Consider the following 57082-nt stretch of genomic DNA (forward strand, 5'->3'; position numbering starts at 1 on the left):
GGAGCGCCGGGACGACATCCATGACGCCTTCCTGCAGTTGGCTGTCTGCCTCATCCTGCACCGGCGCGTCCGAGCACTCTGTTAGGACCTCTAAGACCAGAACGTGGAAGTGACCCGGCGCGTTTCCCGGCTCGACCGCTCTCGAACAGACCCGCGCAGCGGGCAAGTTCGCCCCGGTCCACGACGCCTGGTGGAACCAGGTCATGAAGATCCACGGCGAGCGGGACCGCACCCGGCCCTGATCGAGGTGCTACTGCTCGGGCGGCACCTGCCGCATGAGTACATCGTCGCCGGTCTGGCTGCGGATGCGGTCGCGTTGGAGGCCCGCAAGGCCACCCAGGCCGAGACCGCACCGGATACCCGGGTGCCCGGCCAGTTGTCGGCGACGGTGACGGTGACGTCCCTGCACCAGTGGAAGCTGTCTCATCTCCCGCCGGCCACCAGGCCGCTGCCCTCGGTGGCCCCCTATGACCAGTTGCTCCGACGTCGTCGTGTCAGCGGCAGCGGCCACTGAGCGGAAGAAGCACAGTGGCCCTGCCCCGTCGGAGAGGCTTGACCGAGCAGGCCGCCGACGCCGTCTGCCGCATGCTGCGGCTGCCGTCGATCCGCGACGAGTCCCCGAGATCGCCGACCGGGCGATGAAGCACCAGATGACCTACCGCGGCTTCCTCGCCGAGCTGCTGATGGCCGAGTGCGACGACCGGGTCCGCCGCCGGTCGGAGAGGCGGATCAAGGCCGCCGGCTTCCCTCGAGAGAAGCCCCTGCGGAGCTTCGACTTCGACGCTCACCCGAGCATCGACCCGGCCATCATTCATACTCTCGCCAGCTGCGAGTGGCTCAAGAAGAGCCAGCTGCTCTGCCTGATCGGCGACTCCGGCACCGGCAAGTCGCACATGCTCATCGCGCTGGGCACCGAGGCCGCGATGAAGGGCTACCGCGTCCGCCACACGCTCGCGACGAAGTCGCCTCCAGCGCCACCGCCTGCTCGGGCGTCGGCAGGAGTTTGACCCGCACGACCAGTTTCACGATCACCGATCGTAGACATCCGCACGATGCCGCACCACGCGTTCCCCACCGGCCACCCCGTCGGGTGAAACCGGCGCTCCTGGGCCCGGTGAGTGTCCTGATGGCGGCGAAGCCTGAGGAGCTGACCCGGCTGCGGCGCAAGGTCCGCGAGCAGGAACAGACGATCGAAGTGCTGGGAAAAGCCACGGCCTTCTTCGCGCAGCAGAAGACGAAGTAGCCGTGCGCTACCGGTTCATCGACACGGAGAGGGCGACCGAGGACAACCCGGAGGGGCACAGTGTGTCGCTGCTGTGCCGGGCGTTGAAGGTGGGGCGCTCGGCCTACTACGCCTACCTCGCGGTCCGGCCCACCGCCGAGGTCCGGCGGGAGGTCGAGGACGAACTCGCCGGGGAGATCCGGCGGATCCACACCGACTCCCGGGGCGCCTACGGTACCCCGCGCGTGAGCACGGCATGTGCGGGATCACCCGCCGTAAGCGCCGTGGTCCGGCCAAGGCCGATACCGAGGCCGCTCCGCCTCCCGACCTGGGAGGACGCGACTTCACCGCTGCCGAGCCCGGCACGAAACCGGTTTCGGACTTCACGTGTCTCCCGACGCCGGTCGGCTGGTGGTACCTCGCGACGGTCATCGATCTGGCCACGCGTGAGGTGGCCAGGTACGCGATGGCCGACCACCACCGGGCCGAGCTCGTCGTCGACGTGCTCAAGATGGCCGTCGGCCGCAGTTCCCTGAAGAAGGACCGCATCGCGCACTCGGGCCGTGGATCGAAGTACACCTCGCATGAATACCGCAATCTGATACGGGAGTTGAACCTGAGATCACGCTGCGCGACTGCGGGATCACCACCGTTGCCGTCATCGGCGTCGCCATGGAGATCGGTGTCGAGCCCACCGTCCGCCATGCGACGGGCCTGGGCCACACTCCGGTTGTGTCACGGATGCCTGTGGAGGCGGTGGCGTAGAGGTCGCCGAGCGTACACTGGCCGCGTTTCGATTCGCGGGGAGACGCCCTGCTGACCACTGCGGAGGAGTTCTGCTCCGTGCTTGCCCCTGACTGAGCCGGTCTCCGAGCCGCTCGTACGGCACTGTCACATTGGCTGACCGGGTGGAATGATCTTCTGGTGGTCTCGCCGGGAGGGCCCGTTCGTGGACAGCGCGCCGAGGGAAAGCGCCACCCCCAGGCCGTCCTGGCCCTGGCCCGCCGTCGCGTCGACGTCCTCTGGGCCCTTCTCCGCGACGGACGGACCTACGGAGCCATGCCTTCCACTGCTTTCATGGCTTGGCAGACAGCATCAGGAATCATTGCATCGGAGAGTCGGGCGGGGGGAGTTGGATGGTGCGCTCCCGGTCGAGGGAGTCGACGCCATCGACCGCCTCCAGGGCCGGGATCCGGTCCTCCGCGACAGTGCCGGAGAGCGTGCCGAGGACCGGCTGCTCGCCCGTGACCGTCAGCCCGGCCCGCCGCAGGGCCTCGACCACCTCCGCGAACCGGTCGGGGTCGACCGCGAGGATGACCCCGACCGGCGCGGATGGGGACGACTCGCTCACGGGGCCTGGAGCAGGCCCGCGCCGACGTCCCGGACGGGCTGTGCCAGTGGGAACGCGCCGGACTTCAGGCCGGCCATGAGATCGGCCGCGGAAGCGTTGGGGTTCGCCTGGGCGAGCAGGGCGATGACACCCGCCACGTGCGGCGTGGCCATGCTGGTGCCGCTCATGGGCTGGTATCCGCCGCCGGGGGCGGCCGAGTGCACCTGCCAGCCGGGCGCGGCGATGTTGATCTCGCCGCCCTGTCCGTTGATGCCGCCGTTGGAGAAGAACGTCGGCGCGATCGCCTTGTCGAGCGCGGCCACCGCGAGGATGGAGGGGCAGTTGGCGGGCCGGCCGACAGACCGGATGTCCTGGGGCCGATGGCTGTCGTTGCCCGCGGCGGCGACGATCACCGCCCCGCGCTCGAGCGCACGCCTGGCCAGGATCTCGTACGTCTGCGGGAAGAGTTCACCCGGTCGGACGGGTGCGCCCAGCGACATGGAGATCACCCGCGCGCCGCGGGCGACGGCCCAGGCCATGCCTGCCAGGATCTGGCCGTCGGTGCCGCTGCCCGCGTTGCTGAGCACCTTTCCCGCGAGGATCTGGGCCTCGGGGGCCACGCCGTAGCGGGGGCCCTGCCGGGGGCTGGCCGGGCCGGCGGCGGTGCCGATGCAGTGCGTGCCGTGGCCGTGGCCGTCCTTTACGGTCTCGCCGGGCACGAAGGATTCCGTCGCCTCGATGCGGCCGGCGAAGTCCGGGTGGTCGGTGTCCACGCCGGTGTCCAGAACGGCTATCTTCACCCCGCGTCCGGTCAGGTGGGACAGGTCGGCCCGAATCGCCTGCAGGCCCCAGGTCCACTTCTCCTCGATCCAGGCCGGGCCCTGACCGGCGGCGATCTCGGCCCTGGTGTGGCGGGTGACCACGTCCTCGTCGCTGCGGTAGGCCGGGAAGAACTCGGTCGGCGCCTGCTGCGGGGCGGTGATCGGCAGGGCGTAGACCATGCGCTCCGGCTCCGCCGCGATGATCGAGGGTTCCGCCTCGGCCGTGGTCACCAGCGCGTGGCGCTGCTCGGGCCGCACCTCGACGACGGCGGCGTTGAGGTCCTCGAAGAGCACCGAGACGTCGGGGCGCTCGAGGAGTTCGGCGACGTTCCCGGCCTCGGTGCCTCGAACGCGCTCGACGGACGCGATGTCGGCGGAGGAACGCAGTGCGTTGATTCCGCTCTCCTGGTTGCTCGGGTCGAGCAGAACCACGTACCGGCCGGTGTACTCGGTGCCCTGGCCTCTGACGGGGCCATTGGGCCGAAAGGGCTGCTCGCCGAAGGCGCGCCTGTCCATGGGGCCGTTCGCCATTGAATTTCCCACTTTCTGCTGGGTTTCCCCCCGGTTCGTGGACGCGCGTCGATGCACGGAGTGTCGGGTGCGGGGGTGGCGGGGCGCGGTTCAGTCGTGAATCGACGCGTGGTGCCGTCACCTGCAAGGCTGTCCCTTGCCAGGCTGTCGGCGGCGCCCCTCGAACACCGTCGCACTGAGCACGAAGGACCGCAACACAACGTCACTGACCGTGAGCCCTTTCATCCTCAGTCCGAGCTGTCCAGATATATGCAGAGGACGGCCAGGACGAGGCCCGTGATGCGGGTGGTCGAGCATCGCAGCTTGCGGAGGAGCCACCAGGACGTGAGGGGGCGACGCCTGTTCGACGAGGGCCCGGATCCTTGCGCGGGACCGATCGACCGCCTGCCGCCCTCGGGGCGATACTGCTGGCCTCGCATAGGCGCTGTCACGTTGTTGGGTGCCTGGGTCTCTGCCGCCACGTCGGGACGTGGCGGTGGCCGGTGGCCTGGTCCCGGAGGGTGAAGCGGGTGGCCATCTCGGTGCGGTATTCGGTGACGGTGATCAGGTGGCGGCGGCGTCGGAAGTGCGGTGAGACGCCGCTGAACGCGGCAAGGAACCTCTGGGCTCCGCCGGCGGAGCGGAAGCCCTTCATGGCGCGTTCGCGCTGCCGGGTGGGCTGATGGCTGTTCTCGGCCCGGTTGTTCAGGCTCTTGTGACAGCGGTGCTTGGCCGAGGGCATGGCCTCGCGGCGGGCCGCGCCGTAACAGCGGAGCTTGTCGGTGACGACCACGCGGGCACCATGCGGGTCTAAGCGCTAGGCCGCGGTTTCGTCCCGCCGGGACCGCACCAGGAGGTCGAGCACGGTGACGTCGGCGCCGACCGCGCGCCGCCGGTACATGCGCTCCCCGTGGATCATCACGAAGACCTCGTCCAGGTGCCACGGGTCGCCGGCCCGCGGCCGACGGCACGCCCCGGTGTTCATCCCTTGACGACGCCGAGCGGTACCAAGCGGACGACCAGCCGAGCCAGTCCCGCGCCCTCGGTGGCGGTCGCCACGACGTCGACGTCCTTGTAGGCGTCCGGGGCCTCTTCGGCGAGCCCACGCCAGGAGGACGGGCGGACGGCGATGCCGTGGGCCTCCAGTTCGCCGCGCAGTTGCTCGCCCCGGACCCGGCGCAGCGCCTGGTGGCGGCTCCATACGCGCCCCGCGCCGTGGCAGGCGGAGAGGAACGCGTCGTTCTGCGGGGTGCCGACCATCACGTAGGAGGCGGTGCCCATGGTGCCGGGGACCAGCAGTGGCTGTCCGGCCTCGGTGAGGTCCTCCGGGAGGCTCGGGTGGCCGGGGGGCAGGGCCAGGGTGGCGCCCTTGCGGTGGCCGCACAGCCGACGCGGTACGCCGCCCACCTCATGTGTCTCGAGCTTGGCGGTGTTGTGGGAGACGTCGTACACCAGGTCCAGGCCCACCCCGGCAGCTGTGGCGAACGCGTGGCGCACGGCCTGGGTGAGCAGTTGTCGGTTGGCACGACCGTAGTTGGCCGCGGCCGCCATCGCTCCCAGATAGTCGCGGCCCGGCGGGGAGACGACCGGGGCACAGGCCAGTTGCCGGTCCGGGACGGAGATGCCGTAAGCGCGCAGCGAGTGGTCCATGACCCGGACGTGATCGGTGCACACCTGGTGTCCCAGGCCGCGTGAGCCGCAGTGGATCATCACGCACACCTGTCCATGGCGCAGGCCGAACGCGGCCGCGGTGTCCGTGTCGTACACCTGGTCCACGGCCTGCACCTCCAGGAAGTGGTTGCCCGAGCCCAGGCTGCCCACCTGCGCAAGCCCCCGGTCGACGGCCCGCTGCCCGACCTGTGAGGGATCGGCCTCCGCGAGCGCTCCGTGGTCCTCGCAACGCAGCAGGTCGCGTGGCACGCCGTGACCGCGCTCCACCGCGTACTCGGCCCCGCCGACCAGCAACTTCTCCATCTGCGGGCGTCCGGACAGTTTCCACAGGCCGCCACGTCCCATGCCGCGCGGGATGGTGTCGCCGAGGATGTCCATCAGCGTCCGGAGACGGGGGGCGAGCCGGCGGCTGTCGGTGTCGGCGGCGAGCAGCCGTACACCGCAGGAGATGTCGAATCCGACGCCGCCGGGTGAGATCACTCCGCCGGCGTCGATGTCCGTGGCGGCCACCCCGCCGATCGGGAAGCCGTACCCCCAGTGCACGTCGGGCATGGCGTACGAGGCGCGGACGATGCCGGGCAGGGTCGCTACGTTAGCGATCTGCTCCAGCGCTTTGTCGCCGGTCGCTTGTGGCAACAGCTCCCGGGTCGCAAAGACCACCCCGGGCACGCGCATCGGGCCCTGCCGCTCGATACGGAAGCGGAAGGGGGTCTCCTCCACCAGCGTGATGTCCATGCCCATCACCCTCTGCCCTCTCTCAGGCGACCTTCCCCGAAAGCAACACCCCGACCCCCGCCGTTCTCGGGCGAGCGCGGTCAGGAGGTCGGCTGGAGCAGCAGAGCTCGGACGTTGTGCGGTAGCTGCTCGATTGCCGTCCCCAGCTGTCCGGGTGAGAAGTGCCGACGCAGGGCGGCGGTGACTGCGGGGGCGATCGTAGGGGCCTCCTCAGCGGTGACCCCGGCTTCCTCGACGGACGGCTCCCGTACTCCTCGCGGCCGTACTTGGCCGGCACGATGCTGGGGTCCCAGCCGCCGTAGTGGACGCCACGCAGCAACTCGGGAAGCTGCGCGCCGAAGTGGGCCACCACATCGACGGTGGGCCGGTCGCGGAGCGTATGCAGCCAGGTGCGCAGGACCCTCTCGGCGAGGTGTCGGTCCTCGATTCCCAGAACCTCGGACACCGCCTTCAGCCTGATGTTCGCCGTGTGGACGGCGTGCTCAGAGCCGGCTGAGCGCGTCGCGGACATGAATCTTCCCTTTGCGGTCTGTCCGTGCATCCGTGCCTGCGCCTCACCGGCTGCCGCACCTCCGTCGCGGGCGGTGCGTGACACCGACACCCGGAAGCGGTCAAGAAGTTCAATGAGTGGCGGAACGGCGAGCGGCCGTCGCGTCGACGGCGCGTCCCGCGGGAAGAGGCTCGTTGCCCGCGCGGCTCCTCCGTGTCCCAGCCCTGTCATATTCATGCTATTGCCGATGAAGCCGACCGGCAGCCGCACCACTGCCCAGCGTCACGGGCACGGCCGAATCGCATGCGGAAGCGCCCGCTGCGGCCGAGATGCACTGCCGGGTGGGCCACTTGAGAATGGTCACGGCACGATCCGGCCTCGGATGCACCGCCTGGCACCCGCCCCCCGGGCAGACGGTCACGGGTCACGCACCCATCGGCCCGGTATGGAAAGGCGGTGGCATCCGATGGCATATGTCGCTGTGAGTGTGCTCAGCCATCCAGGACTGGTCCGCGACCGGAACGAGGACAGCCTCGTCGTCGGGCCGTGGACACTGTGCGCCACCGTCACCGAGAACCCACAGACGCTCGTGTTTCCCCTCGGTACGCCGCTCGTCGTCGCCGCCGCCGACGGGCTCGGCGGCCAGCCCGGCGGGGAGGTGGCCAGTGCCCTGGTCGTCCGCCGACTCGCGTCGACCGGGCCTGTCCTGACCGATGAGAACGGCGTCCGTGAGGCCCTGCACGCCTGCAACCGTGAGGTGTACGCGGCCGCAAGCGGCGGCGGACCGGCCACGATGGGCACGACCGTCGCGGGCGCCGTCATATTGCCCCAGTCGCTGCTGGCGTTCAACGTGGGCGACAGCCGGGTCTTCGCCGCACTCCGGGACGGACTGCTCCAGGTCAGCGTGGACGACAACCCCCCGACCGAGCCAGGGCAGCGCGTTACTTCCCTCGTGACCCAGGCCCTCGGCGGCACGGCGGAGTACCGCGCCATCACCCCCCATGTGACCGCCGCCTCTGTGGCTCCCGGCGACCGGTACCTGATCTGCACCGACGGCCTGACCGACCCGGTGCCGAACGATGTCCTCGACGGTCTGATGCGGGAGTACGACGACGGCCGGGCCGTCTTCGAACTGTGGAAGGCCGCCATCGCGGCCGGCGGACCCGACAACATCACGCTCGCCCTGGTACGCGTCGCGGACCAATGAGCCCCGGTTTTGACCGGTGTGAACCGGACGGTGGGGCCGAGGGCGCCCCTCTGATGATGCGACGAAGGGCACGACATCACAGGGAACCCGCGTCATCGCCGATTGACGTCGGTGCCCGCTCCTCGCACTTCGGGGAGTTCTGGCGCTTCTGCCCGCGCTCGGTCGTCACCGGCGCGCTGCCGCCGTATCTCCGCGCGTGCCGATGTCGGGTCGGCGTGGGCACGACCCCAGTCACGGCGAGCTGACCGTCACCCTTCCTCGTGTCGCACGGTCCGCCGAAACGGCGGCACGACGCGGTCGGCGGGGCTCAGGAGGAAAAGCCGTACCGTCCTTGCAGGCGGACGAAATGCGCGGGCGTGAGTATCCGCCGGCGCTCCAGCCCCGTCGCGGTGCGCAGAAAGGACACGACCTGCTCCCGGCCACCCGGCCCGATGGGCTGGACGAGGCGGCCGCCGAAGCGCAGTTGCTCGGCCAGCGGGGCGGGGACCTCCGGGAACGCGGCGGACACGATGGCTGCGTCGTACGGAGCGCGGTCCGGGACGCCGCCGCTGCCGTCCCCGATGCGCAGCTCGATATTCCGAATGTCCTGCCGGGCGAGGTTGCGCCGTGCCCGCCGGGCGATGTCCGGCCACATCTCGATGGTCACGACATCGGCGGCCAACCGGGCGAGCAGCGCGGTCTGGAAGCCGAGGCCCGTACCGATCTCGAGTACGTGCTCGTGCCCGCTCAAGTCAAGGCCCTCGATCATCATGGCGGAGAGCGAGGGCTGTGTGGTCACCTGTGCGTGCCCGATCGGAATGGGCACGTCGTGGTAGGCATGTGCTCGGTGGCCGGTGGGGACGAACGCCGCTCGGGGCGTCGCCCGTACGGCCTGGAGCAGGCGCTCGTCGCTGATACCGGCCCCTCGAACGGCCCGTACGAGATCCTCGGGTGGAGGGGCGGCTTCGGTCATGTCCGCTGCTTTCCGTGCGATGGCCGGAGGGCGAACGTGCCGTCGGACTCACGGTCGACGGGCCACCGACGACGCCTCGACCGCCGGCCAGGGCGCTTCGCAGATCAGGCGTACGCAGGCTGCCCGTCCTGAACGAGCGGCGGCGCGCCGCCGGCGTCCTGATCATCGACGACCTGTTCCTGACATTCTCCAGCGCCTCACCGACGTGCTCAACCCGGTGCCCGGACCATGCCGGACAAACCGCCAGGTCCGTGCTTGTCAGGAAATGGTGCGACCGGGTCCAGGTGGACGCCTGCCCGCTGCAGTCGTCCTGGTGGTGCCGGGCCACGGGCACGGGCCACCGCGCCACCCGGGGAGGTGTCCATCGGCCAGACCACCGCACGGCTCACGTCCGAGAGCGAGACGATCCCGACCAGCCTGCCGTCGTCCACGACCCGGTACTCGGCACCCGGCTCCATACGCGACAGCAGATCCGCCAGCGGACTGTCCGGCCCCACCACGGTGGCCTGCGCCGACGGCACCATCACCTCCCTCACCGTCACGGCATGGGCCCGGACCTGCGGCACCCGCCGGGCACCGTCCAAGGGCACCAGCCCGACCGGGCCCCTTCCTCGGTCACCGGGAACGCCGAATGCCGGTAGCGGTAGCTCGCATCGGTGAGGAAGCCCGTGACCGTGGTGTCCGCGGGAACCGTGAGGTTCGGGCGTCATGGCGTCCCGCACCGAGGCACCGGCGAGCACGCCGCGCAGCTGGGCCTGTCGTCCCTCTGCGGTGGCGGCCGCGATGAGGAACCAGCCGAGCAGCGCCAGTCACAGACCGCCGAACGCGCCGCTTTGCACGAACGCGATCAGCTCGAGCATCACGAGCGGCCACCCGAAAACCCGCCCCGCTTCGGGCGCGCCGGCTGTCGCCCGCAGCCGGTCTCCCGTGCGACACCACAGGAACTCGCGCAGCAGCCTGCCGCCGTCAAGCGGTGCGGCGGACAGCGCGTTGAAAAGCGCGAGCAGCACGGTGATGCCCGCCGGCCAGGCCACCATCTCCACCACGATCCCGGACGCGGGCCCAGGTCGGGCAGCCAGGTACCGAGGGCGAAGGGCCCGCTCAGAAAAGGCCGACGGGGGCGACGCCGACGATCCTCAGCCCCGCTCCGGGGCTGGTGCCCTCCGTCCTGAGCCGAGCCGCCCGCCCAGCGGCCACAGCACGATATTGTCCACCTCTCCCCCGTTGTGCCGGACCACCACGGCGTGCGCCAGCTCGTGTACGAGGGGGTGGACTGGCCCGACGAGTTCCTCGAGGGCTTCGAGATCTGCGTGGCCTCGGTGCGTTCTCACTTCCGCATTGGCCGGACGACGATGACCCGGCGGGTCGTATGCGCCGGTGAGAATCCCACATCAACGTCATCGGTCACCCCGCCACCCCTCTGATCGGCAAGCGCCGGACATCGACGTCGACCTCGACGAAGCGTTCGCCGCCTGTGACCGCACAGGCGCGACCCTGGAGGTCAACGCCCGGCCCGAGCGCCCCCACCTGGGCGACGAGGACATCCTCCGTTCCAGGAGTCACGGGGGCGAAGTTCTCCGTCAACAGGAACGCCCACCCACTCCCCCTCTCGCGTACCTCCGCTAAGGAATCGGCACGGCACAACGCGGATGGATCACCCCCGACGGTGTGATCAACATGTGGCCACTGCGGCGACTGCGCCGGTTCCTGCGCAAAGACCGGGTGGGCTGAGGCGCACGTGCAGCGGGTCGCTCGGCTGTTCGGGCCATGCGCCGAGGTGCCGCGGCAGCCGAGCTGGACCGGTGGCCGCGGCCAAGGCTCACACGTCGAGCGTCACCGAGCACATCCAGCCCTCCGGCCCGCGGGCGAAGGCCAGCTCGTGCAGCGTGACCGCCTTCGGTGCGGCCCCCGTCACCGGGAGCGACCCGGCATCAGCCATCTGCAGCCCGCACCGCAAGCCACCGGGGACCGGTGTCAGTTCCACGCCGACCGGTACCTCACCCTCGGTATCGAGCCAGTACACGACCTCCTCCAGCAGGGCGACCAGTACATCCTCGTCCCTGTCCGCCCGCAGCACGACGTCCCGCCGACGGACACCGGCTGCCCCCGTCAGGTCCAGAAACGACTCGCAGACACCCCGCACCGCCTGCGTCAGGCACTCCTCGCGCGTCGGGGCCCATGCCTCCACCCGCAGGTCCGCGGTGTGCGGAACACTACGATGCCCGGCGTGCCGCGCGGAACTGTCCGGCCTTGTCACACCCCTGCTCTCTCCTCACGATCCACACGAACGGTCCGCGTCTCCATCGTCGTCCCGTTGGGGAAGGGCACGCGCGTCGGCCTCGCCGGATTGCCCCAGGTGCACGGCGGCGCGGTCAACGCGGGAAGGAAGCGAACCGCCCGGGGTTTGATGAAGGCGTCGAAGACCCGGAAGGATGCCGATCATGGCTGCTCCGAAGAAGTGCTCCGACGAACTGTGTGAGCGCGCGACGCGGATGACGGTGGAGGCCCGCAAGGACCCTGCCACGCGGACCGGGACGGTCCGGCGGATCGCCGAACGGTTCGATGTGCACCCGGAGGCCCTGCGGACCTGGGTCAAGCGGACCTGGACCGGCGAGAGCCTGCGTGAGGGCGCCACGAGTGCCGATGTCGCCCGCATCGCGGAGCTGGAGCGGGGGTGAAGGAGCTGCGGCGGGCGAACGCGATCCCGAAGTATGCCTCGGCTTTCTTCGCGGCGGAGCTGGACCGTCCACTGCGCTGAAGGTCGCCCACATCGGCCAGTGCGAGCAGGAGTTCGACGTCCAGCCGGACTGCGACGTCCTGAAGGGGACGGACGCCGAGATCGCGCCGAGCACGGCAACGGGGCCCTCCTGCCGGTCACCGTCCTTGTTCCACGTACTCCTTGAAGTGCTCGAGATCGCTGCGGACGAGGCGTTCCATCGCGTTCGCCTGGGCGAAGCCCTTCGGCCCGCCGAAGGTGTCCCTGATGGTGCCGGGCTCGTACTCGAGCCGTGCCTGGACCCGGGTACGGTTTTCGTCGATCGACTGCAGGGAGAAGGAACCCGTCAGGTCGGGAGCACCGGTGGTGTGCCACTCCATTACGTGCTCTCCCTCGTGGTCGGAGACTTCGGCCTCGAATTCCCGGGACCGGCCGCCGGCCTCGACGCCGAGGTGTGTTCGGCCTTCTGCCTCCGTGCGGGCGTCTCGCAGTCCGTCCACGAAGCGCGGATAGTTCTCCACCCGGTGGAGGCTGTCCCATGCTTCGCCGATCGGAACTTCGACATCAACGTGTTGTTGGAGGGTGCTCACAGCCCACCTCCACGTCCGACTCATGTGCGTATGTGGCCTTCTTTTTCCATTATGCGCCGTCACCGTCTCGTCGTCCGGGACCCGAGACGGGGCTGGCCGTTATGCGGCAGCCGACGGGGTCGACTGCCCACAGCACGGATCCGGCGCCGTCGAAGGCGACGTCGCCGGACACATCGGTCACGATCAGGGTTTGCTGTGCGCTCGGCTACCGAGGCGGGGCTGCGGATGCCGACCGGCGTCGGGCCACGCCTGAGCAGTCACCTCAGGGTCGGCCTGCCGAACAAATCCGCGTAGGATTCAGGAAGTTGAGACAGCAAGTGATCGACTTGCCTGCCGGAGGCCGCGTCGGCGACGGTGGACAGCACTGCGCTCGCGTCCCACTCCGCAGTCCGCGGTCGGGCACCGGTCTGCCGGGCTACGCGGCTGAGGAACTCCTCCCGGTCAAAGGGATCGGGGCCGCCCGGTTCCAGGTGCAGGGCCTCGGTCAAGGGAGCGGGCAGCTGAGCCGCGAGGCCGGCGGCTTCCTCCGGAGTGATCCTGGAGGCGAGCACTCCCAGCACCGCCGTACTGACGTGCTCGGTTTCCTCCAGGCTGTGGTACTCCCCGCGGTCTTGGACCCGGGTCAGGAATTCCTCCAGCCTCACGGCCACCTCCTGCTGTCGGTCCGCACGCCACTGCGACTCCGGACACGCCGCGCCCTGCCTGACGCCACCTGGGCGACTCCGCACATGGCAGCATCCAGGGCGCGCATTGCCTGCTCCGAGTGCCCGCGGGCCGGACCGCGAAACAACGTCCGCGAGACGCACCACGGCACCCGGGCCGGAGGTCCGTCGGGCACGGAATCCGAAGTGACCCCGGCGGCAGACGGACGACCCACAGCCGAACCGGAGACGGAGGAGGCGGAGGCACCGGCGGCCACGTTCTCGTCTCTCGTCGTCCGGCCGCTGCGTCCGCGCACAGGAGTGGAGGCGCTGATGGTTGCAGGCGTGTCGTTGTCCGTGAGGGCTCGAAGCGCGCCGCCTGGCGGCCTCGGGGAGTCGCTGCCGACCGCGGCGCCTCCTTCACCTTCCGGGCTCTGCCCACTGCGTGATCGTCACGGCGCAGAACCCTACCTGTGGGCAATGGCGACTCGATCTTGACATAGCGCATTGCAGCCGAATGCATACCGTGCGTTGCTAGTACTGTTCAGGGACGCTACCGAAAGTGCTCCAAAACGCCCGGAGCCCATTGGAGGAGAGCAGCATGGCGACTGGCAAGGTGAAGTGGTTCAACCCGGACAAGGGCTTCGGCTTCATCCAGCAGGACGGCGGCGGTCCGGACGTGTTCGTCCACTTCTCAGCCATCCAGGCCACCGGATTCAAGGAACTGCACGAAGACGACCGTGTCTCCTACGACGTCACCCAGGGGCCGAAGGGCCCTCAGGCGGAGAACGTCGTCGTCGAGCCGTAGCCGGGTTCCCCGGCGTACGTCAGGGCGGTGGTGTACCGGCCTGACTCCTCGGGCGCAGGCCACTGAGGGGAAGGAGATGGGCAGGCGCGGGTCCAGGTCGATGCGGGAGAGATTTACCAGCCGTGTGCCGGAGACCTCCTTGTCGAACACCGGGGCGGTCACGTGGGCCGACTCACTGAGGTCGACGGTGAGGCGGGTGGCTGCGGCGAGGAAGGCGGTGTCGATGTCGATGCCGACCGTGCAGGGCGGCAGGCACTCCTCATCGCCGAGCAACCGCACATCGCGCACCCACTGGTAAGCCTTTTCATCCAGGAAGCCGCGCTCCCACCCCTGCGCAACCAAATGCTCCTGGGGCCTCCGGCGGCGCCGGGTCCACCGGCCGGACAAGTACGCCCGGGTTCGAGCCGGGGACCCACTCGCCGCTCGCCTCGCCCTTGACCGGCCGGGCCGGCGGCCGCAACGCCGTCCTCAGCTCCAGCCCGGTCACCTCAATGGAACCACTCGGAGTGAGTACCCGAGACGCGAACACACCCAGGACACGGGCCAGATCGGCGGGGTGCAGCCGGGCGGCGTCGCCCCAGGCACGGGGTCCAGGGCGTCCCGAGCCAGGACCGCCGTCTGTACGCACTGCCGCCGGCCGCCCTGCGCCAGGCGGTGGATCCGTGGCCACCGGCCGAACCCGCGCTGGGTCCACTTCCACTTCACCTCCGCCAATTGCTTGACGACCGGGTGATCCTCCGTAAGGCGCGGGCCCCGGCGGTCCTCAAGTCGTTCCGGCGGCCCGAACCGCGCCGCGGCCGAGGCGGTCGGCACGATCAGCGGGTCGGAGTCCTTCTCATGCCGGTGCAGCCTCGGCTGCCCGATCCCGGGCTCCCTCGACACCCAGTGGACCAACTGCGGGACCGTCGCGACCGGGCATTCCATCAGCACTCCGCCCACATCAAGGACGAGGACCGAGCCCGTCGGCTTCCGGAGACCACGCCGCCTCCGGCGGAAGACATCTCCGGCGACACACCCGTACCTGGGCACAGGATGCGAGGAGCACGGGTGACTCATCACAGGGTGTGGTGTAACGCCTGTTGCATTCCCTGGTGTATCGAATGCAGAATCGGGCGGGCAGTGGCTCGTTCTCGTCATCAAGACCCCCGCCGAGCCCTCCCGTCACCGGGTCGCCGTATGGCGTGGGCTGCGCCGCATCGGCGCGCTCACGCTGGGGCAGGGCGTCTGGGCCGTCCCCGACGTCCCCGTCTTCGCCGGCGGCATCGCCCGCGCCCTCACACTCACCGAGAACGCCGGCGGACAGGCCGTCACGCTCAGTGCCTACGGCCGGGCACCCGAAGATGCCGCCCGCTTCCAGGTACTTTTCACCGCCACCCGCTCCGCCGACTGGACCGAGCTCCTCGCCGACTGCGGCAAGTTCGAAGAGGAGATCGCCGAGGAGATCCACAACGCCAAGTTCACCCTTGCCGAACTCGAAGAGGAAGAGCAGTCGCTGGAGCGGCTGCGCCGCTGGCACCGGGACCTGACCGCCCGCGACGTCTTCGGCGCCCCCGAGGCCGCCGAGGCCGCGGCGCGCCTCAAGATCTGCGCAGCCGTCTGCGAGGAGTACGCCGAGCGCGTCTTCGCCCACCTGCACGAAACCCCGGAGGACCAGCGATGACCACCCCGACCGCCCCCGCCCAGGCGGCGCCCGCGCGCCGGATGTGGCCCCTGTACGCGGCCGGGTTCACCACCGCCTTCGGCGCCCACGGCGTCGCCGCCAACCTCGGTGGCTTCTCCGACGACGCCGTCACCTCCCTCCTCGTTCTCGGCGGGCTCCTCGCCCTCTACGACGGTGCCGAGATGATTCTCAAGCCTGTCTTCGGTGCCCTCGCCGACCGCATCGGCGCCAAGCCCGTCCTCGTCGGCGGCCTCATCGCCTTCGCCGCCGCCTCTGCCCTCTACGTCATAGCCGACAGCCCCGGCTGGCTCTGGGCCGCCCGCCTCGGCCAGGGCGCCGCCGCCTCCGCCTTCTCCCCGTCCGCATCCGCACTCGTCGCCCGCCTCAACCCGGCTGCCAAGCGCGGGCGAGCCTTCGGCAGCTACGGCTTCTACAAGTCCATCGGCTACACCCTCGGCCCCCTCCTCGGCGGACTCCTGGTCTGGGTCGGCGGCCTGCGCCTGCTCTTCACCGTTCTTGCCCTGCTCGGCGCCGGCGTCGCGGTGTGGACCGCGCTCGCCGTACCCGTCGTGCCTCCGCTGCCCAGGCAGCGCCAGACCCTCCTCGACCTCGCCCGCCGCCTGGCCGACCCCGCCTTCCTCGGCCCCACCGCCGCCCTCGCCGCCGCGACCGCCGCCCTCTCCGTCGGTGTCGGCTTCCTGCCCGTCTCCGGCGCCGCCGTCGGACTTGGCACCATCGCCACCGGCGCCGCCGTATCCGTCCTCGCCGCCACCGCCGCCTTCGTCCAGCCCTGCACCGGACGCGCCCTCGACAACGGGCGGCTGACCACCCGTAGCGGCCTCGCCGTCGGCCTGGCCCTCACCACTGCCGGTCTCGCCGGCGCCATGCTGCCCGGCCTCGCCGGCGTGCTCCTCGCCGCCGTCCTCATCGGCGCCGGCACCGGCCTGATCACCCCCCTCGGCTTCGCCGCCCTCGCCACCAGCACCCCCGAGGAACGCATGGGCCAGACCATGGGCGCCGCCGAACTCGGCCGTGAACTCGGCGACGACGGAGGCCCGCTCCTCGTCGCCGCAGTGGCCACCGCCGCGACCCTCACCTACGGCTACTCCGCCCTCGCCGCCCTCACCGCGGTCGGCGCCGCCCTCGCGCTCGCACGACGCGCAGCCGCCCGGCCCACCGAGCGCGTCACCGGGAGTTCATGACGCCACCGCGGAAGGTCGTTCAGGCAGTGCCACTGCCGGCCACTCACGGTTCACCTGACAGGGCGGCGACTCCCTCCCACCTCCCACGCGGTGACGACGGCACCCGCAGTGACGCGGACTACGTCTTCTACGTGGTCGACCAGCGTCCCGAAAAGGGTGATGTCTGCGCAGTGGGCGCGGAGCCCCGACTCCTCGGCGGGTTCGCGGACGACAGCCCCTTTGAGCGGTTCACCCGGTTCGGCTGTCTGCGCGACCACCGGGGCCACGTCCGTGGAGTTGGAAGGGGGTCATGTAGTCCGCCGACCCTCCATCGACTGAGGCAGTTCGTGATCTCGCACGTCCATTGCGGAGCACGGATGTCGGTGCTGTGGAGCAGGCCGACAGTTGCACGAGCGGCCAGAAGCAGGGGCAGGTGGGCGATCGGCAACGGAGCGGCAGTCGGCCAGGCCCGAGCCGTACCGGAAGAAGCAGGTCTCCGGCACCGAACAGCTCTGCCAAGGGCTTCAGCCAGTGTGCTCCGGGACGAAGATGTCGGCGGTCTCCACCGCGCGGCCGTCGCCGTCGTAGTACGTCCGCTCACCGCCAGGATGAGGTCGCTTGCGTTGAGACCGAGCAGGGCCGCCTGTCCCTGGGAGGCGGGCAAGCCGCAAAATTTCCACCCGGGTTCCCATGCCGACGCCGATGCAGCGCGTCCGCTCGACCACGCTCATGCCGGCGAGCGGGCTCATCTCGGGCAGCAGGACGGGCGTCTCGTTGGTGATGACCACGGGCTCCCAGTGCCCTCGCCAGACCGATCCGGGAGTTCGCCGAACTCCTTTCCCCGGCTCCGGGAAGCCACGACGCACTCACGAAGCAGTATTGCGGTCCCGTCTCGGGCGGTATTTGAATTTTCCACGGGTGCGGGCGATTGATCCGCCCGAGGCAGAGGTGATGACCACCCTGCCAGGATTTTCGCAGGGAGATCTTCTCGATAGGGCCATTCGGGGGGCGGCTCATCCGTGGGGAGTAATCACTCAAGAACGGGAAAATAAGGGTAAATTTTGGGAGTAGGTGCTTGCGGCAGGTGTCGCATCAGCATGCCTCCGCTCGATCGGCGGGGTTTCCTTCACAAGGGGGCACCGCGGCCTTCACCTGCAGGGTCCAACGATGGGCTCCGGGCCCTCCGCACCCGTACCGGCCGGAAGGGGTACGCAATGGATCTGTGGCTGATCTGGTTGATCATCGCAGCTGTGTTGGCTGTGGCGGAGATCCTCACCCTCACCGCTGCGCTCGGAATGCTGAGTGCCGCCGCGCTGGTCACGGCGGGGTGCGCGGCAATCGGACTGCCACTGCCCTTCCAGTTCTTGGTGTTCGCCGTCGTGGCGACCGTCACCGTGCTGTTCGTGCGCCCTGTCGCAATGCGTCATATGCTCCAGCCCCAAGCGGCGCGATTCGGCATAGATGCACTGGTCGGCAAGGCTGCCTATGTCGTCTCGGAGGTGTCGGGCCGGGGTGGCAGGGTTCGTATCGACGGGGAGGAATGGACGGCCCGCGCCTACGACGAGACGCTGGTGATTCCTCCGGGAAAGACCGTCGACGTCATAGAGATCAGCGGCACCACTGCGTTCGTTTACCCCCGGGACTGAAACCATGGAGACCTCTGCGTTCCTCATCGTCGGCCTGCTCGTCGCACTGATCGCGATCTTCACCGTGGTGCGGGCGGTGCGCATCGTTCCCCAGGCGCGCGCTCGTAACGTCGAGCGACTCGGCCGCTACCATCGCACCCTGAACCCCGGCCTCAACCTCGTCATCCCCTATATCGACCGCGTTCGCCCGGTGATCGACCTGCGTGAACAGGTCGTCTCCTTCAATCCACAGCCGGTCATCACCGAGGACAACCTGGTCGTCGAGATCGATACCGTCCTGTACTTCCAGGTCACCGACCCACGAGCGGCCTTCTACGAGATCGCGAATTTCCTTCAGGCCGTCGAGCAGCTGACCGTCACCACCTTGCGCAACGTCGTGGGCTCCATGGACCTGGAGAAGACGCTCACCTCACGGGACACCATCAACAGTCAGCTACGCGGCGTGCTGGACGAGGCCACCGGTAAGTGGGGACTGCGAGTCAACCGGGTGGAGATCAAGGCCATCGATCCCCCGCAGACCATCAAGGACGCGATGCAGAAGCAGATGCGAGCCGAGCGGGACAAGCGGGCCGCGATCCTGGGGGCCGAGGGCCAGCGCCAATCGCAGATTCTCACCGCCGAAGGTGACAAGCAGGCCGCCGTCCTGCGCGCGGAGGGCAACCGTACTGCTGCGATCCTCCAGGCCGAGGGCCAGTCCCGGGCCATCGACGAGGTGTTCCAGGCCGTGCACCGCAACGACCCCGACCCCAAGCTGCTCGCCTACCAGTACCTCCAGACCCTGCCCCAGCTCGCGCAAGGTTCAGGCAACAACTTCTGGGTGATCCCCAGCGAAATCACCGCCGCGCTCCAAGGCGTGTCCAAAGCCTTCAGCAAGGAGCTGCCCCCGTCGCCGGCCACTCGCGAGAAGCCTGCCGATGACATGGACGCCCAGGCCGCCGACGACACGGCGCAGGCCGCAGAAGCAGCTGCCGAGGCCGTCGCTGACGCCGCCGAGGTGGATGGCGCCGTCTCCGGTGCCCTCCCGTCCGATCCGCCTCGTTGACAATGAGTAGCCCCTCACCGACCGCTTCGGAATGAGATGAGAGTGTCAGTCGGTTCAGTCGTCGAGACGCTGCAAGATGTGAGTGAACTCGCCGTTCTCGATCAGCCCTGAGAGCACTTGGACCATGTTGCTGATGTCCACATCGCGGACGATGAGGCCGTCGGGACACCGGAATCGACTTCCGCTCCCCGCTGGTGTCCCACCGCTCCACGAGCGTCTCGACGTGAGCAACCGTGCAGACGCTCGCACTCCACCGAGAGCCCTCCGGCAGTCGCACCTCTACGTCGACGTCGTGCACGGCCTCCAGATCCTCACCGGCATCCGGCAGGAACCACGCCTCGAACCGCTCCGCCTGCACTCGACACCACAGGGGCATCCCGACTGCCCGGTTGCGCGTCGTCACTCACCAGGCGAGCCTGTCGGGCGAATTCGCACCTCGACAGTGCTCTTCTGGCACTGTGCCGCGCGTGGACAGCCCGGATTCAACCGGTCGTCGCAACACGCCTGATGCGGGCGGGAATCGAGGCGTCCATGGGGTCGGTGGGCGACTCGTTCGGCAACGCCCTGGCGGAGAACCTGTGGATACTGGTCAAGACCGAGTGCATCCGCGGCCGGGTGTTCGCCACCCGGACCGAGGCCCACCTCGCGCTCTTCGAGTGTCTCGACGGGTTCCACAACCCTCGCCGCATCCAGAAACGGCTCGGCTGCCTCAGCCCATCGAGTCCGAGGAGAAGCACTAGGCCGACCAGGCAACGGCCGAACCGGTGAACCTGAAACCCCGCAAACCCACCATGACCAGCTAGTCAGCCCCTCCCGCACAGCGAAGGAGGCTCACCCCTTGCCGGGCGTCTTTCGGGACAGCGAACGCCAGGTCGGTCAGCTCTTGGGCACGACCTGCACGTCGATGTCGACCCGGATGGTGGGGCCGACGGCGGCGATACCCCTCGCCAGCATCGTCTGCCAGCTCACCTGGAAGTCGTCGCGGTGCAGTTCGGTGGTGACCCGGCAAGCCGCCCGGGCCTCGCCCTGCATGCCGTTGCCGAGTCCGAGGTATTCCATGTCCAGCGTGACCGTACGCGCCACTCCGCGCAGCCACAGCTCACCGATGACGTCCCACCGGTTGCCGCCCCGGGGCACGAACTGGTCGCTGTAGAACTCGATGGTCGGGAATTGCGCCACGTCCAGGAAGTCCGCCGACCGCAGATGGTCGTCGCGCATCCGCACATTGGTGTCGATGGTCGCCGCGTCGATCACCACGTGCATCGCCGTCTGCGTCGCGTCGTCGGCGATCCGCACCACTCCCGCGAAGGAGTTGAACCGGCCGTGCACCCGGGCCACCCCGATGTGCCGCGCGGTGCAGGCGATCGAGGAGTGCGCCAGGTCGATCTCCCAGTCGCCCGGCGCGGGCATCTCCAGTGGCTGTGCCGCCCGCAGGGTCACATCGCCGAGCGAGGCGAGGGAGTCCTCGGTGACCGTGCACGGCGCCCGGTACGGCAGGTACCCCTCGGCGAACACCGCGAGCCGGTACTCTCCCGCCGGAATCGTGGCCACGAACGAACCGAAGGGATCCGTCCCGCCCTCGACCAGTGTGCGTCCCACGGTGTCGCTGACCGCCCATCGGGCATTCGACACCGGCTCGTTGGCCGGGCTGAGGACCCGGCAGCTCAGCACCCCGGCGTTCGAGGGGGTCTGCACAGCTGCCAGCGGGCCCGCCTGACGCTGTTTTGTTCGACCTGCCAACCAGCGGCCCATCATGTGCGACACCCTCTGCGTAACGTCAAGAACACCGATCGCCGGACGCACATTCGATCACCCCGAGGCTTTGGATGCAATAGGCAATTACCTTGAGCCCTTTTCAGCCTGATTGCGCGGTCGGGGTGTTGGCGGGAGATGGTTGCACGGGGCAACGAAACTCCTGGTAGACGGGTTCTCGACCAAGATCGCCCATGCCCGTCAGGAGTTTCGTGTGCTTTCCCCCCGTCGTCGATTGATCTGTCCAGCCACACCCTTCGATACCTGACGGGGCAATTCCGCGCTCGGCGGCGGGAGATCGGGACGCGGTGACGACGCCTGCCGGCCGGGCGTCGGGCCCCGCGCGCCCTGGCCCACCTGCGGTGCGGCGACACCTACGCCCGGCTCGTCGCCGGTTTCCGCATCGGCACCGCGACCGCGTACCGCTCCCCGCACGAGGCAATCGACGTCCTGGCCACCCTGGACGGGGCGATGAGGACCGTGCGGACAAAGGCGTTCGTGATCCTGGACGGCACCCTGCCGCCGACCGGCCGATCGCTGCCTGCACCCTGAACTGCCCCGGTTTTCGCGGAGTCCGGTGATCTTGCCTCAGGCGGACTGCGAGATGGCTTCCTGGCGCTGGCACCCTCGCGTTCGTACTCGGCAGACGGTACGTGGGCGAGGGCGGAGCGGAGCCGTTCCTCGCGGTACCGGGTGACTTGCCGGAAGATCGCGTGCTTGACCTGGCCGAAGCTGGTCCGGGGCCCTGCATCTCGACCGGTTCGGCCTTGAAGGTGCTGTTCAGGGCCTCGGCCATCACGTTGCCACAACTGTCCGCGACGGAGTCGGCCTACGCGGAGGCGCCGGTCTCAGCGAGCGGGCCGGCAGACCGATTGGATACCTGGTGCCCGGAGTCAACCACAGGAAGCAACGCCTCCGTTCCCGCACTCCCCGTCCGTAACCGGAGTGGGGGTACGCACCGACAGGCGCCTCCCGGCGATCCGCCGGACCGGCAGTGGCTCAAGGCAACTTTCCGGCGTCGTCCTCGAATTCGACGAAACCCCGGAGGCCGGCGTCACCCGCGAGGTCCGGGAGGGGACCGGCATCCCGGCGAAGCCGACGCACGAGGCCGGCCCGGTTCCTGGAGCGGCCCGCACCTGCGGGAAGGTGCACGCGGTCCTGAAACGCCGTCCTACCCGGCAGTAAATGATCAACGTTCACGCAGGTCTTGACCCACTGCCGGTGCGGGCCTAGCCTCACATCGCCGCTCATCCCGCTGCGGGAGAGCACCGGGTCAGCCAGACCCGGGCGCCGAAGGAGCAACACCTCCCCGGAAACTCTCAGGCACCCCTACCGCTCGGGCAGGCACCTCTGAAAAGCAGGCGCTCCTGCGTCTCGCCCACGGTGCAAGCCGCGAACTTTCGCGGCGAAGCTCTCAGGCCCCATGACAGAGGGGGAGGCTCCACTCGGCAGCGCGGGCTCCTGCCCGTGCCCGACTCTTGAGGACCCCCCGATGGCTTTCTCATTACCCCGGCCGCCGGCCGTCCGTCGGTATCCCGACTGAGCTCCGGCTTTCCCACCACGGCCCTCCTGGGCCCACGCCCCTCTGAAGGCATGTTCGGCGTGCCCGGCACCCCTCCGCCGACCGCCCCACCACTCATGCCGGCTCTTTGCGCCCACTCGCTCCCCCATGCGTGTGCGGCCGCCTCCCAGGACACGCCTGTCACGGCCCACACGCACCAAAGATCCACGAGGTTCGCTCATGCATGACAGCAGCAAAGCCGTCCCAACCACCGCCCCGGCGCCCGGGACGGAGCCCGGACCGACGCCCTCCCCCGCGGGCGAGCAGCACCTCTCCCGGCAGTTGTCCAACCGGCACATCCAGCTGATCGCGATCGGCGGCGCCATCGGAACCGGTCTGTTCATGGGGTCGGGCAAGACGATCTCACTGGCCGGCCCTTCAGTGATCTTCGTTTACATGATCATCGGCGCGATGCTGTTCTTCGTGATGCGGGCGATGGGAGAGCTGCTGCTGTCCAACCTGCGCTACAAGTCCTTCGCCGACTTCGCCTCGGACCTTCTCGGGCCGTGGGCCGGCTTCTTCACGGGATGGACCTACTGGTTCTGCTGGATCGTCACCGGCGTCGCCGACGTCATCGCGATCGCCGGGTACGTGTCGTACTGGTGGGGAGGGCTCGCGCTGTGGATCCCGGCACTCGCGGCGGTCGTCCTGCTGATCGTCCTGAACCTGCCCACGGTGAAGGCGTTCGGTGAGACCGAGTTCTGGTTCGCACTGATCAAGATCGTCGCCATCGTGACACTGATCGTCGTCGGATTCGGCATGGTACTGGGCGGCTTCCAGGCCCCCGGGGGTGCCACCGCAAGCTTCTCCAACCTCTGGAACGACGGCGGTTTCTTCCCCACCGGTCCCATGGGGTTCGTCGCGGGATTCCAGATCGCGACCTTCGCCTTCGTCGGCATCGAACTGGTCGGCACCACTGCGGCGGAAACCAAGAACCCGGAACGGAACCTGCCCAAGGCGATCAACTCGATCCCGGTACGCGTGATGCTGTTCTACGTGGTGGCCCTGGTCGCGATCATCTCCGTCACGCCCTGGCGCCAGATCAGCGCGGACCGCAGCCCCTTCGTCGTGATGTTCACGCTGGCCGGCCTCGGCATCGCCGCCTCCGTGATCAACTTCGTGGTGCTGACCTCTGCCGCCTCGTCCGCGAACTCGGGCATCTACTCCACCTCACGGATGGTCTACGGCCTGGCCCAGGAGGGCGACGCGCCGGCACGGTTCGGCCGGCTCACCTCCAGGAAGGTACCGGTCAACGCCCTGCTCCTGTCCGGCCTCTTCCTGCTTCCCGGTGTCGTCATGGTCACCATGGGCGACTCGATCATCGAGGCCTTCACGCTGGTGACCACCATCTCGGCCCTGCTGTTCATGTTCGTCTGGTCGATCATCCTGATCTGCTACCTCGTGTACCGCAAGCGCCGTCCTCACCTGCACGAGGCGTCGACGTTCAAGATGCCCGGCGGCATCATCATGTGCTACGTCGTACTCGCCTTCTTCGCGTTCCTCATCTGGGCACTGACCCAGAAGGAGGACACCCTGCAGGCACTGCTGGTGACCCCGGTGTGGTTCGTCGTCCTCGGCATCGCATGGGCAGTGCTCCGCCGTCGCCGCCCCCACCAGGCCCGGCAGACAGCATCCCCGGCCGGCTCCGTGGAGCAGCCCCTGGACTGAGGCGACCTCACGACGGGGAAGCCACAGAACACCCGCACAACACAACGCCCGGTGACGGCCGGCCGGCGGTTCGACCGCCGCCGGCCACAACAGCCCGGTGGCAGCACGTCCAGTTGCCACCGAGCTGCGCTTCCCGCACCGCCCGGACACCCGCCCCAGCCCCGACGGGACGAAACGTCGGCACACAGGCCGGACCGGTCCGTTACGAGCAGACCGGCCGGTTCTGGTTCGCCCCCTCGGCGGTCCGGTAGATCCTCCACGCCGCGAGTGTCGCCCCGGCGCCGCGCTCGGCACGAGGCTGCGGGCACCGGAGTCACCGCCCGGAAGTGGGCCGGGCACCGCGCGCGGACCCTCACCGCCGACCCGGGCATGCGCATGAAGTCCCCGCGGTTCCTGCCGCGGGACCGCGACGGCGCGTACGGTGCGGCGTGCGACGCGGCCTCCGGGGCCGGGGAGCCGGGAGGCGCTCTTGGGCGCCCCGCGGGTTCCCCGGACGAACGCCCACGGCACCACCACGCCCACCGACCTCACCGGGCCCGCCAGCGACTACCGCCCGATGCCGAGAGGAAACAGTCCGACGTCGCAGTGCACGCCCTCGACGCCCGCCGGGTGCTGCGGACCCGGGGCCTGCCTGTGTCGGCGCCATCGCCGACCTCCTCTCCAGGAGCGTCCGCTCAACACACGCGACCTCATGTCATACGTGTCCGCAGAAAGTGCCCCCTTGCCGTGGCGACAGAAGCCCTGGACAAGCCTCGTCATCCCAGCTCAGGGGGCACTTTCGCGTTTCCGCTCAGGATCCGGACGCCGGCGGCGAAACGCGGAGGCCAGAGGGCGGAGCGTAAACCGCGCGAACGCGGTGTTCGCGTCCATCGCCCGTTCAGGGGCGCCGCCAGTCGTCGTTCGTCAGATGTGACCCGGCCTGCGGGCCCATCCGGAGCATGCCGCCGTCCACGCTCCAGGAGGCACCGGTGACGTACGAGGCGTCCGGGCCCGCGAGGAAGGCGATGACTGCGGCGACCTCGCGGGCATCGCCGGGCCGTCCGAGCGGGACGCCGGGACGGCTCTCGGTGTGCGGGTCGGTGTCCTCCTGACCGGTCATCGGCGTGGCGATCTCGCCGGGGGCGACCGCGTTGACGGTGATGCCGTGCTCGCCGAGCTCCAGTGCCATGACCTGGGTGAGCAGCCCGAGGCCACCCTTGGCCGCGCAGTACGGGGCGGCGCCCACGCGGGGTTGGTGTTCGTGGACGGAGGTCACGTTGACGATGCGGCCACCGCCGCCCTGCCGGGTCATGTGCCGCGCCGCCTTCTGCCCGCACAGGAACGGGCCCACCAGATCGACGTCCAGGACCTCGTGCACGGTGGACGGCTCCAGGTCCAGGAAGGGCGTCATGGTGCCCGTACCGGCGTTGTTGACCAGCACGTCGATGCGGCCGAGACGGTCGCACAGCTCGTCGACGGTGTCCGCGGCGTCGGGCAGCCGGGTGAGGTCCATCGGGGCCACCTCTGCCTCCCGCCCGTGTGCCCGGACCTCCTCGGCCGTTTCCTCGGCGCCCCGGTGGTCGCGGTGCCAGGTGATGCCGATGTCCATGCCCGCGCGGGCCAGCCGTACGGCGGTGGCCCTGCCGATGCCGGAGTCGGCGCCGGTGAGCACGGCGACCTTGCCGGTCGCGGGAGCGGGAGCGGACATGGGAGGCCTCCTCGTGGTCACGGGGCGGAACGAAGCATCGCAGTACCCGGGTGCGGGTCGGAGAAACCGCCCGCCCGTCGTGCGGTCGTCCGCGCCCCGGGGAGCCCCGGAGCCAGGAAGCGCCCATGGAGCCCGTCGGGGCACTGGAACGGCTCGGCTTTCTGCTGGAGCGGTCCCTGGCACCGACATGCCGCGTCCGGACCTCCCGCACCACGGCCCGGATGCTGACGGAGCCGGGCCCGCACGAGGCGGGCCGCGGCCGACTCACCAAAGGCACTCAGGGGCCTCGGCCCGAAGGCCGCGCAAGGGTGCGGGAGGCGTCGGCCGGTGAGGCGCCCGGCCGCCTGCGCCCACTCGTCGCCGTCGGGACGGCGGTGGTACGGGGCGGGCGGAAGCTGCGGGCGCTGCTGCGCGGCGACTGCCACCTGCACTCCGACCGGACGGCGGCGGCTCGCTCACCGCGGCTGACCGTGGCCCGCGGGCTCCTCGTCGGCAGGCTGCGGGAGCAGTGGGAGGCGGTGGCGGCGCCCAGGGGAGCCGGGCACCGTTCCGGCTGCCGGCCGTCGTCGGGTGCGCCCCTCGACGACGGCTCCCTGGACCAGGAGCCGGGCCTGCGGGAGCACCTGGATGTCGCGGTGGCGGCCGTGCGCTCCAGGCTACGGACGGACGCCCGGTCGATGATTCGCCGCAGCGGCTGCTGCAGCTGCTGCGCCGGACGGTGGCGGCGGAGGCGCTGTTCTCGCTCGACACCGACGCGCACGCCCCGGGGCGGCCCGAGCGGCAGATCCCCGGCTGCGCCCGCGCCCAGGAGCACGGGATACCGTCCGGGCGGGTGGCCGCCCCGGCCCCGGAGCGGTTGCCGGACCGGACCCGGGAGCACAGGACGCCCTCGGGAGTGGCGGGCGGCTGAGGTGGTACCCGTGCGGTCGGTGAGGAGACGAAGGGACACCGCGTATGGAACGGGCCGCCGTGTTCGACGTCGACGGCACACTGGTCGACACCAATCACCTGCATGTGACGTCCTGGTGGGAGGCGTTCCGGCAGGCCGGCCACCGGATGCCGATGCACGCCATCCACCGGGCCGTGGGCCTGCCTTCCTCCGACCTGGTCGCCCATCTGCTGGGCGACGACCGGGACACGGATCTCGACGAGGAACTGAGCTCCGCGCACAAGGCTCTGTACGGGCAGTACTTCGACCGGCTGCCCGCGCTGTCGGAGGCGGGCAGCCTGCTGCGGCGTCTGCACCGTGACGGCCGACAGGTGGTGCTGGTCACCTCTGCGGGCGGCGCGGAGCTGAGCGCGTTGCGCCGAGCGATCGACGCGGACGACGCGATCACCGCCACGGCGAGTGCCGACGATGTCGCCGAGGGCAAACCCGCACCGGAACCGATCGAGCACGCCCTGGAACTCGTCGGCGTGCCCGCCGAGCGCGCTGTCCTGGTCGGCGACTCGGTGTGGGACATGCGCGCGGGCAGCCGCGCCGGGGTGCGTTGTGTGGGTGTGCTGTGTGGCGGCATCCCGCGCACCGATCTGCTGGAGGCCGGCGCGGAGGCCGTCTACGACGACCCGGCGCACCTCCTGGCGTCCCTGCCGGACAGTCCCCTGGCATGAGCCCCCGCAGACGTCGGGACACCCGCAGCACATGACGCGGGGCAGGGAAGTGATGGAGCCAGGGCAGACCACCGGGTGGGCGGCGCCGAGGGCGCGGGGTGGGCGCCGTACGTCAGGAGGTGCGGGCCGTCGGGCAGGCGGTGCGGACCGCTCGGCGGGCCGGGGCGGAAACGGGACATGGTCGTACAGTCGCTGAAGACCGCCGTGGCGGTGCTGCTCGCCTGGGTGACGGCACGGGCTCTGGCTCGGCGGCCCGACGGCGCTGATGGCACCGTGGGTGCTGCTGCCGGTGCGGGCCGCGGTCCACAGCTCGCTCGTCCAAGCCACGCGGCAGTTCGCGGCGATCCGCATCGGGGCCCTGGTGGCATCCGGGGCCCCGGCCGTCGCCGGCGGCACGACGGGCGCACTCGCGCTACGGCACCGTTCACGATCGCCTCGGGCACGGTGAGCGCGACCGCCGTCGGGCACCGACTGGGCCGGGCGGCGCTCGGCGCGTTCATCGTGTCGCCGTCGACGCGCTCGTCCTGCCGCCGATCCATCTGCGGGACGTACGGGAGAACCTGGCTTCGCTCGCCGGGGGGACGGGTGACGTACTGCACGGCGTCGCCGGCGATCCCCGGGAGGGCGAGTGGGATGCGCAAAACCGCCGCCCACCGGCCGGCCGCCCGGAGGCAAGCCCGCCACATCCAACTGCCGGACGATGCCCTTCCAGCGCTGACCGACGTCAGCGGGCCCCGACGTCCCGGACTGCCCTCACGGCCTCCCAGGGCCGGGGCCCGCTTCCCTCTGCCCAGCACAGCAACGCCTGCCGGTCCACGCACACGATCCCGCACTGCTCGGCGTACTCCACCGCCGGCGCGGTGAAGTCGCTGGTGGTGACCAGGACGGCGACGTCGGCCTCGTGGATGGCGAAGCAGGTGCCGCCGAAGCGCTGTATGTCCTGGGAGCCGACCCGGTGGGATTCGCCGTAGCGCTTGCACTGGATGACGACCCGCCACCCTTCTGGGGACACGGCCACGACGTCGGCGCCCAGATCCCCGGCACCGCCCACGGCTTCCACGTCGGAACAGCCGTCGCGCTCGCAGAGGTGGGCGACCGCTGCCTCGAACTCCTCGGCGTCCAGGGCGTCGTAGTCGATGTCAACGCCGAAAGCCGCTCGCTGACGCGGAACGGTCGCGGTCTCCCACACCTCGGCCGCCTCCGTTGCCGCCTCGTCGAGCGCGGCCGCGGCCCGCCGTGCCGCTCTCGCCAGGTGGAGGCGGCGTCCCAGGCCCGTGATGCCCGCGGCACCCAGCAGGAGCAGGACGAACGCCCAGCCGGGATGCCGCTCGGCGATGTCGACCGCCGTGCGGGCCGCGAATCCCAGGATGCTCACCACCACGGCCAGAAGGGCGAAGAACAGAGCTGTCGAGCGCAGGTCGAACGAGCGCCGACGGTTCGCGGGCGGTGTACGACGCGCAGGTGCGGCCATGGTGATGAGCCCCCTCCTGGGTTCGACAAGAAGATCACCTTTTCCGTCTGCCCAGGATCGGACGTTGTTGGACAAGGCGATTGCCCACCGGGGTCGGATGCGGCACGGTGATCTTCTTTGCGAACGGGTCGGTGGTGGAGCCCGCCGCGCGGAGCCCCCGGTCCGGCACATCGGCGATCCCCTCAAGGACGGCTGCCGGCGACCGGGCTCCGGCCGGCACACCCGCGGCCGCGGCGCCCGCGCCGGCGCGCAGATCGGGTAGGCCGGCAAGGAACCGGGGCGAGCAGACCACGTCGTTCCTGACCGGCCTGCCCGGGCGCGGCCCCGTCGGGTCCGGCGTTCGAGATCGGAGGAGAGAGCGGTACTTGCCCGTCAGGAAGCCCGCCGGCTCATCGACGTCAAGAACGACAGGCGGCACGAGCGCCAGGTAGCCCTCTGCCGTCTGTCCTGGGCAGAGATCGCTCACCAGGCACAGGTGCTGATCGGACACGAGGGAGTGGGCAGCGCGGTGCATGCCTGGCTTCTCCAGGAACTGCTGCACTACCTGCAGCACGAGAACTCCGGCTGCCACGGCTTCCAGAACATGGGTCCCGCCTGGTACCCGTGCGCAACGGAGTCGAGGACGGAGCCCTCTGCCGGGGCCACACGGGCGACGGAGACTACCGAAAGCCGGGAGCGGCTCATCCATCAGGTCTGCCTCAGACCGGGCAGCGGACTCGCTGTACATCCTGAGGCCTTGCGCGGCTGGATCTGCCAGGCCGAGGCCGACGAGCGGGACGACCGGCTGACTCCCGATGAACGCGCCGAGCGCGAGCCGTGCGCGCAAGTGCCAGGACACCGTGCCGACCGAGCGGATCCGGCAGATCCGCTCAGCCGCGATCAGCCTGACGACAACGAACCCGCACAGCGGAAGGACGTCAACTGCTCGTGGTCAGGTCGGCGCAGCGGGTCACGACACGGGCGAGACCGCCCTCCTCTGCCAGCAGTCGGCGTTGCGTACGCGCCCCGTTGCCCTGTTCGAGGAGGCGGGCGATGCCCTCACGAACGAGATCGTCGTCGCCGTGGTCCACCAGCGCCTCGCGAACGTACCGGTACATGACCCGCACCGCGCCGGCAGCGGAGGTCTCGCGCATGGTCTCGGGGTGCAGGAGGGGACCGTCGAGACCCGAGCGTCCCGCTCGCCACGAGGCGAGGCGCAGCAAGCCCGTCCCGACCCTGTCCGGCGGTACACCGTCCTGCCAAGCCCGGGCGGACGTCTCCACCAAGGCACGCGTGAGCGCGGCCAGCAGCACGGGAGCGGACGCGTCCAGGCACACGTCCGCCACACGGATCTCCACGGTGGGATACGAGGCGGAGAGCCGGGCGTCGAAGTAGACCATGCCCTCGTCACGGAGAACCCCCGTGCCGACCATGGCGGTAACCTGCTCGTGGTAACGGTCGGCGGACCCGAAGATCTCGACCGGTCCGGCGGACGGCCAGCGGTTCCACACCCGGCTGCGATAGCTGCCGTAGCCGGTGTCCTGCCCCTGCCAGAAAGGCGAGTTCGCGCTCATCGCCGTCAGAACCGCCAGCCACGGACGTATGCGGTCCAGGACAGCCACACCCTCCTCGTCGGAGTCCACCGACACGTGGACATGGCAGCCACAGGTCAACTGCTCCTGAGCCGTCACCCCGAACTGTTCACTCAGCCAGCGATAACGGGTACCGGTACTCAACGACGGCTCGACAACCAACGGCGAGGTCGCCACAGCCACCACCACCGCCCCGGCAGTGCCCGCGTGCCGTGCCGCCTCCCTACGGCAGCGGGTGATCTCCTCCTGGAGCCGGCTCATCTCCGTCACCGGCTCGGTCGCGAACTCCACCTGCTCCTGTTGAAGTTCCTTCTCGAACTGGTGCCCCTTCGCGCCGACCCTGCCGTGCTCCCAGGCCCGGCGGTCGGCAGCCGCGAGCGCCGCGCCGGAGACGGCGACCGGCACACCACTGTTCGGGTCCACCAGCAGCAGTTCCTCTTCCACACCCACACTTCGCACGCCGTCGCCCCTTGTCTCCTGCTCACCGGTCCCGGCTCCCGCCCGGGCCGTGAGAGGCAGGAGCGCCGCGACGACGCGGCGTGCCCGGAGGAACCGCCGGGCACGCCGCTGGCGGCAGTGGCGCCTCGATGCGTCCGTCGGTGGCCCGGGGTTCGGAGGCAGGCTGCTGAGCGGTTGCCGGGTCGGGGACATTACAACCCAGGGCAGCCGGAAGACACCACTGCTCCGGGAGACACAAAGGGGCAGCGCTCCGACCGGCCGGCCGACGCCGCCGGCGGGAAAGCCTCTTCGAGTCGATCACCACCATCTGTACCGATCCCATTCCCTCGCCCTTGCAGCCGCCACCTGAAGGCACCCAGTCGGCTTCCGCACGCGACACACCGACTACGGCAGTGAGGACACCGACTTCCCAAGGGCAGCGGCCCGTCGCAGGGTGGACTCGACCGACACGTGGCGGAGGGCAACAAGAAGGTCCGATGCTTCAGATTGCTTCCGGTCAATACCGGCACTCTCCGTCAGGCGATCCGCATCCGGAATCCGCTGGGTGGGCGGGTGAGCACCATGACGAGCGGATTCCGGGGATTCAGGTCGCCCAGGCAGGCGCGGTGGGTGGCCGGGGCAGTCGGCAGCGGGCGGCCCAGGTACAGGCAGGTCTCGGCCGGCTCGGCGTGGAGTCGGGAGGTGTCCATCGCGTCGGCCGGCCACTCGGCGGTCGGCCGCAGCTCCTCAAACAGGTCCGCGTGCGCGACCCGTGCGTCCTGGAGGCCGAGGTGGAGCTGCCCTCGCAGGGCGAGCGTGCGGGGCGGATGCCGGGCTGGACCGTGCTCCTCCAGCCAATGGTTGGAGTGTACTCAGGAGGGCTCCAACTTCTCGGAACCTGGCAGAACTTGACGACTTGCTGTCGGCACCGCAGCCACCGGTCGCTGTCAGGCGGGGATGATCTGCCCGTTCTCGATCTGGAAGTTCTCGGTCGGTGAGCAGCCTGTCGACGGCGTGATCAGCAGGCTGACGGCAACCGGTGCGGGCTCCGTACCGGCGGTGAAGAACTCGCACACCGCGTGGCGGCCGGTCAGCGGGAACCAGAACCAGGCGTCCACCCCGCCGACCAGAGCGCGGTCCGACTCTCTCCACGCACCGTCTTCGAAGGTGAAGACCTGGAGGCGCACGGATGCCGCGAGCGGATCGGTCTGCGACCTCAGAGCGGTGAGTGTGAACTTGAAGTCTCTGTCCAGGACCGATGTGGCGATCCGTCGGTGCTCTGTCGCCTGGGGCTCGGTCTGCGGTTCCTTTCCCTGGTCGGCCGTCGGGCGGGTGTGCGGGTCGACCGGCAGCGGGGACGGCCGGCCGCCGGTGGTTGCGCCGATCGTGACGGTGACGGCCGTGGCGGTGGCCAGGGCGACGCCCCAGTTCATGAGTGCGCGGAAGTTCTTGATCACGACGTCTCCAGGTGTGGTGATCGGTGTGGGTCGGGGAGGCGCTTCGTTTTGTTCTCAACTTCTTGGATCTCATGGCCGGTTGGCGGCCAAGTCGACATCGATCAGAAAATGACGCCCCTCCGCCCGGTGTGGCGCTGCAGGCCCTGCGGTCGATGACCAGGACCGGGCCTGCGACAGAGGCTGCCCTGTACCCGGCGCGGGCGGGAACGCTGCTCTCGCCACTGCATTCCGGGCGGCGGCGAGATCCCCTGACGCAGCTACTTGCCGGGGGAGGACAGGGGCATCGGCACCTTGGTCGGACTGCGGCCGTCCCCGGTCCGATGAGGCTGCACGTCGAAAACTTCGAATGTGAGTTGCCAGATCGCCGGCGACAACACCCGCTGTGTCACCTGGCCGCGCGCCTTACGGAACTCCCCGGTACCTCCGGTGATCGCGTCGACGACCGGGCTCGGTACCGGAATCCCGGCTTGCTCGCCCTGGACGGTGATCTGTCCTTCCGGCAGCACCGCGGTCGACGAGCATTGTCCTGCGTTGTGTTCGAGGTCGGTGATGGCGCAGAACCCACCGAAGCGTCCGACGAAGCGTTCTTCCGGCCCCTCGGTCGACACCAGATTCCCGCTGAAGACGAACTGGTCGCCGACGCTGCGGCCCGTTGCACCCAGATCCAGCTCTTCGCCGGCTTGCAGCCGGGCTTCCACGCGGATGGTGCGGCTTTTCTCCGAGGAGCTGTCGGCGGGGTGAGTTGCCGCAGTTTCAGCCGTCTTCAGCGGGATCACGTCGGCCGATGGAGATCCGATGAGAGCAAGCCCGGCAGAGCCGCCGAGAACCGCGATGGCCAGGAATATGAAGGGCCGGCCGGCGAAGCCCATGGTCGCCTCCGTGTGCGCGGGAATGAACAGAGTCAGGGCTGCCCAGGCCTTGTCCGACGCCGCTGCCGTCGGACGGCGGCGCGTTGGGTCGGTTCACAGAAGGCAAGGCACCCGAGCAGATCTGAGGACCGTGGACGAGAACGTGCGAGAAGGCCCGCGGTGTTACTGGGAAAGTTCGCCATGTTCACCCTGGTCGTGACGAAATTCATCCGGATCCATTCATGAGCGGGCTCTCCGCCCGGCAGCAACGCTAAGGGCAGTGCTGGCGACGCGCTCAACAGAGGGTCAAGATTGAGGCCATTGGGGTGCATGAGCCCCGCGGCGCCCGCGTCGAGACATTCCACGCCCGGGCCGTCACCGCCACGGTCCGCGATCCCCCCAGCCACCGCACCGAGACCCGCAGCACGACGAACGATCCCTCGGGGCCCATTCGGTGAATCCGGGCCGAGCAAGGACACGACACCGCGATCTCCGTCTCAGTGGCACGAATCTGCTCTGCATACCGGACGACAGGCCGTTACAACCGAATCCCGGCATTGACGACTCCTCGCGTCACGCTACGTAATCGATTCGAGTGGCACCCTGTCGGTGGACGACAGAGACTGGAGCCCGATGGTTCTGCGAGTGCTCAAGGAGCTTGCATGCTGGAGAAGTCTGCCGAGTCCCTGACGGCCGTTCCGGATGAACCTGGAGTCGCCGAGCACAGGACGCACGTCCCGTCGAAAGAAAAAAGTCCGTCGCCAGACACGGAAAGGAACCTCGCCGAGGTACTCGCCGGCGTCGTGGGCGTCGAGCAGGTTTCGGTCGACGCTAATTTCTTCGACGACCTCGGCGCCAATTCATTGGTGATGGCACAATTCTGCGCACGCGTCAGGAAACGGGCGGATCTGCCGTCAGTCTCGATAAAGGATGTCTACCATCACCGGACGATCCACAGCCTGGCGGCGGCACTCACCGACGCCGGAACCGGCATCACTGCCACACCCTCCCCCGCCGGCTCGCCGGGCCGAGCATCCTCGGAGTCCGCGACTCCGGGCAGCACGCTGCAGTACACCCTCTGCGGAGTGCTGCAGTTCCTGCTTTTCCTGGGATACTCCTTCCTCATCGCAATCCTCACCGAACGCGGCTATCTATGGATATCCGCCGGCTCGAACGTGACGGACATTTACCTACGATCGGTCGTCTTCGGCGGCGTCGGCTTCGTCGGCATGTGCACTTTCCCGGTCGCGGCCAAATGGATCCTCATCGGCCGTTGGAAAGAAGGCGATTTCCCGGTCTGGGGTCTGGCCTATCTTCGCTTCTGGACCGTCAAGGTACTGCTCCACGCCAACCCGATGGTCTTCTTCGTCGGAAACCCCCTGTATGTGCTCTACCTGCGGGCACTCGGCGCACGCATCGGCCCGGGTGTCACGATCCTCTCGCGCAACGTTCCGGTCTGCACCGACCTGCTCACGATCGGCGCCGGCACGGTGATCCGCAAGGAGTCGTACTTCCGGTGCTACCGGGCGCACGCCGGCCGTATTCAGACGGGCCCGGTCGCCCTTGGTCGAAATGTGTTCATCGGCGAGAAGACCGTGCTCGACATTGCCACGTCGATGGGTGACGGGGCGCAGCTCGGTCATGCGTCATCACTGCACAGCGGCCAAGCGGTCCCCGGCGACCAGCGGTGGCACGGATCTCCGGCACAGCGCACAGAGCTCGACTACGTGCGGATCCCGCCCGCCAAGTGCGGCACTTTGCGCCGGGTCGGCTTCGGCCTCGCCACAGTGGGTCAGCTGTTCCTCCTCACCGTGCCGTTGGCCGTCGGGGGCCTGTACATGCTGCTGGCGGAAGTACCGGCACTGAACGACCGACTGGCCCCGGGCGTGACAGGGCTCGTGTCGGCGGAGCTCTATGTCGATGCGCTGGTCATGTCCTGCGTTCTGTTCCTCAGCTTCGTCGTCGTGGGCATCGTCGCTCTGTTCACCGTGCCGCGCCTGCTGAATCTGCTCGTCAAGCCGGACATGGTGTATCCGCTGTACGGCTTTCACTACTCAATGCACCGGGCGATCGCGCGCATCACCAACGTCAAGTTCTTCACATGGCTCTTCGGCGACAGCTCCTACATCGTCCACTATCTGCGCGGCCTTGGATACGACCTGTCACAGGTGGAGCAGACCGGGTCCAACTTCGGCACGGAAGTACAGCACGAGACCCCGTATCTGTGCTCTGTCGGCAGCGGTACGATGATCGCTGACGGCCTGTCGATCGTCAATGCCGACTTTTCGAGTACGTCTTTCCGGGTGTCCCGTGCGTCGATCGGACGGCACAACTTCCTCGGGAACAACATCGCGTATCCGTCCGGGGCGAAGACGGGCGACAACTGTCTCCTCGCGACGAAGGTGATGGTTCCACTCGATGGCGAGGTACGTGAGGGAGTGGGTCTGCTCGGCTCGCCGTGCTTCGAGATTCCCCGTTCGGTGGAGCGTGACTTGCGGTTCGATCACATGCGGACCGGAGCCGAGTTGCACCGCAACCTCGCTGCCAAGAACCGTTTCAACATCCGGTCGATGGTCCTCTTCCTGCTCGTACGGTGGTTTTTCTTCTTCGCCGTCACTGCGCTTGCCCTCATGAATGCCGAACTGTATGACTCCCTCGGTCCCGGAGCAATCGCGGCATTCCTGGTGCTCAGCCTGGCGTTCACCCCCCTCTATTTCGTACTGGTGGAGCGTGCCATCGTTGCCTTCCGCGGGCTGCAACCGCAGTTGTGCTCCATCTATGACCCGTACTTCTGGTGGCACGAGCGTCTGTGGAAGGTTCCTGACGAGTACCTCGACATCTTCAACGGCACTCCCTTCAAGAACGTGATCTGGCGGCTCCTGGGTGTCCGGATCGGCAGCAGGATCTTCGATGACGGCTGCTATCTGACGGAGCGGATGCTCACCACCATCGGGAACGACTGCACCCTCAATGCGGGGAGCAAGATCCAATGTCACTCGCAGGAGGACGGCACCTTCAAGTCCGACCGCAGCACGCTGGGGGACGGATGCACCCTCGGTGTCGGCTCCCACGTTCACTACGGAGTGACGATGGGTGACGGCTCAGTACTCGCACCCGACTCCTTCCTCATGAAGGGCGAGGAAGTCCCGCAGCACGTGCAGTGGGGCGGGAACCCGGCCACGGAGATGAGCGGCGCCCCCGGTCAGCCCTTGGCACCGGCGCGGCAGGAATAGCACAGGACCGTCTTGAGCAAGTCGGCTCGACCGGCCGGGCGGTCCGGCCGGGCGGTCCGCCGACAGCGACGAAGACAAAGGAGCCGGCCTGGTCGGCGGCGACAGACATGGTGGCCACGGCAAGTGGAGAGGGACTGATCGATGGCAACGCGAGTGGCGGACCGGGAATTCTGGCGCGGTGTGCTCGTCACCGGCGGATCCACCACGATCCCTCGGTGGACGCTCCGGCCGGTGCCGGGGGTCGACGAGCACGAGGCCACGATTTCGGACGACGTCATGAACGCCTTGCGCCGGTTGGCGGAGGATCTCACGATGCCTCTCGGCTCCGTGATGCTGGCCGCGCACGCCAAGGTACTCGCCGCACTGTCAGGCGAGCACGAGGTCACGACCGGCTACGTCGTGGAGGAGGGCGGCCCACCGTTGCCCTGCCGGCTGACGACCGCGCCGGCATCATGGCGGGCGCTACTGGTCGACACCCACCGCGTCGCGTCGGAACTGCTGGCGCACAAGGACTTTCCGGTCGACGAACTCAGACGCGAGCTGGACCTCGCCGAACCGCCGATCGAGACCGTCCTCGATCCGAATCCGGCCCTCAGTCCCTGTCCGACGGAGGTTGTCGGCGATCTCTCCGAAGACACCGTGCTGTGGACGGCGTTCTCGGAACGCAGGGGCCGGCCCACGCTGCGACTGCGGTACCGGACCGACGTACTCGACGCGGATCACGCCGCCAGGATCGTCGGTTACCACCTCACCGCGCTCGCGCTCATCGCAGCGGATCCGGATGCCGAGCACGCGCGGCAGCGCCTGCTCTCCGACGAGGAGCTCCGGTTCCAGCTCGAAGGGCTGTCCGGACCGCGCCGTGCCCTGCCGGACGCCCGGATGCACGAGCTGTTCGAACAGCGGGTGAGGCTGCACCCGAAGGCCGTCGCCGCCGTGCACGGCGACCGGGAGTGGACCTACCGGGAGCTCAACGCACGTGCCAACCAGCTGGGACGAGCCCTGTTGGCGCGGGGGCTGAGACGCGAAGGCGTCGTCGCGGTGGTGACCGAGAGAAACCTGAACTGGATGGCCTCCGTCCTCGCGGTCTTCAAGGCCGGGGGCGTGTACCTGCCCGTCGATCCACGCTTCCCGGCCGATCGCATCGCGGCCATGCTCTCCCGCGCCGAATGCGGGCTCGTGCTCACCGAGCCCACGAGCACCGACTCGCTCGACCAGGCCCTGGACTCGCTACCAGGAGTCCAGAAGCTCTTCACCGGCACGGCGTACGACGAGGGCGGTCGTGACGACGACCTGGGCATCGCCGTCGCGCCGGACCAACTCGCCTACATCTACTTCACCTCCGGCTCCACCGGAGAGCCCAAGGGCGCGATGTGCGAGCACGCGGGCATGCTCAACCACCTCTACGCCAAGATCGAGGACCTGGAGCTCGACGTCGGCGAGGGACAGGTGGTCGCCCAGACCGCCCCACAGTGCTTCGACATCTCGCTGTGGCAACTGTTGTCCGCCCTCCTGGTGGGTGGGCGGACCCTGTTGGTCGAGCAGGAGGTGATCCTGGACGTCCAGCGGTTCGTCGACAGGATCGCCCGCGGCCGGGTCGCCGTGCTCCAGGTCGTGCCGTCGTACCTCGAAGTCGTCCTGACGTATCTGGAGCAGCACCCGCGCGAGCTGCCCGACCTGCGGTACGTGTCCGTCACCGGTGAGGCGTTGAAGAAGGAGCTCACGCAGCGCTGGTTCGCGGCCGAGCCCGGCATCAAGCTGGTCAACGCCTACGGCTTGACCGAGACCTGCGACGACACCAACCACGAGGTCCTGGACCGGGTACCGGACCGCGAACGGGTCCCGCTCGGTCCCCCCGTCAGCAATGTGCACGTCTACGTCGTCGACGAACAGCTGTCACCGGTACCGCTCGGCGCCCCCGGCGAGATCGTCTTCTCCGGCGTCTGTGTCGGCCGTGGGTACGTCAACGACCCCGACCGCACCAAGCAGGCTTTCATGCCCGATCCGCACCGCGAGGGAGCCCGGCTCTATCGCAGTGGCGACCACGGCCGCTGGCTGCCCGAGGGCAAGCTGGAGTTCCTCGGACGTCGTGACACCCAGATCAAGATCCGCGGCTTCAGGATCGAGATCGGCGAGATCGAGAACACCCTGCTGCGGGTCCCCGGCGTCCGCGACGGTGCGGTGGTGGTCGCCGAGCCACCCGACCGGAGCAAGCACCTCGTGGCCTTCTACTCCGGCCCGACGTCGCTCCCCGTCGAGGACCTGCGGGACCGGCTGGGTGAGTCGCTGCCGGAGTACATGGTGCCGTCGGCCTTCCACTGGCGGGAAAGACTGCCGCTGACCGCCAACGGCAAGACCGACAAGAGGGCCCTGGCAGCACTCGTGGAAGAACCGGACGTCGTCGAGGACGGCGAAGGAGGCTCCCACCTGCCGGAAACGCCGACCGAGCAGCGGTTGGCGGCCGCTTGGGCGGAGGTGCTCGGCATCCCGCGGGCTCAGATCGATCGACGGACCCATTTCTTCGACCGAGGCGGCACATCGCTGTCAGCCGTACAGCTGGTGATCGCTCTGGACCGTACGGTGTCACTCAAGGACGTGACCCGGCATCCGGTCCTCGCCGATCTGGCCGCGCTGGTCGACGACAGGTCCGATCGGCGTTCCGGGCTGCTTCAGTCGCTGTGCGAACCGGACGGTGCTCCGACTGGTGCCCTGGTGTGCTTCCCCTACGCCGGCGGCAACGCGGTGAACTTCCAGCCGATGGCCAAGGCCCTGCTGGGCAGTGGGATCGCGGTCTACGCCGTTGAGCTGCCCGGTCACGACGTGGCTGCCGAGAGCGAGCCTTTCGCGTCGATGGCGGACGTGGTTGCTCAGGTTGTCGCCGAGATCACCGAATGCGGCCTGCGCGGAGTCCTGTTGTGGGGGCACTCGTCTGGCGCGGCTTTCGCCGTGGAGACGGCCAGGCAGTTGGACGAGCACGGGGTGGATGTTCAACGGGTCTTCATCGGCGCGCAGTTGCTCGGCAATGCCGCTGACCGGCGCGACGCAGTCACCGAGCTGACCGGGCTGAGCGACGCCGAGATCGCCGCGAAGCTGAGTGCGGACAGCAGCTACGCCGAGCTCCATGAGCTGGATGCGCAGCGCGCCGAGCACATCGGTGCGGCCTACCGGCACGACTGCGTGTCCGCACACCGCTATTTCGCAGATCTCCTCGATACTCCCCCGGCGGTGAAGCTGTCCGTGCCGGTCACCGTGGTCGTCGCCGCCGACGACCCGATCACGGCCGATCACCCGCAACGCCACCGTGACTGGGAGCTCCTCGCGGTCCACATCGACCTGCAGGAAATCGCCGAGGGCGGCCACTACTTCCTGCGCAGCCGTCCGTCCGAGGCAGCGCAGGCCGTGCTGCGCGCCGTCGAACTACTGCCTGCTTCCTGAGCGGCACACACAGCTGCACACTGAAAGGAAATCAGGATGTCCTCCATATCCCCGGCGTCGCTGCTCGACGAGGTCGAACTCCAACCCGGCCGGCCTCCGATACTGCGGGCCGAGATCACCAGCGACGCGACGCGCTGGGCAGCCGAGCACCGAGAGGCGCTGCGCGCCGTCGTCGCCGAGCACGGCTGCGTCCTGATCCGCGGCCTCGGGCTGCCTGATGTGGCCGGGGCCAGTGCCGTCTTCGAGCGGCTGAGCACCAGGCTGATGGCCGAGAGGGAGGCCTTCGCACCCCGGCGGACCTATGCCGACGGCGTGTACTCCTCGGCACAGTGGCCGTCGAACCAGCCGATGTGCATGCACCATGAACAGAGTTACACGCTGGAGTTCCCCGGCCTGATGCTGTTCGCCTGCCTCACCGCGCCCCAACAGGGCGGGGCGACCGGAGTGGCCGACGCGGCGACCGTGCTCGAGGAACTGCCCACCGCGTTGACCGAGCGGTTCGAGCGGGAGGGCTGGCTGCTCACCCGCAGCTACAACGACGAGATCGGGTCCTCCCTCAACGAGGCGTTCGGCACCGACGAGCGGGGTGCTGTCGAGAGTTACTGCCGCGCCAACGCCATCGAGTTCGAATGGCAGTCCGACGGGACCCTGCACACCAGACAGCGCCGCAGCGCCGTGGTGCGCCATCCGGTCACCGGGCGGCGCTGCTGGTTCAACCAGGTCGCGTTCCTCAACGAGTGGACGTTGGCCCCCGAGGTCCGCGAGTACCTCGTGGAGGTCTACGGCGCCGACGGGCTGCCGTTCAACACCCGTTTCGGAAGCGGCGACCCGATCGGCGAGGACGTGGTGCAACTGCTCAACAAGGTCTACGAGGCCCACACCGCACGCGAGCCGTGGCAGGCCGGCGACCTGATGATCGTCGACAACCTGCGCACCGCGCACAGCCGGGAGCCCTTCGAGGGACCGCGCGACGTGCTCGTCGCGATGGCCGACCCGGTGCGGATGTCCGACTGCTCGCCGACCTTCGAGGTGACCGCCCGATGACCAGCGTCCCCGCCGCCGTGACGGCGTCCGCAACAGGCGAACCGCACACCGTGCGGCCCTTCGCGGTGATCTCCGGTGCCCAGGTCCAGCAGGTGCTGGAGGGGCGCGAGAAGCAGATCGTCGAGTTGGCCGAGGTCGCCTACCGGCTGCACGGCGCCGGTGACTCGGTGAACCCGCCGTCGTACTTCCTGCGGTTCCCCGACCGTCCGACCTCCCGGATCATCGCGCTGCCGGCCTCGATCGGCGGGCACGTACGGGTGGACGGCGTGAAGTGGATCTCCAGTTTCCCGGAGAACGTACAGGCCGGCATCCCGAGGGCGTCCGCCGTGCTGATCCTCAACGACCAGGACACCGGTTACCCGTTCGCCTGCCTGGAGAGTTCCATCATCAGCGCCACCAGGACGGCCGCGTCCGCGGTGCTGGCCGCGGATCGGCTCAGCCGGGACCGGCCACGGCCCACGCGCGTCGGGTTCTTCGGGACGGGCCTGATCGCCCGCTACATCCACACGTTCCTGGTCGGCAACGGCTGGTCGTTCGACGAGACAGGCATACACGACCTGTCCGCCGACAGCGCGGCAGGGTTTTGCCGCTGCCTCGAGCAGTCGGGCACCACAGGCCGGATCACGGTGCACCACAGCGCCGAGGAGCTGATCCGTGGCAGCGACCTGGTGGTCTTCGCCACCGTCGCCGGTGAGCCGCACGTCAGCGACCCTACGTGGTTCTCGCACAATCCTGTGGTCCTGCATGTGTCGCTGCGCGACCTCGCACCGGAGGTCGTTCTCGCCTCGACCAACATCGTGGATGACGTCGAGCACTGCCTGAAGGCCGGCACCTCGCCGCATCTGGCCGAGCAGCTCACGGGCAACCGGGACTTCTTGCAGGGCACGTTGGACGACGTGATGGCCGGTCGGGTGACAGTGCCGACGGGCCGACCGGTGGTGTTCTCGCCCTTCGGCCTCGGGGTGCTCGACCTCGCGGTCGGCAAGTACGTCTACGACGAACTGGTCCGCTCCGGAGAGCTGCACGTCATCGACGACTTCTTCCACGAACTGCGCCGTTACGGATAGCCGTCCGGGAGCGCCCTGCCGCAGATGAGGAGGAGGCCGTCGTGCCCGTCATATCCGCTCCCCATGCCTTCAACGAGTCCCAGCTCTATGTCGACCTCGAGCCCCTTTTCGGGCGCCCCCTGCTCCTGAAGTGCGAGGGCTTCAACTTCGCCGGCTCGATCAAGCTGAAGGCCGCGACCGAGATGGTGGAGGCCGCCGAGCGAGACGGGGACCTCACACCGGAGTCGATCCTGGTCGAGTCCTCGTCCGGCAACCTCGGCGTAGCGCTGAGCATGATCGCGGCGAGCAAGGGCTACCGGTTCCTGTGCGTGACGGACTCCCGCTGCAACCTGTCGACCAGACTTCTGATGGAGGCATTGGGCAGCCAGGTGCACACCATCGCCAGCCTGGACGCCAAAAGCAGTTTTCTGAGTGCGCGGCTCGACTACGTCCGTGCGCTGTGCGATGCCGATGACCGGTATGTGTGGCTCAGTCAGTACACCAATCCGGGCAACTGGAAGGCGCACTACCGCAAGACGGCGCCGGAGATCGCCCGGCACTTCCCGCACCTGGACGTCCTGTTCGTCGGCGCCGGCACCACCGGAACCCTGATGGGCTGCGCACGCTATTTCCGCCAGTGGCACCGGCCGGTACGGATCGTGGCGGTGGACAGCGTCGGTTCGGTGACCTTCGGTGGTGCGCCGGGCCGCCGCATGATTCCCGGGCTCGGCATGAGCGTGCCTCCGCCGCTGCTCGACGAGTCCTACGTGGACGAGGTGATACGCGTCGAGGAGACGGACACCATCCGTGCGTGCCATCGCCTGGCCAAACGCGGATTCCTCTTCGGCGGTTCCACCGGCACGGTCGTCAGCGGCGCGATGCGCTGGCTGGACACCCATGACACGCGTGGCCTCACCGCGGTGGCCATCGCCCCCGATCTCGGCGAGCGTTATCTCGACACCATTTACCAATCCAATTGGCTGCACGATCTTTACGGCGAGGAGATGCTCGACTCCGATGAAACGGCAGCCGGTCCCTGGGCGGCCGACCCCGTGCCCACGCTCCAGGGGAACCGCCCACCAGATCCGCCCGCAAAGCGGCGCCGGCGGCGGTGACGAACACCGTCAGCACCAGGACCGAGAACGTGGGTTCTGCCCGCCGGTGAACTGCTCCAGATGACGGCGTCGACGCCAAGCACGTGCCCGACGCTGTCATTACCTGCGGCAGGGCACACGCTGGGCGGGGCGGTCCTGAATCAGCGGTCCCACCGAAATGGGCCCCTTTCCGTGTTCTGCGGGCCATACCTTCCGGATAGAAATGCCGAAAAAGCAAGGAGTTCTGAGATGGCAGCCGAGGCTGTGAGGACCGAAAGGCCCTGTGCCATGATGCGCCGCGCGGCGGAGAGCGCCCGCCGAGACATCAAACGCCGCAGAGACGAGATCTTCCGCCTCCGAAGCGAAATCGGCCACCTCAGGGGGCAGCCGGACCCGGACCAGAAGGCGATTGCAGCCCTCGAACAGAGGGTGGAGAGCCTGGCGGCGCAGCTCAAGCAGGACGAGTTGTCTCTCGACACCCTCGAGCAGGTGATCAGCGAGAACTGCTGACGGGTTGACGAGCTCTGCTCGCCTTCGCCCACCTACGCCGTCGGCGTCCCCATGGCGTCGATCCGCGGGAGGTCTTGCTCCTGCACGGCACCGTCTCCGTCGGGCAGACGAGCGGGGCCCGCCCGACGGAGTCGGCCTCAGCGGCCCGGGCCCGGCTCGAAACGCACCTGACCGTGGTCGCCCTCTGTACCGGAGCCGCGGCCGGGCCTCCGTCTCAGTTCTGCCCGGTCCCCGTCAAGGCGGTGAGGGCACGGACGCCTCGCCGAAGAAACCCGTCTCGGTACCGTTCCGCGCGAGATCGTTGCAGCCGCCCTTGCTGAAGCAGTACCCCTGCTTGACGAACCACTCGACGATTCGAGCGGCCTTGGCGCCGCCCCTCGCTGATTCCGAGCCGGGCGGCCACTTGACGGCTACCAGTCGGGGGGCACGTCGGATCCGAAACCGCCACCGGCCGGGCGCTTCTCGAAGTGGAGATGGGGGCCGGTGGCATTTCCGGTGGAGCCGACTTCTCCGATCTTCTGTCCGGCCATGACCGGACCCCCTTTCACCGTCTGCTCGGAGAGGTGGCAGTACCAGAAGTCGAACCCTCCGACGCGCAGCACGAGGAAGTCGCCGAAACTGCGGTCATGTCCGCTACGGGCTACGGAACCGCTGCGCACCGCGACACATGGCGTGCCCTGCGGGGCGGCGTAGTCCGCGCCGGTGTGGTAGCCCAGGCTCCAGTGAGGGCCCTTTTTCCGGTAAGGGGTCGTGACATGGTGCCCCGTTACGGGAGATGCGGCACGGGCGCCGGGAGTCGGGGGCGGCGCCGTCGGGACGCGGAGCCGGTCCCAGGAGGTCTTGCCCGGAATGCCGTCGGCGTCGTCCCCCTCGAAACCGATCTTGCGCTGCCAGGCGGCGAACGACTGTCGATCGACATCGGTCCACTCGGGACCAGGACCTGTCCGGTACTTCCCGCACCCTTCCGCCACCAGGCGTTTGCCCATCGAGGCGATCACGGGACTGCGTTGTCCCTTGTGGAAGAATCCCGTACCTGGGAATGGCGCCAGCGCAGGCATGGCGGCCCTCCCTCCTTTCAGTAAGGAGCCGGTTCACGATGCGGATTCGCCTGTTGAACGCGCGAGACGTCACCGTACCGGCGCCAGATGCAGTTGATTGCTGCGGCGATGTTCGCCACCGGGTCGTAGATGCGGTCGGATGTGCCCGCCTGGTGGTTCTCGGCGAACGTCACGGGAATCACCTGGGTGTAGCCGCGTGAGCAGTTGAGCTTGGCACCGTCCGGCTGCACCGGACCTGTTGCGTTGACGTCGTCCCGGTTCACCGCGTTCGGCTGGTAGGACGACTCGCGGGACATGAGGGTCAGCAGGTTCGCTCCGTTGCCGACCCCCGTGACCCAGCTCCTCGGTGCACCGGTCCTGTCGCACGCCTGCTCGGCAAATGTACGGGCCGTGGCCTCCCCGACGGCCACTCCCAAGTTCTTCGAGAAACGCACGGAACTCTTGGTGATGGCCCCGAGGTGGTGGCAGTCCACGACGAACCCACATCTGGCACCGAGTTCGGTCAGGGAGGAGCAGCCGGGGAATCCGTCGGCAGCCGAACCGGTGAGTCCCAGCATGCGCTGCCACGCCGCGTAGGCCGCTCTCGTCTGCTCGCCGAAGAATCCGGTGGCGCCCGCAGGGATGTCCATTCCGACTGCGATGAGCGCCGTCTGAGTGGCCTTGACCTCATCGTTGCGCTTGCCGAACCGCACGTTGGAGAGAGCAACCATCGTGCCTCCTCGAGCAGTGGAGGCCGGTAAGGAGTGAGGCCTGCCGGTCGGCACGGCAGCGCACCTGCCTGGCAGTTGCGCACCTTCCCAGGGGCCGTGTGCCGCTCACCGCCACAGTCCCCTCTGGTTCCACCTTGCGCCCGATGGGGGCCGCACGCAAACCCGGCACCATGCGGGCACCCGGGTTCTCGGACGATCAGTCCGTCAATGCCCTCGGACTGTGGATACTTTGCTGTACGGCCAGCCCCATGTGAGGACGGCCCGGCACTCGTTCCCTCTCGGGAACGCCGTCGGATGCTCTGCCGGCACCGTTGCCGAAGCGCACGGTCCGCCGTCAGCCTTTGCAAGGCTTCCCCGCCATGACGACCGGCTCCCCTCCTGCTGTCACGGACTCCACGCCAGTCGAGGGACCCGGGCGATGAGCGTGCCGTGACCGCTGCCCGGCTCGGCTCTCCTCGGGCCGCGGTACCAGTTCGAGTCCGGCTGAAGGCGTCCGCCACCCGGGAGCACCGGCCCGCGGCGTCGTCCAGCGTGCGCAGGCGGCTGACGGCTTCCTCCAGATGGGGAGCGTTGCCGCCGGGGACGACCCACTTGCCGACCTCGGGGTGCATGACCAGGGCGGCGTCGCGGTTCTCCTCGTCGGTCGTGGGGCGGTCGGCCCGGTTGCCTCAGCTGCCGGTGCCGCCGACCGGCACGCCACCGGCGGTCCCGGCGGTCGTGACGGTGACCGTGTGTTGGCCGGGCCGTTCGAGGGGGGAGCCGTCGGAGCTCCAGAAGACCCGGCAGTCGGCCTCCAGGCGAGTGTCGTCGGGGACCAGCAGTTCGACGCCGGAGGGCTGGGTCAGCTTCCAGGAGACGGTGACGGGTCCGCCCAGGGACGTGCTGATGGCCCCGCCGGGCCCCGAAGCAAGCGCGGTCCGGTCGACGCACAGTGTGCCGGTCCTGGACTGGAAGACGCTCGGGTGGGGCCGGGTGGTCACTTCGTAGCAGCCGTCCCGGAAGTCCGGGTTGCAGGGCCGCAGCGGCGGGACCACCGGAGGGACAACGGGAGGGAGACCTGGCGGCAGCGGGAAGGCGGGCGGTGTGTCGGCGCCCGGGCCGGGCGGGTTCTGCGCTCCCGGCAGTTCCTCCTCGGCCAGGACGAGCGTGGCGACGGGGACTGCACGGGGATCCGCGTCGGCGTGGTGGGGCCACAGATGTCCGCTGGTTTTGAAGACGGGCCATGCGTTGTCACGCATGGCGTGTCCTTACACGTTCCGCTTGTTCTCCCGCACTCGTACCGACGGGGAAAGTACGGGTGCACGTGCGTCGAACGCATGACGAGCCGGAACCTCCGGCTCTGGGTCCCAAGGCGACTCAAGCGAGTGATCCGCACTGCCGCGAGCGTGGAAAGCCGTTGGAGCGACGGCACGGTGCGCGGGGCCTCGACCGAGATACATGCACACGTGCCACCGTCGCCGCCCGTGTGCCTCCGGTCTGCCGCACCGTGCCCTCGTTCCGGGAGCCGAGGGCACGTCAGTTCTCGAGGCCAGTCGGGCCGCAGTCGCGCCATCAGCCGTCCTCACCGCTCGGGCCGGAGGACACGTCGGCCTGCGGTCGGCTTTCGGCCGACGGCCACGGGTCGCCGTGGTTCCTCATGAGGCGCACCATGGAGATGAGCGGGGGTGCGACGCGGCCGGCCTCGGCGTCTGCCGGTCGCCCGTGAGTGGTGGTCGCCCCGACAGCCGCGCGGAACCGGCACGGCCTCGCTGCCCCGTCGAAGCACATCAGGGGCTTTCAGAGGAACACGGAGACAAGCCCGCGATCGCGTGCCCCACAGCGCCCTGCGTCGGGGCGAACGCCGGACGGTCCGGGTGCCTTTCCCACCGGGTCGGTGAACTCCTTCGTGCAGTTCCGCGCCCTCGAGGGACGGTGAAGGTCATGGAAGTCATGGACAGGTCCCGTGATGAGCGGGAACACCAGGCAGCGGCCGCCGCCGCCCGGTACGACGAGACCAGCGAGCAGCGCCGAGAGGTCGAGCGACAGCAGGAGGCCGGGGTCAGCTTCCCCGATTCGCCGGAAGCACTGGCGGTGCGGGCGGCCCGTCTGCTCGACCGGCAGGCCGTGCCGACTGCCATGGTGGTGGAAGCGGTCCGCGCCGAACCACTGGCGCCGTCCGCCGCGTTCGAGCGGATTCTCGGTGTGTCCAAGGAACTGCAGGCATGGAGTTTCCTGCCGCGCGGTGCCCGGGCCGCACGCAGCATCGCCCGGATCTCGGCGCGGGAGAACGGTCGCGAGTTGCCGATCGGCACCGGTTTCCTGGTGTCGCCCGGCCTGCTGATGACCAATCATCATGTCCTCCCCGACGCAGATGCCGCTCGGCACTGCTTCGTGGAGTTCGACGCCCAGGTCACCGTTGACAACACCCCGCAGCCGCCGACACGGCTGGAGTTCGCCCCGGACGGGTTCTTCACGGCGGACAAGCGTCTCGATTTCGCCCTGGTCCTGGTCGCCCCTGGTCCCGACCGGAGGCCACCGGGTGAGGCCTTCGGCTGGCACCGGCTCAGCGCCCAGCCGGGCAAGCTGGTGATCGGCGAGCCGGTCAACATCATCGGCCACCCGATGGGACGCCTGAAAGAGATCGCCGTACGCGAGAACGCCCTGCAGGTGCGCTTGGACGACTTTCTCCACTACCGCACGGACACCGAGCCCGGGAACTCGGGCTCCCCGGTTTTCAACGACCAGTGGGAGGTCATCGCCCTCCACCACAGCGGCGTGCCCAGGAGCGATGAACAGGGCCGCCTCCTGCGCCGCGACGGCCAGGTCCGGCAACCCGGCGACGGCGACGACACCATCGACTGGGTGTCCAACGAGGGGGTGCGTATCAGTTCCATCCTGAAGCATCTCGCGTCGCTGCCGCTCAGCGCCGGGCAGCGGGCACTGCTGGCCGGCATGGGGCCGGAGGCGGGGCTGGGCGGTTCCCTGACGGCCGTCGGTACCACCGGCGCCGTGGCCGGACCGGCCTCCGCGACCACGGGTGCCGTCGCCGGACCGGCCGACCCTTCCGCTCCCGTCGGACGGGCGTCCGCCGAAGCGGTCCCCTCGCGTGCAACGGGCCTGCGCGCCCGGGACAGCGCGTTCGGCGGCAGGCGGCATCTGGTCTTCCTGCACGGTCGCGCCCAGCAGGGCAAGGACCCCGAGGCACTGCGCCGCGAATGGGCCGCGGGGCTCAACCAAGGGCTCGTCCGGGCCGGGCTGGCGACAGTCGATCCGGCGGACATCTGGTTCCCGTTCTACGGGGACCGTCTGGTGCGGGCCCTCGGAACACAGGAGTCCGTTCCCTTGGCCACCGAGGCGCCGACGGCCGTCGCGCCCGGCTCCCCCACCACCCGCGCGGTGTACGAGGAGATCATCGGCGAGGCGGCCGCCAAGTGGTACGTGCCGCCCGAGACGCAGCAAGCCACCGAGGGGCTGAACCTGGACCCCGCGGTCGGCGCCGTGTGGCGGTATCTGGACTGGCTGGCAGCCAGAAGCGATCTCGACACATGGGCCATCTCCCTCGTCTTCCGCGACGTGGCCGCGTACCTCGACGACCGACGGATCCGCGAGGAGGTCCTGGGCTGCGTGCTCGAGACCGTGCCGACCGCGGGTGAGGTGGTCCTCGTCAGCCACAGCCTGGGCACGGTCGTCGGCATGGACCTCATCACTCGGCTGTCTCCCGGGGTGGAGGTCGTCCACCTGACCACGGTGGGCAGCCCCCTCGGGATGGACAGCGTGTACAACCGGCTCCTGTCCGGCGGGCCGAAAAGCCCGGAGAAGGTGGCGGACTGGCTCAACGCATGGTGCCCGACCGACGCGGTGGCCATCGGATGCCCCCTGGCCGACGACTGGGCGGACGGCCTGACCGACCTCGCCGTCGTCAATGCCCGCGACCGGGCCCACAGCATCACGGAGTATCTCGCTCACGCCGACGTCGCCCGATCGATCGGCAGTCACCTCGCCGACTGAGCGACGGTGGGTCGATCGCACGTGTGCAACGCGAACGTTGCAGCCAAGAGGGATGCGTTGACCATGGCGGAGTCCGAGAGTCTGAACGGAAAACCGCCGAAGTACCCGCTCAGACCTCAGATCCCCGCCGTCTCCGTCTTCCGCGCCGAGCGAGCCGGTCGTACGATCAATCCCACTGGATATCGGCCAGGGTCTCCAAGGGGGTCCGGTCGGCGACAGCTTCAAGTACCTGAAGGGTGTCACCCTTGTGCAGGGCGGCCGAGAAGCTGAGCCGGGTGCGGTTCTCGAGCTCGCCGAGGGTGACCTGGAAGACGCGGAACTCATCGAGTTCCAGGGATTCGAGCTGATCGAGGTTCTGGGTGAGCAGGAACCCCTTGGTCTTCAGCTTGCCGTGCTGGGTGAAGGCGATGACTTTCCAGAACTCGCGGGGGATCTTCACCCCGCGGAAGGTACGGTCGTCCTCCTGGAACACCGGTCCCCCGAACACACTGACCTTGAGGTCGTCGACCTCCGTGTCGGCGAAGACGGCGTCCTCCAGTTCGCCCCACAACCCGTTCTTGGAGCTCTGGTTGAAGTCGTCCATCTGCGGAGTGATGTTGGTGTAGAAGAACGAGTCGGTGTTGGCCTTCTCGGCTTCCGGCAGGCTGCCCCACAGCAGATCGGCGCGGCGGGCTATGTGCCCGCGGTCGAGCCGGTTGTTCTCGTACAGTTCGTTGCCCACCTGTGCGGTGGCGGGCAGCCTCGGGTCCTTGACGAACGGGATGCCGTTGCGGCTGAGCTTCTTCAAGGTGCCACCGTTGATGTTCCAGCCCACCCAGAAGGGGAAGCGCCGTTTCTTGCTCAGGGCGAGCGAGAAGTGCGTGTAGGAGACCACCTCGGAACCGTTGAGGCGGACCGCGTCGCGGGTGAGGTCCGCGTCCAGCTGTGGGACGTCGATCCGCTCGTCGAGGAAGTCCGGGGCGTATCCGGCGATGGTCCGGAGGTCTTCCGGGGCCGGCGGGGTCAGGCTGATCTCGAGCCTCTCGAACACCGAGGTCGACAGGCATGCCAGCGCGTGCTCGTCCGGGTCGCCCGCGGCTTCACCGCCGAAGTGCAGCCCGGCCATGACCGTGCCGGGGCGGCCGCCTCGTTCGAAGAGCCACACCGCACTGGAGTCATCACCGCTGCTGGTCTCCCCGGTCTCGGGCGGATGGTCGGGGTCAGGGCCTATTTCGAAGCAGCCGATGACCTTGTTTCCGACCTGACCGCCGTAGTCGAGCTTGGCGAGGGTGTCGATGCGGCGGACGATGCCGTGGGTGACGCCGGTGGTCCGTCCGCTGGTGATGACCTTGTCGTCGAGTTCCGGCTCTCCCAGTTCCCTGGGGGCCACGCCCAGTTCGAAGATCTCCTGGATGAGGGCGCGATCCTCGATGGTGGCGATCGCACAGTCACCGGCCACGCCCAAGTGGGACCTCTTGAGCGTGCCCAGGCGATTGCGGTGGATGCGGTTGTCGTCGTGCGGGCCGGGCTGGACGATCTCCACACCCAGTTCGCCGCGAGGGTCCTGCAGCACGTGCCAGTTGCTCAGCACACAGGGGGTGCCGTCGGTCCTGTCGTACACGATGCAGCCGATCGCACCCGCCGAGACCGTCACCGACCCGGCACTCACCCCGGGCTCGATCGGGTCCGGACGGGTCTTGCGCAACGGGCCCTTGGTCTCGGCGACCCTTCGGAACCGAGGTGTGTAGCTGCGCTCGATGACGTCGGTGGGCACTCCGGTACCGTCCACCGTGATCGTCTCGGGTATCGGTGTGGTGCCCAGCGTCTCCAGCACCTCCGGCTCGACCTTGCTGTCCACCGTGAACTGCAGCGCGACCTGCCTGCCGCGCCGCCCGCCGGTGAGCTTGCGGCCGATGCCCACGGAGCTGATGTTCGGATCCTCGAGCAGCTCAGGTCCACGGGTACGGATGTAACGACGCAGCGAGGTGATCAGCTCTCCCTCGGAGGAAGCCGGCTTCTTGGCCGACGAAGTGCTCTTCTTCTTGGTCTTGGTGGCCATGGCAGGCTCATCCCTTCACCAAAGGAGGCGGCGTGTGTGAGGCACGCCCACGGTCCGGTCGGCGGCCGGCAGCGGCTCCTCGGACAACCACTTTCGACTACGGCAAGCAGTCGTTGTTCACGCTCTGCGTACGAGGGCGGCAGCGTTCGCTACGTGCTTCGGGCTCAGAGCCGGTCCCGCCGTCCGCACTCACTCCACCGAGCTGTCCGTGACCTCGGGAGCGTCGAGCGCGAGTGCCGGCAACGCTGCCGAGACCTCCCGGATGGCCTGTTCGGCTTCGCCCGACACCGGTTGGAACGTGTCACCGCACTCGATCGTGCAGCCGAACACCTTCGTGGCGGCCGGGTCGGTGAGGTGTCGGCTGTACGCGTAGCCGTCACTCGTCCCCGAGGTGGGGTACAGACCGTACGCCGCCTCGACCCCGTAGTCGACGATGCTCAAACCGGCTGTCTCGCGCTCGGCCTTGTTCTCCGACAGTGCCGGCTCCAACCGGACGGTCAACGCGTCGGTCGCGGTACCGATCCTGCCATCGGGCCACCGAATGACCTTGCCGGCCGCCTCCGCACCGGGGAATCTCGTCGCCTGTGGTGAAGACTTCGCGGGTCCGTTGGTTCGGCCTGACGAACATCCAGTTCGCTCGGGCGAAGGCTTCGGTCGTCTCGTCGTCGATGCCGGCTTCGCGTATCTCCCCACGAGCGCTGCTTCCCAGATCCGTCTCTTTCGTGAACTCTGTCCCGGGGAGCCGCGCCCATCTTGATTGCGATGACATCGTCGAGTTCTTCAGCCTCGACGAGATGGCCACGTTGGTAGTACTGACGTGACATCGCTCTCGCCTCTTCACATCGGTGCGGAAGCCCCGGCCGGTGACGACATGGCCCTGGACCCGCAGCTGAGGAACACCCCCTCTCTCTGCCAGTCTCCTCGCACCCTCATCGCACGGCAACTTCATGCCACGACGCCGACGGGACGGGCACAGCGGTAAAGCCCCACTGAGCCGGGTCCGGAAACAGGGTGACCTTCGGTCCCGGTGATCGGGCCCATTGCCCCGGTGACCGACTACTGACCAACTCGTTCACGGTTGACGGCAAGACATCGGATTCATGACGGTCGATCATGGTTGTGCGGTGAGGAACGCGACTCGCGCAGCGGTCTCCAATGGCCATCGGCAGGCAGCGTTTGCCCGTCAAGGAGCGGCGTCATGGGGGGTGTCCCCTGCTCGTGGGGGTCCCCCCTGTTCGAGCGGAGCCGAGAACTCGGGGGAGAAGCCGAGAGCTTGGGGGCGACGGCAGTGTCCTCGGTTCACATTCGCCTTCGGCGGCTTGTGGCGCGCCACGACGAAGCCGAGCAGTGGGTCGGTCACTGCCCGGCAACCGCAGCGTGTCACCATCGATCCTGCACTGCATATGTGTGCACTCGAAGTGAGTTGACCCACAGGGGGAATCAGTGGTCTTCAATCGGCGGCGTCGGACCCTTGTCGTGCTGAGCAGCCTCGGCATGCTGCTGGGAGCGGCTCAGCCGGCATCCGCAGAAGCACCGGACGAGCGGCCCTGCGTCGTCGACGGGGCGTCCGCCATGCCCGACTGGACGTGGACCAGCGCGACCACCGTGGAGCGGCAACTGACCATGGACAGTGACGCGGACGACCGTGCCGAACCGCTGATGACATCGATTCAGCCACGGATCGACCCTGCCGCGTACGCGGACGGCGAGCCCGGAGAAGCGCTGTTGCGTCCCGTCGGACCGCTGGGACACCTGGGGCCGCTCGGGCCCTGGGGGCCACTCGGCCGGTACGGACCCCTCGGAGAGGCGAGTGCGTACTGGGAGACGCAACTCGATTACCTGCGGCACCACCCGTTCTTCGCATCGCTGCTCGACACATGGGGCATCCTCGCTCAACCGGTCCTGAGTGAGAGCGGACCGCTCGGCCCGACCGGTCCGGTCGGCCAGGAGGCCTACTGCGAGAACCTGCCCGCGGTCAACGAAATCTCCGGGCAACTCCAGGCCGGCGGTGTGTACGGACCTCTCGGGCCCGCCGGCCCCCTGGGCGTCTACGGCCCGCTCGGTCCGCTCGGGCCCCGCGGGCCCATGGGCGTCCTCCTCGATCCGGCCGACGGCCGCTACTACGACAACGGGAAGCTGGTCACCGAGGTCGAAGGTGCGGCACCCTGGGGCAGCGGCCGGCGGCGCATGTACGAACTCGTCGAGACGTACCCCCGCGGCCGCGCCCACGCCCCCGATGTCGCTCTCGACACATCGTTCACGGCCACCGACGTCACGACGCCCGGTCGGCCGACCGAGTACACCATGACGTCGGCCGAGGATCAGTTCGTCACGGTCACGGTGGTACCGGACCGGGGCTTCGCCGACTTGTCCTGCATGTTCAACGCCTACGGTTTCAACCCGTGCGGTGCCTATCCCGCCCTGACGGTCTTCCCGAACGGAGCGGCCGTCGACACCGAGGACATCCTGATTCGCAACGTCTTCCATCTGCCTGCGAGCTGGAAGCCGCCGCAGGAGATCGCCGACCTCTACACGGTGGAACTTCTCGACGGTGCCGGCAACGTGGTGGCCGAGTCGAGGGCGAGCCGGTATGTCAACTGGCTCCAGATCAAGGTACCCGCAGGAGCAAAGCTGACAGCGCGCGTCACCCTGAACTCGACCTGGGACGAGGAGCAGACGACAGCGGAGTACCACCTTGCCGTCACCGGATCCACGGCCTGGGTCGGTTCCGTCGGGTTTTCGGGAGCGCACCAGGCAGGCCCGGGCCCCCTGTGAGCGGCGCGGCGGAGCATCAACCACCCCGCCCGAAGTCTCCGGCCGACCTGGAAGGCGCCCCACCACGCCCGAGCAGCCTCGAGCTGCCGGAACGGGGCTCCTCGTTTCCGGGGTCGGCACGGCTGTCGCCCCTGTCGAACGTCGAAGCGATGACCTGGAGGTGGTGTCACCTGGCTCGCAGCACCGTTCGCCCGCGCGGGAGATCCCGCACTCATCCTCCGTTCGTCAGGTTGACGGTCGAGGGTCGCAACGACGACGGAATACCGCGCGGTACTCCCTCGGGCTCCGGCCCGTGTGTCTGGCGAAGATGCCGCTGAACGACCCGGGATCGCGGTACCCGACGTCGGCGGCGATGCTGGCGACGGTCCTGTCCGTCGTCTCCAGCAGGTGGGTGGCTCGACGCACCCGGGCCGTCTGCAGGTACGCGAGTGGCGTCTCGTCGGCTTCGTCGCCGAAGCGCCGGAGCATGGTTCTCGTGCTGACGTGGAACTCCCGGGCGAGGGCGGCCAGGTCGTAGCGAGCGCTGAGGTTCTGGTCGAGCCACCGCTTGACGCTGAGCGAGAACTCTCTGCCCACCGTGGGGACGAGCCCCGGATCGACATAGGGAGCCTGCGTGGAACGCGCGTCGTCGACAAGAGCGATACGCGCGGTGCTACGGGCGACGTGGGGGCCGTCGTGCTCGCGGATGAACTGCAACGCGAAGTCGTACATGGCGCTGAAGGCCGCTGTGGTCGTCACCCCTCGGTCGGTCACGACCAACCTCTCCGGGCGGAGGCGCACGTCGGCGTACCGGTCGGCGAACCGATCCGCGAACAACCAGGACGTGGTCGCTTCACGCCCGCCGAGCAGCCCGGCTTCAGCGACCAGGAAGGCGCCCACGCAGATCGATACGACAGCGGTCCCGGAAGCCGCCTGCGATCGGATCGACGCCACTTCCGGCCCCAGGCGTGCGAGTGTCGCGTCGAGGTCGAGCGTGGGCGAGAGCTCGAAGCCCGGCACGATCAGGACGTCCACCGGGCGAATCGCCGAGACGTCGAGGGCCGAGCCGCCGGACGCGACCACCCGCCGCCGGGGCGAGACGACCGACGCCTCGTAGGCGGGCTGAAGCGCCCCTTGCGCCGCGGCGACGTGAGTTGCCATGGCCAGGAGGTCGGGGACTCCGAACACCTCCGACGCGAAGCAGCCGGGGTAGGCCAGCACACCGACTCGCAGCGGACTCATGCGGCCCCTCCTGTCTTGAACGGATGGCGATATCACCGGGATGTGTGGCGATGCCGCCGCTTCTCAGGAGGACGGCCACTCATCACCATCTAGGTCATGACCATCATGCAAGGACAGAACGACCCCTTGGACGACTTCTCACGGAGAGTCGTCGGCGTCGACGGCGTCGACAAGACCGTGTACGTAGCCGGGTCAGGACCGGCGGTCGTCCTCATGCCCGAGATGCCGGGTATCAGCCCCGACGTCGCGCGGTTCGCGCGTTGGGTGCGAGATGCCGGCTTCTCCGTGTACCTGCCCTCTCTTTTCGGCGTCGACGGTGCCTATCCGCTCGCCGGGACGGGCGAGACGGTTGTTCGACGCGCGTGCGTCAGCGCCGAGTTCCGAGCGTTTGCCGGTGGTGGCACCAGCCCCGTCGTCACATGGCTGCGCGGCCTCGCTCGCCTGGCGCACACCGAGCGCGGCGGGCCCGGCGTCGGCGCCGTCGGTCTGTGTTTCACCGGCAACTTCGCCCTGACCATGGCGCTGGAACCGTCCGTCATCGCACCAGTGGTCAACCATCCCTCGCTTCCGCTCGACGACCCCGGGGGTCTGGAGATCAGCGACGCGGACGCAGCCGCCGTCGCTGAACGTGTGGCGCGCGACGGACTGAAGGTCCTCGCCTACCGCTTCGACAACGACACCTGGTGCACCGGTCGGCGGTTCGCCGCTTACCGAGCGCTGCTCGGGGAAGCGTTCGACGGCCGCGTGCTCAAAGCCGAGACGGCGAACACGAACCCCCCGCCCTTCTTCCGTGATGTCGTCGGTTGCGCCCACAGCGTCGTCACGGCTCACCTCGTCGACCAGGACGGTCACCCCACCCTGCAGGCTCGGAACGAAATCATCACTTTCCTGGCCGAGCGGCTCGGCACACAGCCGGAATGAGCCCGGTCACCGGTTCGCCGGAGCTGCTCGGGCCGATCACGCCGCCTGCCGCACCCCGCGCGGATCACTCGGGTGCGGGACCTGGGCGAGACGTTCCAGCGGGCCCGGAACCTCGTTCCCGGTGCCCGTGCCGCTTCGGGTCAGACCTCATCCGGCACGACGAACCATCAAGCGCCCCGTCAGCCGACTGCGCCGAAGCCGCACTGCGGGGTCGGCGGCACCTGCCGTCCATCGCTCACCGCGGCACATCCCGTACATCCACATACAGAAAAGTCGGATTGTGGTGACGGAACCCATTGAATTATCCGGGGCGGTGCAGTTCGAGAACGGTTCGCGGGAATGGAATGTGATGCAGCCCATTCCGCGGCTCCCCATTTCGCGTGTCGACCCCCGGTAAACTCCTCACCGGAGCCACAGGCTCTGATCACATGTCGTCCGAAGAGGGGGAGAGAAATGAATATTCGACGGTTATGGAGTTGCGTCGCCCTGGGAGCACTCGCACTCGGCGTCGCTGCGGCGCCGGCGGCGGCCGCACCACTGGCACCGAGCACGGTGGGTGATGTGTGCGGCGCGGGTTACGCATACGTCCACGCGGAGCCCATTGTGCGTTCCGACAGCACCCTGCCGGCGGGAACCGTGTACGTGCAGTACAACGCGTACACGCGCTCGTTCTGTGGTTTCGCGGTGAAGTCCCAGTGGGTCGGCGTGGCGACGGAGATGAGTGTTG

The 57082-nt window shown here is 68.9% G+C and carries 47 protein-coding genes, 9 pseudogenes and 2 riboswitches (1 of these 58 cut by a window edge); of the genes and pseudogenes, 28 read left to right on the forward strand and 28 right to left on the reverse strand.

Annotation, left to right across the window (positions count from 1 at the left end; all coding sequences use genetic code 11):
- Positions 1 to 205, reverse strand: a 205-nt coding sequence (locus tag AB0I73_RS23875; RefSeq protein WP_363040462.1) for a hypothetical protein, incomplete at its 3' end; no start/stop codon positions are given.
- A gap of 42 nt (positions 206 to 247) precedes the next feature.
- Between AB0I73_RS23875 and AB0I73_RS23880 the strand changes: the two genes are divergently transcribed.
- The 4 genes and pseudogenes from AB0I73_RS23880 (at position 248) to AB0I73_RS23895 (ending at position 1987) form a co-directional block, all read left to right on the forward strand.
- Positions 248 to 514 (forward strand): hypothetical protein, encoded by a 267-nt coding sequence (locus AB0I73_RS23880; protein WP_363040464.1) that lies wholly within the window; start codon positions 248 to 250, stop codon positions 512 to 514.
- A gap of 14 nt (positions 515 to 528) precedes the next feature.
- Positions 529 to 962, forward strand: a pseudogene (locus AB0I73_RS23885) (ATP-binding protein); the annotation flags it as partial.
- Between the two features lie 516 nt (positions 963 to 1478).
- Positions 1479 to 1859: pseudogene (locus AB0I73_RS23890) on the forward strand (DDE-type integrase/transposase/recombinase); the annotation flags it as partial.
- The gene (locus AB0I73_RS23895) at positions 1850 to 1987 is read left to right on the forward strand and encodes an isochorismatase family protein (RefSeq protein WP_363040560.1); all 138 of its coding nucleotides are present in this window, start codon (positions 1850 to 1852) and stop codon (positions 1985 to 1987) included. The pseudogene AB0I73_RS23890 and the gene AB0I73_RS23895, both read left to right, overlap by 10 nt.
- A 337-nt stretch (positions 1988 to 2324) precedes the next feature.
- Here AB0I73_RS23895 and AB0I73_RS23900 read toward each other — a convergent pair whose 3' ends face one another.
- The 6 genes and pseudogenes from AB0I73_RS23900 to AB0I73_RS23925 all read right to left on the reverse strand — a co-directional run bounded on the left by AB0I73_RS23900 (position 2325) and on the right by AB0I73_RS23925 (position 7010).
- The gene (locus AB0I73_RS23900; protein ID WP_363040466.1) at positions 2325 to 2573 is read right to left on the reverse strand and encodes a hypothetical protein; all 249 of its coding nucleotides are present in this window, start codon (positions 2571 to 2573) and stop codon (positions 2325 to 2327) included.
- A complete protein-coding gene (locus tag AB0I73_RS23905) occupies positions 2570 to 3904 on the reverse strand; it encodes a S8 family serine peptidase (protein ID WP_363040468.1) in 1335 nt (444 codons plus the stop codon). Before AB0I73_RS23905 ends, AB0I73_RS23900 begins: the two co-directional genes overlap by 4 nt.
- A gap of 227 nt (positions 3905 to 4131) precedes the next feature.
- Positions 4132 to 4297, reverse strand: a pseudogene (locus AB0I73_RS23910) (IS5/IS1182 family transposase); the annotation flags it as partial.
- Between the two features lie 34 nt (positions 4298 to 4331).
- A pseudogene (locus AB0I73_RS23915) lies at positions 4332 to 4850 on the reverse strand (DDE-type integrase/transposase/recombinase); the annotation flags it as partial.
- Between the two features lie 14 nt (positions 4851 to 4864).
- Positions 4865 to 6289, reverse strand: a complete 1425-nt coding sequence (locus tag AB0I73_RS23920) for an RtcB family protein (RefSeq protein ID WP_363040470.1) — start codon at positions 6287 to 6289, stop codon at positions 4865 to 4867.
- A gap of 22 nt (positions 6290 to 6311) precedes the next feature.
- The gene (locus AB0I73_RS23925; RefSeq protein WP_363040472.1) at positions 6312 to 7010 is read right to left on the reverse strand and encodes a DUF2267 domain-containing protein; all 699 of its coding nucleotides are present in this window, start codon (positions 7008 to 7010) and stop codon (positions 6312 to 6314) included.
- Positions 7011 to 7245: 235 nt separating this feature from the next.
- On the opposite strand from AB0I73_RS23925, the gene AB0I73_RS23930 reads away from it, so the two are divergent.
- Positions 7246 to 7986 carry a PP2C family serine/threonine-protein phosphatase gene (locus AB0I73_RS23930; protein WP_363040474.1) on the forward strand — a complete coding sequence of 247 codons (741 nt, stop codon included), beginning with the start codon at positions 7246 to 7248 and terminating at the stop codon, positions 7984 to 7986.
- 307 nt (positions 7987 to 8293) lie between these two features.
- Here the strand turns inward: AB0I73_RS23930 and AB0I73_RS23935 are convergent, their stop codons facing one another.
- The 4 genes from AB0I73_RS23935 to AB0I73_RS23950 all read right to left on the reverse strand — a co-directional run bounded on the left by AB0I73_RS23935 (position 8294) and on the right by AB0I73_RS23950 (position 11195).
- On the reverse strand, positions 8294 to 8938 hold the full coding sequence (locus AB0I73_RS23935) for a protein-L-isoaspartate(D-aspartate) O-methyltransferase (RefSeq protein ID WP_363040476.1): 645 nt from the start codon (positions 8936 to 8938) through the stop codon (positions 8294 to 8296).
- Between the two features lie 209 nt (positions 8939 to 9147).
- On the reverse strand, positions 9148 to 9528 hold the full coding sequence (locus AB0I73_RS23940) for a CBS domain-containing protein (RefSeq protein WP_363040478.1): 381 nt from the start codon (positions 9526 to 9528) through the stop codon (positions 9148 to 9150).
- A gap of 219 nt (positions 9529 to 9747) precedes the next feature.
- Positions 9748 to 9984, reverse strand: coding sequence for a hypothetical protein (locus AB0I73_RS23945; protein ID WP_363040480.1), 237 nt, complete (start codon positions 9982 to 9984; stop codon positions 9748 to 9750).
- Positions 9985 to 10757: 773 nt separating this feature from the next.
- Positions 10758 to 11195: an archease gene (locus tag AB0I73_RS23950; RefSeq protein ID WP_363040482.1), complete on the reverse strand. Its 438-nt coding sequence runs from the start codon at positions 11193 to 11195 to the stop codon at positions 10758 to 10760.
- Between the two features lie 184 nt (positions 11196 to 11379).
- Between AB0I73_RS23950 and AB0I73_RS23955 the strand changes: the two genes are divergently transcribed.
- The gene (locus AB0I73_RS23955; RefSeq protein ID WP_363040484.1) at positions 11380 to 11616 is read left to right on the forward strand and encodes a hypothetical protein; all 237 of its coding nucleotides are present in this window, start codon (positions 11380 to 11382) and stop codon (positions 11614 to 11616) included.
- Positions 11617 to 11812: 196 nt separating this feature from the next.
- On the opposite strand, the gene AB0I73_RS23960 is transcribed toward AB0I73_RS23955, so the two are convergent.
- Positions 11813 to 12268 carry an SRPBCC family protein gene (locus tag AB0I73_RS23960; RefSeq protein WP_363040486.1) on the reverse strand — a complete coding sequence of 152 codons (456 nt, stop codon included), beginning with the start codon at positions 12266 to 12268 and terminating at the stop codon, positions 11813 to 11815.
- A gap of 233 nt (positions 12269 to 12501) precedes the next feature.
- Positions 12502 to 12888 (reverse strand): DUF2267 domain-containing protein, encoded by a 387-nt coding sequence (locus AB0I73_RS23965; protein ID WP_363040488.1) that lies wholly within the window; start codon positions 12886 to 12888, stop codon positions 12502 to 12504.
- Positions 12889 to 13486: 598 nt separating this feature from the next.
- Here AB0I73_RS23965 and AB0I73_RS23970 point away from each other — a divergent pair.
- The 3 genes from AB0I73_RS23970 (at position 13487) to AB0I73_RS23980 (ending at position 16555) form a co-directional block, all read left to right on the forward strand.
- Positions 13487 to 13693, forward strand: coding sequence for a cold-shock protein (locus tag AB0I73_RS23970; RefSeq protein ID WP_363040490.1), 207 nt, complete (start codon positions 13487 to 13489; stop codon positions 13691 to 13693).
- 1210 nt (positions 13694 to 14903) lie between these two features.
- Entirely contained in the window at positions 14904 to 15353 is a 450-nt protein-coding gene (locus AB0I73_RS23975) for a Chromate resistance protein ChrB (protein ID WP_363040562.1), read from the forward strand.
- Positions 15350 to 16555 (forward strand): MFS transporter, encoded by a 1206-nt coding sequence (locus AB0I73_RS23980; RefSeq protein WP_363040492.1) that lies wholly within the window; start codon positions 15350 to 15352, stop codon positions 16553 to 16555. Before AB0I73_RS23975 ends, AB0I73_RS23980 begins: the two co-directional genes overlap by 4 nt.
- Before the next feature lie 503 nt (positions 16556 to 17058).
- Here the strand turns inward: AB0I73_RS23980 and AB0I73_RS23985 are convergent.
- Positions 17059 to 17322 (reverse strand): hypothetical protein, encoded by a 264-nt coding sequence (locus AB0I73_RS23985; protein ID WP_363040494.1) that lies wholly within the window; start codon positions 17320 to 17322, stop codon positions 17059 to 17061.
- Positions 17323 to 17748: 426 nt separating this feature from the next.
- Here AB0I73_RS23985 and AB0I73_RS23990 point away from each other — a divergent pair, with 426 nt between their 5' ends.
- The 3 genes from AB0I73_RS23990 to AB0I73_RS24000 all read left to right on the forward strand — a co-directional run bounded on the left by AB0I73_RS23990 (position 17749) and on the right by AB0I73_RS24000 (position 19990).
- Positions 17749 to 18180 carry an NfeD family protein gene (locus AB0I73_RS23990; RefSeq protein ID WP_363040496.1) on the forward strand — a complete coding sequence of 144 codons (432 nt, stop codon included), beginning with the start codon at positions 17749 to 17751 and terminating at the stop codon, positions 18178 to 18180.
- Positions 18181 to 18184: 4 nt separating this feature from the next.
- Positions 18185 to 19222, forward strand: coding sequence for an SPFH domain-containing protein (locus tag AB0I73_RS23995; protein ID WP_363040498.1), 1038 nt, complete (start codon positions 18185 to 18187; stop codon positions 19220 to 19222).
- Positions 19223 to 19729: 507 nt separating this feature from the next.
- Positions 19730 to 19990: an IS3 family transposase gene (locus AB0I73_RS24000; protein ID WP_363040500.1), complete on the forward strand. Its 261-nt coding sequence runs from the start codon at positions 19730 to 19732 to the stop codon at positions 19988 to 19990.
- Between the two features lie 108 nt (positions 19991 to 20098).
- Here AB0I73_RS24000 and AB0I73_RS24005 read toward each other — a convergent pair whose 3' ends face one another.
- Entirely contained in the window at positions 20099 to 20977 is an 879-nt protein-coding gene (locus AB0I73_RS24005; RefSeq protein WP_363040502.1) for a YceI family protein, read from the reverse strand.
- A gap of 231 nt (positions 20978 to 21208) precedes the next feature.
- Here AB0I73_RS24005 and AB0I73_RS24010 point away from each other — a divergent pair.
- Together AB0I73_RS24010 and cycA are read left to right on the forward strand one after the other, a co-directional pair.
- Positions 21209 to 21499: pseudogene (locus AB0I73_RS24010) on the forward strand (IS5/IS1182 family transposase); the annotation flags it as partial.
- A 723-nt stretch (positions 21500 to 22222) separates the two neighbouring features.
- Positions 22223 to 22319: riboswitch (glycine riboswitch) on the forward strand.
- Positions 22320 to 22411, forward strand: a riboswitch (glycine riboswitch). It abuts the riboswitch before it with no gap.
- 304 nt (positions 22412 to 22715) lie between these two features.
- Positions 22716 to 24203, forward strand: coding sequence for a D-serine/D-alanine/glycine transporter (cycA, locus tag AB0I73_RS24015; RefSeq protein WP_363040504.1), 1488 nt, complete (start codon positions 22716 to 22718; stop codon positions 24201 to 24203).
- Between the two features lie 877 nt (positions 24204 to 25080).
- Here cycA and AB0I73_RS24020 read toward each other — a convergent pair.
- A complete protein-coding gene (locus AB0I73_RS24020) occupies positions 25081 to 25890 on the reverse strand; it encodes an SDR family oxidoreductase (protein WP_363040506.1) in 810 nt (269 codons plus the stop codon).
- Positions 25891 to 26608: 718 nt separating this feature from the next.
- Between AB0I73_RS24020 and AB0I73_RS24025 the strand changes: the two genes are divergently transcribed.
- The 3 genes and pseudogenes from AB0I73_RS24025 to AB0I73_RS24035 all read left to right on the forward strand — a co-directional run.
- Positions 26609 to 26800 (forward strand): hypothetical protein, encoded by a 192-nt coding sequence (locus tag AB0I73_RS24025; protein ID WP_363040508.1) that lies wholly within the window; start codon positions 26609 to 26611, stop codon positions 26798 to 26800.
- A gap of 44 nt (positions 26801 to 26844) precedes the next feature.
- The gene (locus AB0I73_RS24030) at positions 26845 to 27501 is read left to right on the forward strand and encodes an HAD family hydrolase (RefSeq protein ID WP_363040510.1); all 657 of its coding nucleotides are present in this window, start codon (positions 26845 to 26847) and stop codon (positions 27499 to 27501) included.
- Between the two features lie 98 nt (positions 27502 to 27599).
- A pseudogene (locus AB0I73_RS24035) lies at positions 27600 to 28142 on the forward strand (FUSC family protein); the annotation flags it as partial.
- Between the two features lie 83 nt (positions 28143 to 28225).
- Here AB0I73_RS24035 and AB0I73_RS24040 read toward each other — a convergent pair.
- Positions 28226 to 28972 carry a restriction endonuclease gene (locus AB0I73_RS24040; protein ID WP_363040512.1) on the reverse strand — a complete coding sequence of 249 codons (747 nt, stop codon included), beginning with the start codon at positions 28970 to 28972 and terminating at the stop codon, positions 28226 to 28228.
- Positions 28973 to 29360: 388 nt separating this feature from the next.
- Here AB0I73_RS24040 and AB0I73_RS24045 point away from each other — a divergent pair.
- Positions 29361 to 29672: pseudogene (locus AB0I73_RS24045) on the forward strand (TerD family protein); the annotation flags it as partial.
- 217 nt (positions 29673 to 29889) lie between these two features.
- On the opposite strand, the gene AB0I73_RS24050 reads toward AB0I73_RS24045, so the two are convergent.
- From AB0I73_RS24050 to AB0I73_RS24065, 4 genes and pseudogenes are all read right to left on the reverse strand, one after another.
- Entirely contained in the window at positions 29890 to 31002 is a 1113-nt protein-coding gene (locus AB0I73_RS24050; RefSeq protein WP_363040514.1) for a glutamate--cysteine ligase, read from the reverse strand.
- A gap of 632 nt (positions 31003 to 31634) precedes the next feature.
- A pseudogene (locus AB0I73_RS24055) lies at positions 31635 to 31835 on the reverse strand (hypothetical protein); the annotation flags it as partial.
- Positions 31836 to 31928: 93 nt separating this feature from the next.
- Entirely contained in the window at positions 31929 to 32438 is a 510-nt protein-coding gene (locus AB0I73_RS24060) for a hypothetical protein (RefSeq protein WP_363040516.1), read from the reverse strand.
- 257 nt (positions 32439 to 32695) lie between these two features.
- On the reverse strand, positions 32696 to 33307 hold the full coding sequence (locus AB0I73_RS24065; RefSeq protein WP_363040518.1) for a dirigent protein: 612 nt from the start codon (positions 33305 to 33307) through the stop codon (positions 32696 to 32698).
- A gap of 641 nt (positions 33308 to 33948) precedes the next feature.
- Here AB0I73_RS24065 and AB0I73_RS24070 point away from each other — a divergent pair.
- The 6 genes from AB0I73_RS24070 (at position 33949) to AB0I73_RS24095 (ending at position 43645) form a co-directional block, all read left to right on the forward strand.
- Positions 33949 to 36519 (forward strand): Pls/PosA family non-ribosomal peptide synthetase, encoded by a 2571-nt coding sequence (locus AB0I73_RS24070; RefSeq protein ID WP_363040520.1) that lies wholly within the window; start codon positions 33949 to 33951, stop codon positions 36517 to 36519.
- Between the two features lie 141 nt (positions 36520 to 36660).
- Positions 36661 to 39951: an amino acid adenylation domain-containing protein gene (locus AB0I73_RS24075; RefSeq protein ID WP_363040522.1), complete on the forward strand. Its 3291-nt coding sequence runs from the start codon at positions 36661 to 36663 to the stop codon at positions 39949 to 39951.
- A gap of 36 nt (positions 39952 to 39987) precedes the next feature.
- A complete protein-coding gene (locus AB0I73_RS24080) occupies positions 39988 to 40995 on the forward strand; it encodes a TauD/TfdA family dioxygenase (RefSeq protein ID WP_363040524.1) in 1008 nt (335 codons plus the stop codon).
- Positions 40992 to 42062: a 2,3-diaminopropionate biosynthesis protein SbnB gene (gene sbnB / locus AB0I73_RS24085; RefSeq protein ID WP_363040526.1), complete on the forward strand. Its 1071-nt coding sequence runs from the start codon at positions 40992 to 40994 to the stop codon at positions 42060 to 42062. The genes AB0I73_RS24080 and sbnB overlap by 4 nt, the downstream gene beginning before the upstream one ends.
- Positions 42063 to 42103: 41 nt before the next feature.
- Positions 42104 to 43156, forward strand: a complete 1053-nt coding sequence (sbnA, locus tag AB0I73_RS24090) for a 2,3-diaminopropionate biosynthesis protein SbnA (RefSeq protein ID WP_363040528.1) — start codon at positions 42104 to 42106, stop codon at positions 43154 to 43156.
- Between the two features lie 228 nt (positions 43157 to 43384).
- The gene (locus AB0I73_RS24095; RefSeq protein ID WP_363040530.1) at positions 43385 to 43645 is read left to right on the forward strand and encodes a hypothetical protein; all 261 of its coding nucleotides are present in this window, start codon (positions 43385 to 43387) and stop codon (positions 43643 to 43645) included.
- Between the two features lie 410 nt (positions 43646 to 44055).
- Here AB0I73_RS24095 and AB0I73_RS24100 read toward each other — a convergent pair whose 3' ends face one another.
- The 4 genes and pseudogenes from AB0I73_RS24100 to AB0I73_RS24115 all read right to left on the reverse strand — a co-directional run bounded on the left by AB0I73_RS24100 (position 44056) and on the right by AB0I73_RS24115 (position 46651).
- Positions 44056 to 44361 (reverse strand): M23 family metallopeptidase, encoded by a 306-nt coding sequence (locus AB0I73_RS24100; protein WP_363040564.1) that lies wholly within the window; start codon positions 44359 to 44361, stop codon positions 44056 to 44058.
- 96 nt (positions 44362 to 44457) lie between these two features.
- A pseudogene (locus AB0I73_RS24105) lies at positions 44458 to 44688 on the reverse strand (peptidoglycan-binding protein); the annotation flags it as partial.
- Positions 44689 to 44720: 32 nt separating this feature from the next.
- Positions 44721 to 45413, reverse strand: coding sequence for a transglycosylase SLT domain-containing protein (locus AB0I73_RS24110; RefSeq protein ID WP_363040532.1), 693 nt, complete (start codon positions 45411 to 45413; stop codon positions 44721 to 44723).
- Between the two features lie 668 nt (positions 45414 to 46081).
- Positions 46082 to 46651 (reverse strand): hypothetical protein, encoded by a 570-nt coding sequence (locus AB0I73_RS24115; RefSeq protein WP_363040534.1) that lies wholly within the window; start codon positions 46649 to 46651, stop codon positions 46082 to 46084.
- 691 nt (positions 46652 to 47342) lie between these two features.
- Here AB0I73_RS24115 and AB0I73_RS24120 point away from each other — a divergent pair.
- Positions 47343 to 49400: a trypsin-like peptidase domain-containing protein gene (locus AB0I73_RS24120; protein ID WP_363040536.1), complete on the forward strand. Its 2058-nt coding sequence runs from the start codon at positions 47343 to 47345 to the stop codon at positions 49398 to 49400.
- 166 nt (positions 49401 to 49566) lie between these two features.
- Here the strand turns inward: AB0I73_RS24120 and AB0I73_RS24125 are convergent, their stop codons facing one another.
- Both AB0I73_RS24125 and AB0I73_RS24130 read right to left on the reverse strand, forming a co-directional pair.
- On the reverse strand, positions 49567 to 51438 hold the full coding sequence (locus AB0I73_RS24125) for a DNA/RNA non-specific endonuclease (RefSeq protein WP_363040537.1): 1872 nt from the start codon (positions 51436 to 51438) through the stop codon (positions 49567 to 49569).
- Between the two features lie 189 nt (positions 51439 to 51627).
- Entirely contained in the window at positions 51628 to 51939 is a 312-nt protein-coding gene (locus AB0I73_RS24130; RefSeq protein WP_363040539.1) for a hypothetical protein, read from the reverse strand.
- Between the two features lie 975 nt (positions 51940 to 52914).
- Here AB0I73_RS24130 and AB0I73_RS24135 point away from each other — a divergent pair.
- Positions 52915 to 54213, forward strand: coding sequence for a hypothetical protein (locus AB0I73_RS24135; RefSeq protein ID WP_363040541.1), 1299 nt, complete (start codon positions 52915 to 52917; stop codon positions 54211 to 54213).
- Between the two features lie 225 nt (positions 54214 to 54438).
- Here AB0I73_RS24135 and AB0I73_RS24140 read toward each other — a convergent pair whose 3' ends face one another.
- Positions 54439 to 55434 carry a helix-turn-helix domain-containing protein gene (locus AB0I73_RS24140; RefSeq protein ID WP_363040543.1) on the reverse strand — a complete coding sequence of 332 codons (996 nt, stop codon included), beginning with the start codon at positions 55432 to 55434 and terminating at the stop codon, positions 54439 to 54441.
- Positions 55435 to 55539: 105 nt separating this feature from the next.
- On the opposite strand from AB0I73_RS24140, the gene AB0I73_RS24145 reads away from it, so the two are divergent.
- Positions 55540 to 56355, forward strand: coding sequence for a dienelactone hydrolase family protein (locus AB0I73_RS24145; protein ID WP_363040566.1), 816 nt, complete (start codon positions 55540 to 55542; stop codon positions 56353 to 56355).
- A gap of 453 nt (positions 56356 to 56808) precedes the next feature.
- Positions 56809 to 57082 carry the 5' portion of a hypothetical protein gene (locus AB0I73_RS24150; RefSeq protein ID WP_363040545.1) on the forward strand. The gene runs 209 nt beyond the window's last position, so only the first 274 of its 483 coding nucleotides appear in the window; its start codon is at positions 56809 to 56811; its stop codon lies beyond the right edge, outside the window.

The sequence above is a fragment of the Streptomyces sp. NPDC050388 genome, assembly GCF_040655635.1.
In the GTDB taxonomy this organism is placed as follows: Bacteria; Actinomycetota; Actinomycetes; order Streptomycetales; family Streptomycetaceae; genus Streptomyces.

Excerpts from the sequence above, each read along its gene's own strand:
- AB0I73_RS23905 (WP_363040468.1), bottom strand. The coding sequence starts at position 3,904 with ATGGCGAACGGCCCCATGGACAGGCGCGCCTTCGGCGAGCAGCCCTTT.
- AB0I73_RS23920 (WP_363040470.1), bottom strand. The coding sequence starts at position 6,289 with ATGGACATCACGCTGGTGGAGGAGACCCCCTTCCGCTTCCGTATCGAG.
- AB0I73_RS23925 (WP_363040472.1), bottom strand. The coding sequence starts at position 7,010 with ATGACAGGGCTGGGACACGGAGGAGCCGCGCGGGCAACGAGCCTCTTC.
- AB0I73_RS23930 (WP_363040474.1), top strand. The coding sequence starts at position 7,246 with ATGGCATATGTCGCTGTGAGTGTGCTCAGCCATCCAGGACTGGTCCGC.
- AB0I73_RS23935 (WP_363040476.1), bottom strand. The coding sequence starts at position 8,938 with ATGACCGAAGCCGCCCCTCCACCCGAGGATCTCGTACGGGCCGTTCGA.
- AB0I73_RS23955 (WP_363040484.1), top strand. The coding sequence starts at position 11,380 with ATGGCTGCTCCGAAGAAGTGCTCCGACGAACTGTGTGAGCGCGCGACG.
- AB0I73_RS23960 (WP_363040486.1), bottom strand. The coding sequence starts at position 12,268 with ATGAGTCGGACGTGGAGGTGGGCTGTGAGCACCCTCCAACAACACGTT.
- AB0I73_RS23970 (WP_363040490.1), top strand. The coding sequence starts at position 13,487 with ATGGCGACTGGCAAGGTGAAGTGGTTCAACCCGGACAAGGGCTTCGGC.
- AB0I73_RS23980 (WP_363040492.1), top strand. The coding sequence starts at position 15,350 with ATGACCACCCCGACCGCCCCCGCCCAGGCGGCGCCCGCGCGCCGGATG.
- AB0I73_RS23990 (WP_363040496.1), top strand. The coding sequence starts at position 17,749 with ATGGATCTGTGGCTGATCTGGTTGATCATCGCAGCTGTGTTGGCTGTG.
- AB0I73_RS23995 (WP_363040498.1), top strand. The coding sequence starts at position 18,185 with ATGGAGACCTCTGCGTTCCTCATCGTCGGCCTGCTCGTCGCACTGATC.
- AB0I73_RS24000 (WP_363040500.1), top strand. The coding sequence starts at position 19,730 with ATGCGGGCGGGAATCGAGGCGTCCATGGGGTCGGTGGGCGACTCGTTC.
- AB0I73_RS24005 (WP_363040502.1), bottom strand. The coding sequence starts at position 20,977 with ATGATGGGCCGCTGGTTGGCAGGTCGAACAAAACAGCGTCAGGCGGGC.
- cycA (WP_363040504.1), top strand. The coding sequence starts at position 22,716 with ATGCATGACAGCAGCAAAGCCGTCCCAACCACCGCCCCGGCGCCCGGG.
- AB0I73_RS24020 (WP_363040506.1), bottom strand. The coding sequence starts at position 25,890 with ATGTCCGCTCCCGCTCCCGCGACCGGCAAGGTCGCCGTGCTCACCGGC.
- AB0I73_RS24030 (WP_363040510.1), top strand. The coding sequence starts at position 26,845 with ATGGAACGGGCCGCCGTGTTCGACGTCGACGGCACACTGGTCGACACC.
- AB0I73_RS24040 (WP_363040512.1), bottom strand. The coding sequence starts at position 28,972 with ATGGCCGCACCTGCGCGTCGTACACCGCCCGCGAACCGTCGGCGCTCG.
- AB0I73_RS24065 (WP_363040518.1), bottom strand. The coding sequence starts at position 33,307 with ATGGGCTTCGCCGGCCGGCCCTTCATATTCCTGGCCATCGCGGTTCTC.
- AB0I73_RS24070 (WP_363040520.1), top strand. The coding sequence starts at position 33,949 with ATGCTGGAGAAGTCTGCCGAGTCCCTGACGGCCGTTCCGGATGAACCT.
- AB0I73_RS24075 (WP_363040522.1), top strand. The coding sequence starts at position 36,661 with ATGGCAACGCGAGTGGCGGACCGGGAATTCTGGCGCGGTGTGCTCGTC.
- AB0I73_RS24080 (WP_363040524.1), top strand. The coding sequence starts at position 39,988 with ATGTCCTCCATATCCCCGGCGTCGCTGCTCGACGAGGTCGAACTCCAA.
- sbnB (WP_363040526.1), top strand. The coding sequence starts at position 40,992 with ATGACCAGCGTCCCCGCCGCCGTGACGGCGTCCGCAACAGGCGAACCG.
- AB0I73_RS24095 (WP_363040530.1), top strand. The coding sequence starts at position 43,385 with ATGGCAGCCGAGGCTGTGAGGACCGAAAGGCCCTGTGCCATGATGCGC.
- AB0I73_RS24110 (WP_363040532.1), bottom strand. The coding sequence starts at position 45,413 with ATGGTTGCTCTCTCCAACGTGCGGTTCGGCAAGCGCAACGATGAGGTC.
- AB0I73_RS24115 (WP_363040534.1), bottom strand. The coding sequence starts at position 46,651 with ATGCGTGACAACGCATGGCCCGTCTTCAAAACCAGCGGACATCTGTGG.
- AB0I73_RS24120 (WP_363040536.1), top strand. The coding sequence starts at position 47,343 with ATGGACAGGTCCCGTGATGAGCGGGAACACCAGGCAGCGGCCGCCGCC.
- AB0I73_RS24125 (WP_363040537.1), bottom strand. The coding sequence starts at position 51,438 with ATGGCCACCAAGACCAAGAAGAAGAGCACTTCGTCGGCCAAGAAGCCG.
- AB0I73_RS24140 (WP_363040543.1), bottom strand. The coding sequence starts at position 55,434 with ATGAGTCCGCTGCGAGTCGGTGTGCTGGCCTACCCCGGCTGCTTCGCG.
- AB0I73_RS24145 (WP_363040566.1), top strand. The coding sequence starts at position 55,540 with ATGCAAGGACAGAACGACCCCTTGGACGACTTCTCACGGAGAGTCGTC.